The sequence below is a fragment of the Legionella sp. W10-070 genome (genome assembly GCF_900640175.1).
Lineage (GTDB): Bacteria > Pseudomonadota > Gammaproteobacteria > Legionellales > Legionellaceae > Tatlockia.
The window spans coordinates 1-57,671 of the sequence record NZ_CAAAJC010000005.1 but is presented as its reverse complement, the minus strand read 5'-3'; the positions used below and the strand labels follow the sequence as shown (position 1 = coordinate 57,671).

The window sequence follows — 57,671 nt, the reverse complement described above, 5'->3', positions numbered from 1 at the left end:
TGAAAAATAATCAATATGTGCTTATTTTACAGTTTATGAATATAATAAGCAATAAATGATCTTTCTCTGAGCTTTAATTAATTTAAAAAACAACCAAGCCAGCTTGGCTTTTCTGTAATTCCAATAAATTTTTTATCTATCAGGCAGGAATGTCGATATCCAAAGACTCTGCCCTTGTTTTTTCCCTTACTATATCATAGCCGGGGCGGTTATTGGCGATATAGATCAGAGACCACCCACTAACCATCGAGCCATCGCCAAATACACAGATATCAGTTTCTCCCAACTCATTGGCAAAACCACCATTTGCAAAGAAAGCAATGTTGGAGCCGCCAAGATTTTTGCAAAAGTTGAGTGCCGGATTGGAATAGGACCCATTGAATAAGGGGGAATCTGGGGGGATTGGCGGTAATTTCTTTATCAGGGTAGCGGCAATATTCGGCGTTTTGGAAGCAAAGGAGGCCAAACCAATCGCAATGAAACCCTGATCGATTTGAAATGTACAAAAGATTTTTTGATTACCGTAGACATGGCCTGAGTGAGTATCAAACTGCGATGGCATTTTCTCGGCCTTCCCCCCTGCTTGCAGGCAATAGTCGCTATAGGCTTGATTTCCTTGGTGAGCGAAGCAGGGAGAGAGGCAGATTAAAAATAAAAATAGTGTGCAATAATTCATAATATCTTTAAGAAAGGTGGCTAATCATTAGATTAACAGGTCTATTCTTTCATTCAACCTCTTTATTGTTTCAGGGGTAATATTGCCGGTTTGCTATACTGAAGGATAAGACAGGGTTCTGTCACCGACGAATTGAAGGAGCAAAAAATGGAGACTAAAGTCAGCAGCAACTCCCACCTAAAAGAAAAGGCTGGTGAATTATTACAAGAAAGTAAAAAACTGGTCAATGAACTATATCATGGGGGAAAAGATAAAATGGTTGCTACCGGAGATAATCTGAAGGAATATTCAGGATTGGTTGTGCAGAAAGTTCGGCAAAGACCGCTGTCCTCGCTGCTTTTAGCCAGTGGTGTCGGGTTAATTATTTTAGCGGCGTTTATCCGCAAATAGCTGGCATTGACAGATCACTACCGCTTATAGCAGATAGGCCGTAGGCCGCTCGGGGCAAATTATACTTTGCCCCGTGAGCAGGAATAAAATGCTTTGAGATATCTAATTATCCTGATTTTTTTGCATTTCATAAAATTCTTGCCATTCAAAGTCAATATAATCTTCGAGCAATTTTTTTATTTCATTTTTTGCCCCTTCTTTAGTAGGGTGTTCCGTATGAAATTTTTGCAGCGAAGAATGTTTACTTTCTCTGGCGACTACAGAACCATCTGCTTTATATAGACGAGCTCCCCCTGATGACTCTATCTTGTAGCTCACTTTAAAGCCCTTATAATTATAACAGTGTCTGTTGCTGCTCCCTTTCGATATATACATTAGAATTTATCCGGTTTTCAGATTCTTTATTAATACTATAGCTCATCTTAAGTTTTTTCGGGTAAGAATTATAAGTTTGCAAAAAGGTCAATTATTTCCTATTCTTTTTTTACTCGCCAGAGCAAAGGGTTACTATTTTTTATACCAATAGATCTATATTAAAGGATTAAAATGATAAAAATCACGCGTGATGAATTTTTAGCATTAGCCTTGATCCCGGAAATTTTTAATGCTAAGGAAATTAGCTGGTTTAAATCCGGTAATGGCAATAAGCTTGGTATAATTATTCAGATAAATTCCAATCATAAATACGATTATCTGGTCTATGAAAAGGACAGTTCAGATGATTACGTGCTTTATCCAAATGAGGGTGAATCCTCATCGATAGATTATGAGAACGTCTACAAGCGCCTGGCAAAAGAAATGTTGACAGCAATTAACGAAGACAGACCTTAACCTGCAAGTTGTTTCAGACTGAGGGGTTATCAGTTTTTTGTAACAACTTTTCAAACTCATGAGAAGCTAAGGGCTCACAAAAATAAAAGCCTTGTGCCTCAGTACATTTGTTCGATTCCAGAAAATCAATTTGCTCTTTGGATTCTACGCCTTCTGCGACAATTTCCAGGTTAAGATTTTGAGCCAGATTAATAATTGACCGGATAATGACTTCATCTGCTTTGTTTAAGCAAATATTGTTAATATAGCAGGGGTCGATTTTTACTCTATCAATGGGGAAAAATTTAAGATGGTTTAGCATAGTATAACCAGAGCCAAAATTATCTAACGCAAGATGAACCCCCAGTTTTTTTAAGTCGCTGAATATTTTTCCAGCTTCCCCACTGGTGAGAATAATATTTTCTGTCATTTCTATTTCAAGATATTTGGCTTCCAGACCTGTCTCTTTTAGTATTCTGGCTACTACGTTGCTAAAATTGGGATGTTTGAGCTGCTTGGTTGCCACATTGACTGCAACGCGGATTTTGGGTAATCCTAAGTCCTGCCAACGTTTATTTTGCCTGCAGGCTTCTGTTATGACCCATTCACCAATCGGAAAGATAAGCCCTGTCTCCTCTGCCAAGGGGATGAAGTTAACTGGCGGAATGACTCCTTTTTGTGGATGCTGCCAACGAATCAGGGCTTCTGCAGAAACTAATTTTTGAGCTCCCAGGGCAAGCTGTGGTTGGTAATATAAAAAGAATTCTTTTTTTTCAATGGCTTGATATAGTTCGGCTTCTAACTCTAACCGATCGGCACTTTTTTTGCCGAGGCTGTGAGTATAAAATTGAAACTGATTCCCCCCCTGCTCCTTGGCTCGGTACATGGCAATATCTGCATTACGCAATAATTCATTGATGGTTTGACCATCATGGGGAAAAGTGGCGATACCAACACTTGCCGTAATCAGAATTTGATGAGTGCATATATCAAAGGGAGTGGCAAAAACATCTAATAATTTTCCAGCTATTTTCCCCGCGTGCGTTTCGTCTTCCAGTGATTTTAAGACGGCTACAAATTCATCGCCGCCGAGCCTTGCCAGCGTGTCTTCTTCCCGCATTACCTGTTGAATTCTTGATACAACATCCTGTAGTAATTTATCACCGGCAATGTGGCTGAAACTGTCATTTATTAATTTAAACCGATCTAAATCAAAAAACAAAAGACAAAACATTGAATTATTACGTTTGGAATGAGAGATTAATTGCAATAATCTATCAGTCAGGAGAATGCGGTTTGGCAATTGGGTCAGTGAATCATGGGTTGCCTGATATTGCAGCTGCTCTTCCAGTAAAGCCCGTTTGGTGATATCACGAAAGCACCATATGCGTCCCGAAACTTTATCGCGGAGTTTGTAAGGCTGAGTATAAATTTCAAGAACCCGGCGATCCTTGCATTTCAGTATTGTCGTCTTGCTGCTATTTTTTGAAGTAAGCAGTTTTTCTGTCAGTGCCAGAAAGGCTGCCGGTGATTCCAGTTTTTCGGTGATATACTCCAGTAGCAACCTGGCATCTTTGGTCTCCATCAACGCTCTGGAAATATGAAATATTTTCACCAGATTCTTATTATAATCAATCAGTTCATTGCAGGTGTTCATGACCAGGATACCATCAGCGGAGGATTCAAGGGTTCCTCTGGTAATTGAAAGTGATTCCTGTAATGATTTGGTACGTTCCTTCACCTGCTTTTCCAGCAAGCTGGTATAGTCGCGTGATTCTTGAAGTAATTGCCATTTTTTTGTAAGCGCACAGGATAATTGACGTACGGCAATACTATCGAAAGGCTTCTTCAATATAAGCAGATTTTCCCGTGGTCCCAAATGTTGGATGGTTTCTTCCCAGGTATAATCAGAGTATGCCGTACACAGTACAATCTGGATGTTGGGGTCAATTTCCCATATTCTTTTCGTTGTTTCGATGCCATCCCAGCCTGGAGGCATCCGAATGTCGACAAAAGCCAGAGCATAGGGGTCATTGTCTTTAATGGCCTGGGCAATTTTGCTCACGCCCTCCTGGCCTTGAGTCGCTGTAATTAATTCAAATCGGGGTAAACTGGCATCAGGGGCGCTTTTTTTACCGAATACCTGTTGCTCATAGTCCATTAAGGCTTTATCTTCGGAGGAATTTTTCGACTTTGTCAGTATCTTGATGAAGTCTGAATGAATGGCAGGGTTATCATCAATAATGAGAATTTTCACGCTGTTCATAACTGTCATCTAAACGTCTCCGTTTTACCTGTTTTAAAGGAATTGTCAAAATAAATTCTGCTCCATGACCAGGCCCCTTACTTTTCATTCTCAAAGCGCCCCCCAATTCTTTTGCCGCCAGTGCACTTGTATGTAAGCCAAATCCATGTCCATGTGTTTTGGTTGTAAAACCAAAGTTAAAAATTTTATTGTGGTATTCTTCATCAATACCGATACCGTTATCTTGAACGATGATTGACACCGTTTTTGTTGGAAGATGATTCTTTACAATGATCCGGATAAGTTTGCGGGAAATGGAGCCTTCCAAAGCAATCAGGGCATCGCTTGCGTTCTGGATTAAGTTAATAAGAATCTGCAGTAATTTTGTTTTATCAGTCATAATAAACAAATTATCCTGGACCTCTTGCTCGATATGAATATTTACCTTATCAAGCGAGCTTCTACAGACTGCAATTGCATTATTGATAATGTCAGCAAGAAAGAATTTTTCGATGACTTCAGGCATGCCGCTGATGGTTTTCTGCATGGCAACGATGTCTTCCATATGTGCTATCTGCTCATGCAGGTATTTGATTTCTTTAGTTATTTTTGTGTATTCATCAGAAATTTTTTTACCCAGGGCAAGAAGATAGTCTGGCAATATCTTGCCTTTTGGATCATCCCTAAAATAGGAGGCGAGATTATCCTGGTGATCTTTAATCATGGAAGAAACTGCCGTGAGATGATCTGGATAAGCTTGACCGGTGCTTTCCTTAAGAACATCCAGAGTGACATGAACACTATTCAGTACATTACCAATATTATGTAAAGTTGATGCAGCGATGTCCGCCATACCGGCGCGCCTTGCGATGCTTACCAACTGTGAGTTAAGCTTGCAGTTGGTTAAATAGTCCTGATAATGATTATAGGCAGAGCAAGTGCGGGCGATAAGCTCTTCTGCTGTAAAAGGCTTTGCCAGATAATCATCAGCCCCGGCATCAAGGTTGGAAATTAGGGCTTCCTTTCCAACTTTTGCTGTAATCAGGATAACAGGGATATTACGTGTGTCAGGATTAGCTTTCAGCGTTTTGGTCAGTTGATATCCATCCATGACAGGCATCATGACGTCGGAGAGGATAACCTGGGGTCGATATTGATGAATTGCTTCCAGGGCGAGCTGGCCGTTATCTGTGGTAATCACTTCAAATTTATCTTTAAGCAGTGAAATAATGTAAGCCTGAATATCATAATTGTCATCGGCGATAACAACCAGCGGACGATTTGATTTCGGCTGCAGGGATGCTATTGGGTTGCTTTCCTGGTTGCGTGAGAAACCGGCCTTAAATAACCGTACGGCAGCAGTATCTGTTGGTCTGGTTGTTTCAGGGAGTGGCTGGAAGCTGAAATGAGCTGGTAAGTCAATAATGAAAGTGGTTCCTTCGCCTGGTTCACTGTCGACAGAGATGTTTCCCTGCATAAGCTCGACAAGTTGTTTAACAACCGCCAACCCGATTCCTGTGCCTTCATGGACACGTGTAATGGATGAATCAACCTGGCGGAAGCGCTCAAATATTATTGGGAGTTGGGCTTTAGGGATGCCTGTGCCTGTGTCAGAAACCATTAAATTAATTCGCTCCCCTTGTTTGTTTAACTTCACAATGATAGAGCCGCCAACGGGAGTAAATTTCAGCGCATTGGAAAGCAAGTTCAATATGATTTTTTCAATGATCTGCTTGTCCAGAAGAATATTGTTAATTTCCTGTTCGGCAATAAATTGCAATTTAATTTGGCGCTTTTCCGCCAGATCCTTCATGTCATCAACCAGTTGAACGATCAGTTCATTTAAGTTGATAGGTTCTTCCTGGATACCAAACTTGCCTGCTTCCAGTTTTGAAGAGTCAAGGATATTATTAACCAGGATATAAAGTCTTGCTGCATTGCGCTGTATCCTGAACAGATTTTCTCTGAGTTCATCAGGAAGGGATTGAGGATCCTCCAGGATAGTTTTAAGCGGACCTAGAATTAAGGTCAGGGGTGTCCTTAGCTCATGGCTGATATTGGCGATAAAATCAGATTTTAATTGGCCAAGTTCTATCAAACTGGCATTTTTTTCACCTATTTCGACAATGGAGCGGCGGGCATTATCGAGTACAAAATTAATGAGCATCGTCAATTTCTGAATGCTTTCATTTTCAGCACGAACTTTGATGGTAAAATCAAAATCGCCTTTTACCGCTAAACAAAGCTGATTAGCGATGTCCTCTATGTATTGCTGTATTTCAGATAAGACCTGAGGCTGCATGTTAATTCCTTAACTTTGTCCACTGGATATGAATTTCACACTCATCATCTCCTGATTTCAGGCATTTGTTTTCTTTTATTAATGCTTTATCCTTATAATAATTAATAACCCAATGAGCCAGCCCTTTATATAAACCACAAAGCTTGTTGGGTGAGCGGTAGTGGGTAATGATTTCATTGGGGTATTTTTCAATAAGAAATTTATCGGTAATGGCCTTGCGTCTTTCTATATCAACCAGGCTGGTTGCAAAACAATTATGAATGGTTGGTTGTATTGATAAGAGCTCATAGGAGTTTTTTGACATCTGGAACCAGGTAGGAAAACGTTTGACTACGTCTTTACCAAAATAATCGGCATATAATTCTTCTACCTGTTCCTGGGTTAAATTTAATACGTCCTGGCTCGCCTTAAACAGACGCTGCCACTCTTCATCAGAGTAGACATTATTCATTTGAAACTGTTTGTCAGTAGAGATTTGAGCGAGTAGTTTGACTTGATCCGCAGTTTCCGGACCCTTTAGATCAGAAATCATTTCAATTAGCAGTTTTTGTATTAATCCAATCATAAATTTATCCTAATCAAGTTCAGAATAACCCATTCCCTGGAATGAGGAGCAATAGCCTGCTTTATCTCCAGATTTATTTTAAAGTATAGTTCCTATCTCCAATCAACAAGCATGAGTTGATGGTAATTTATTGAATTGTCATTGATAGGGTGGTTGGATAGTATAAAAATAGCATTTTGAAATATCCTGGCTATAAACCTTGATTACGCCGCGCTCATCAAGGATGCGTTCGCCAGGTTAATGACTTTGAGTCAGCAGTTCCCTGGCATGGGAGCGTGTTTGTTCGGTGATGGTTAAACCGCCAAGCATACGGGCAATTTCATCGACTTTTTCATTGTTGCCCAGTGCTATGATGCGTGAATAGGTTTGCTTATTGTCGCTATGTTTTTCAACAATAAAATGGTGGTGCGCGCAGGAGGCGACCTGAGGTTGATGGGTTACACAAAAAACCTGCAGGCGCTCGCCCAGTTTCCGTAATAGTTGTCCTACCAGAGCTGCTGTAGCACCGCCAATGCCTACATCCACCTCATCAAAAAGCAGGGTTGGTGTAGCGCCCCGTTGTGCTGTAATCATTTGAATGGCCAGACTAATCCTTGAGAGTTCTCCGCCGGATACAATTTTGGCTAATACTTCAGGCATCATTCCAGGGTTGGTGCAAACTTTATATTCAACCTTATCCAGGCCCTGAGGCTGCATTTTCTCCAGAGGAATAATATCAATTTCAATATACCCTTTGGGCATGCCAAGTTGCTGAATACAGGCGCTGATTGCTGCTGCTAATTTTTTTGCATGTGATTGCCTTGATGCCCTGAGTCTTTTTGAGGACAGTTCAAAGGCTTTCAGCTGGCAGGTATACTCTTGTTCCAGGCTGGTGATTTTACCTTTGGCGTCTTGCAGATACTTTAGTTCTTCCTCCAGAGCAAGGACATGCTCCAGGAGATGATTGGCATCCACATGGTATTTACGACCTGCCTGGTGCAAAGTGCTGAGCCGGGATTCTACTTCCTGAAGGCGTTCCGGATCCAGCTGTATTTGTCCTGCAAATTTTCTAATTTCATCAAAGGCTTCTTCACATTGAATGAGCGCATTATTAATTAATTCGCCGCAGGTTTGGATAGCTTTCTGTTCTTGTGGAAGGTTATGCAGCAAATGTAAAACCTCATTGAGTCCCTGGCAGATACTGGGCTGGTCTTCTGCATTCAATAATTGACTGATTTGCTGGGTGTTTTGTAAATAATCGTGTGCATGATGGAGCAACTGGTGTTCTTCATGCAGTTTTTGCATTTCATTTTTCTGTAAATTTAAAGCGAGTAATTCATTGATTTGAAATTGCAATAAGTGAATTTTATCGCTGCCTGCTTCCTGATGTTGCAGCGATTCAATTTCCTGACGGATTTTTTGACATTTTTTATAGGCCTGGCTGACTTCTTCAAGCAGTTCAAAATGTCCTGCATAACGGTCGAGCTGTTCCCTGTGGCTGGTATGTTGCATGAGGGTTTGGTGTTGATGCTGGCCATGAATGTGCACCAGCATCTGGCTTAATTCCTTGATTTTTTGCAGCGGGAAAGGCTGGCCATTAATGTAGGATTTTGACCGCCCTTCAGCATAAAGAACACGACGCAGGAGGATGGTTCCTTCCTCATAAGGCAAATCATTTTCTACCAGCCATTGAGCAGGTTCAGAATGAGGCTCGATTTGAAAGCAGGCGCAAATATCGCATTTTTCTTCACCAGGACGAATCACCGATGCATCAGCCCTGCTGCCTAAGGCAAGCATCAGCGCATCAATCATAATTGATTTGCCGGCTCCGGTTTCCCCGGTAAAGGCGGTCATGCCGGTGGAGAAATCCAGTTCAAGTTGCTTAACAATAGCGAAATTCTCAATGCGCAAGGTCGTCAGCATGATTAGTCCTGATTTTTTGATTCCCAGCCCAACTTAATTCTTAAGGTATCATAATAATGATAATCATTGGGATGAAGCAAGCGAAGTTGCTGGGCATTTTTTTCAATAGAGACCAGCTGTCCTGGTTTTACCAGGCGGGACTCATGGCCATCACAACTGATCCGCAGATCACTTTCATTGCGTTCACTGATTTTCAGATCAATTTTTACTTCGGCACTAACCACCAGCGGTCTTGAACTCAGGCTATGGGAAAACATCGGAACCAGCACGATGGCATTAAGTTGCGGATGCATGATAGGGCCTCCCGCCGATAAGGCGTAGGCTGTTGAACCGGTTGGGGTTGACAGAATCAAGCCATCCGAGCGATAACGGCTGACAAAACGCTGATTGATAAAGACATCAAACTCAATTAAATGGGTTTCATTGCCACGCCCCAGCACGACATCGTTAAGTGCATCGCCTTGAAAATAAATGGTTTCTCCATCATGAATGCGGGTATGTAATAAGAAACGTAATTCTTCCTCGTACCGGCCTGCTAAAACCGCACTGAGACAGGATTCTATATCGTTGGGTGAAATGTCAGTTAAGAACCCAAGGCGGCCCCTGTTGATACCGATAACCGGGACGTTGACCTTAATTGCCATGCGTGCGGCAGAAAGCAGGCTGCCATCTCCACCGACAACCACAATCAAATCCTGCTTTTTACCCATGGCGTTGCGGGCAAGGGTTGGTAAATCAACATCAAAATAGGTTGCGGTATCAATATCTAAAAAGGTGTCTACTTTCTCCTGCTGCAAGAAATCAACCAAGCGGTGTAAACTTTCGTTAACACCCTGATTTGCGCGATGCTGGCGTGCATACAAAATAACGCGTTTGAATTTCTGTTTCATTTGCTGATTAGCTGCTCTTTACGATATTAATGTTTAATCTTCGCTGGCTGCTCTGGAGGCTCGTTTGCGCTCATGTTCTTTTAATGCCTTTTTACGTATGCGAATGGATTGTGGTGTAACCTCTACCAGTTCGTCATCATCAATAAATTCCAGTGCCTGCTCGAGGGAGAATTTAATTGGCGGTGTAAGGAGGATGTTCTCGTCACTGCCTGATGCCCTGATATTGGTTAATTGTTTCTCTTTGGTGACATTGACAACCAAATCATTATCCCGTGCATGAATACCGACAACCATCCCTTCATAACAAACCGTTTGTGGTTCAATGAACAAGCGGCCTCGTTCCTGTAAATTGAACAGGGCAAAAGCCCGTGCAGCCCCCTGGCAATTGGCAATCAGCACGCCGTTATTTCGCTTGCCAATACGTCCGCGAAAGGCTGGGCCATAATGATCATAAACATGGTACATTAACCCTGTGCCTGAGGTGCTGGATAAAAATTCGGTATGGAAACCAATCAAGCCGCGCGTTGGAATAATATAATCCAGACGTACCCGGCCTTTGCCATCAGGAAGCATATTCTGCAGCTCACCACGGCGCTCGCCGAGCTTTTCCATAATGGTACCCTGATGATTCTCTTCCACATCAACGGTCAACCGTTCATAAGGTTCTTGCTGCTCGCCATTTTCTTCGCGCATGATAACCTCAGGCTTACAGATGGCAAGCTCATAACCTTCACGGCGCATGTTTTCAATTAAAATGGATATATGTAATTCACCTCGGCCGGACACCCTGAATTTATCAGGATCTTCGGTATCTTCTACCCGCAAGGCTACATTGTGCAGTAACTCGGTTTGCAACCGCTCTCTAAGCTTGCGGCTGGTAACAAATTTTCCTTCCTGGCCTGCAAAGGGTGAATCATTGACCTGAAACATCATGCTGATGGTCGGCTCGTCTACTGTCAGGGCTGGCAATGCCTCAACATGGTTGGGATCACAGAGAGTGTCGGAAATATTAAGTTGCTCAACCCCGGTGATGGCAATGATATCGCCCGCTCTGGCTTCTTCTATTTCAACGCGCTCCAGCCCTTTAAAGCCAAGCAACTGCAACAAACGGCCACTGCGGATGTTTCCTTCCTTATCAATAATTTTTACAGGCGATTTTGCCTTGACCTGGCCGCGGGTGACTCGGCCAATACCAATGGTGCCAACGTAAGATGAGTAATCCAGGGAGCTGATTTGCATCTGAAATGGGCCTTCTTCATCCACGGCAGGAGGTGCTACCTGCTCGATAATTGTTTGTAAAAGGGCGCTCATATCACTGGCTTCATCTTCCAAATCAAGCTTGGCATAACCATTCAGGGCGGAAGCATAGACTACCGGGAAATCCAATTGCTTATCGGTGGCTCCGAGGTTATCAAACAGATCAAAAACCTGATCCATGACCCAATGCGGCCTAGCCCCGGGGCGGTCAATTTTGTTGATGACAACAATGGGATTCAATCCACGGGCAAAGGCTTTTTGAGTAACGAAGCGGGTTTGGGGCATGGGACCGTCTACCGCATCGACTAATAATAAAACGCTGTCAACCATGGATAAGATACGTTCTACCTCGCCGCCAAAGTCAGCATGTCCCGGGGTGTCAACGATGTTAATCTGATAATCCTGCCAATGTACGCAGGTATTTTTAGCCAGAATGGTAATACCGCGCTCTTTTTCCAGGGCATTGGAATCCATTACCCGCTCCACTTTAGGAGCCCTTTCGTTTAAGGTACCGGTTTGTTGCAGTAATTTATCGACCAGGGTAGTTTTGCCATGATCGACGTGGGCAATAATGGCAATGTTGCGAATTTTTTCAATCATAAATGACCTGTGTTGGGACTAAAAGCGGAACTATCTAATAATAGCAAAGCAGTGTGTGTTCATGAATTTGTCATTATATACTGATCACACAAAAAATCCTATTCTAACTCCCCTCTGCCTTTGTAATAGCCAAAAGTAGTACTGTCTTGTTCGGCAGGGGTCTCCGGCGGTGGGGGCACGGGAGGAGCCGTATTGTAGTATAGGTTTCGATTGTGTTCGGAGTAATACCGCTTAAGCGATGATGATAATCGTGTTTTCATTTCAGGATTGTCAGCCAAATCGATAGCCTTATCGCCAGCTTTGTTTTTTATGTCAAGCAGGGAAGTATCTTGCTCAAGCAAGTATTGTACAATACTGGAGTGATTCAAGATGACAGCCAGGTGCAATGCCGTATTGCCTCTGTGGTCAACGGTTTTTACATCCGCCCCCGCTAAAAGGAGATCCTTTAACTCTTCTGGTTCATTTAATCTTGCCGCAGTTAACAAAGGGGGTTCGTTATATTGCTCAGAATCACTATTTCTGGCCTTCTCTCGGGCTAAAGTTTCATCATGATGGATTTTTCTAAAAATTCCTGATGTAGTCTGGGCAAATTGTTTTATTTGCTTTAAATCGTTGGCTGGGATCTCTTTTCCATAAGCTCGCCTTAATAACCGTTTCATTTCGGCAATAGAGTCTATCCCCAAAGGATTGGATGCCCCTAATGACTCACCAAAGTATGCATTATGGATTTCACTTTGAGAATCATGCTCTAGCAACTCTGCTACCTCTAGGTAGGATAGTGCCTCTAGTAAAAAGTTGTCAGACTGAAGCAGCATGTCCTGCTGCTGTTCCATGTTTTTGATTTTATAGGCTTCCGTTTTCATCGCTTGGGATAAATAATAAAAATAATTGGCTATCAATAAATAGCCTGGCGTTCCATGGTAGGGTGTTTCACCTTGCAGGATAGTTAAATAATCGGGCTGGTCTCCTGTCAGTTTTTCCTTAAGTATGGTTGTAATCAGCTGTTGGAAGCCCATATTCAGGGCATGATAAGAATGCCATTCCTGGGCAAGGACAAAGAATGCATCGCAGTTTGCCTTAGTCTCTGCAGACTCCTCCAGCAACTCAAGAAAATGAAAATAACCAAGCAAATAGCCAAGAGAAGACATGAACTGAGGTATTTGAAATCTAAAACCTGTTTCGTCATCCAGGCCAACACTCTGTAACTCACCATCCCAGAATGCTTTATAGCGGTCATCCATTAATCGAGTCAGTAATTCTTTATTTTCTGCCAATAATAAAATCAGTTCGTCAAGATCAAAGCCCTCAAGATAGGCATGAACTTGATTGAGGGCAGTAGGCGCCCCCAAATTCGCATTACGCAGCAAGACATCCAATTTATTAGCTTTTCTGGGAAATAATGTTTTATCCATGAAGTCCTCGTTATCCAATTCTGTTCCTTCTTAAATCCTGTATAAAAATGCGGCCATCTTGAAGACAGACTAACCTTCATCAATTGTTTCAAGATAGCACGCAGATATCACGGAGGTTATGGCCCTTCTATCAGTATAGGCTTTTTGATAGTACTCTCGCTGGTTGATTGTTGCTTTTCTTCTTCGTTTGCATGTTTTACTAATGTCTTTTTCAGCAATTCGCTATTTTCCTGGTGGGCAAGGAACATCATTTTTTTAGCATAAGCTCCCAGGTTTTTATATCGCTCAGTACTTGATTTTTTGCGCTCTTCTTTAACAATTACCTTCTCTGCGGCAGTTTCTTCTGGCGCTATCATTGTTCCTTCATCTTCTACATTGCTGCTTTTTTCCAGCACAGCTTCTTCAGGATGAGGCGATAGGACTTTGTGTGTTTCGACTGCCTGGATAAACGCTTGCTGGAGATTACGTACCCCATTTTGCAAAGTGAATCTAGCGGTTAGCAACTGCTGGGCAGCAACCACTGTCTGATAATTTTTAGAGGCAGCAGGGGTGTCAGCATGTGACTGCTGATCCAGCTCTCTTCCAAGGATGGAGGTAAGGATATCCTTAACGGGGTCTCGAGCAAGCCCTCGACGCTTGTAATCCGACTCAATTTTTTCTTTAGAATTCCAGATTTTCTTGCCGTGATGCAGACCATACTTCTTCTCTCCCAAATCAACAGCATCTCCATGGCTTCCTTTAGGGTACTTGCTCGTCTCGACAGGGTAGTACTCTTTACCGGTTACGCAACCCCATTTGGTGTATACAACCCCCACATCGAGAACACTTATGATGGCAGAGCCGTTATTTCGCATCCCCATGTCATCCATACGGCATACGTATTTACTCCTGTTTTTTAATTCAGCTAATTCACTTGGTTCGCACCAGGGGTAAATTTCCAGGTAGGGATTATTTAACTCCAATCCTTCTTGTTTAATTTTTTCCTCCAGAACCCTTTTGGCAGTCTGCCAATATTGTCTCTTTTCCTTACTTTGCTGAGAGAGAAAAGAGCAGGGGGAGAGTTGTTGATACCCGCTTACAAGCTCTTTTCCATAGCGTTCGATAAAGAGCTGTTGCATTAATTCATTGTATTGAGGATCGCCTGCAACAAGGACTTTGGGCGGATGAGTCAGGGTTTTCTTTATACTTTGCTCCTGCACCTTAATTGCTTTAGCGATACTTAATGCTTCTTCAAACCCTTTGCCTGGGCGTATTGTTCCAAAACTTAAGATGTTAGGCTCTTTTTGGATTATCAATTCTGGTCGCATGGGCTTGCCGCTCAGTACCTGTGAAGCGACGGTTAATCCTGCTTTGCTTTGTAAGTCATAGGTTTCAATCGGCCAGTTTCTTTCAGATTTGCGGGAATGATCCAGGTCGCCACAGAGAGAGGCTTTGACTGCGTTATTTTTATCTTTTTCATTAAAAAATAACACCGTATCTGCTTCTCTGAGTAAGTCATGCGTCATTTTCTGCAAATGAGGCCTGGTGTAGTTTTGTTTATATTCATGAACGGTGATATTAACAGTCAGCCCGTTTTCCTTAAACAAAACGATATCCTCTGGCATGATGAAAGCCCCGGTATCTGGTGGGCGGATGTGGATATCAATGCCACATTGCTTATCTTTGCCAAGGTCTGACATCGTCTGAATTAGCTGAGCAATAATTATTTTTCTATCTGGATCTTGTCTTGCAATTTCAAGTACTTTATAGAATTGTTGGGCTGTGGCAGGCTTACGAGCAGTAAATTTGCCAACCGCTTGATTTTCAATATCATAATAACTGTCGCTTATTCCGGAAAGTTGATTAATAATGGATATTAATTTTTCTTCATCGTATGAAGAAGGTTCAAACTGCTGCTTCAGGTTATTTAACAGCTCCAGGGCCAGATCAAATGCTTTTAGTTTTTCTTTGGCTTGCAGCAGTTTTTGTTCGGTTCCTTTTAACAGGTCTTCACCGGGCTTAATAATCTTAATCAGCAATTGCAGGGGCGCTCGATGATTAATAAAATCCTGGTAAGCAACAGGCTCGGCAATTCCATTGGTTGATAAGCATTGGTTCAGTTTTTTCAGTGTGCTGGATATTTTCTGAGTGTCTCGCTCCTTTTCATTGAGTAACCTGGCGAGCTTTGATTTCCATAAGGACAACTTGTTATAAATTACTTTTGTTTCACTCAGGTCAGATAATTCCTTGTCGGCTACAGAATATTCTGTTTCTGCCTCTTCCCGCTGTTTGACGACGGCATCAATATGTGCCTGTATGTCTTTTTCCTCAAGTATTCTTGTAATCTCATTGGTATTTCGGTAAGCAATTAATTCTAAGTTACCTCGTGCATCTTGTATTACTTGCGGTGTTCTCAAGGTGACGTTACCTTTAATCCTCTCTTCTGCTATCTTTCGCGCTTCCTTGGTCAGATATTGATAACCGCTGATTACCGTTTGTCCATTGGCTACGGGCTGCAAGACATAAACACTGGGAACGGTATCGGCAGGTATTGGTTTTACTCCCTCTGGAGCAACAAGGTTATAATGTTTATCCTTCTGTTTTAACCAGATACATTCCGTTTGGCTGCCATATTGGCTAAAGCCCTCGACCAATGATTTGGCATATTGTCCATCCCCTGTTTTTGCTTCTTCATCAAAGGGGGCTGTTAATAAAAAGAGCATGTCAGGTACTTCTAATTTCAACGAGCCAAGGATTTTTTTAATATTGCCAACTGCTTGCTCAATCGTCTGCTCAGACAATAACGTCTTCATTTTTTCACTGAAGGTCATCAATTGCGTGGAAGCTTCCAAGTCTAAAGGTGGGCTTGCAACCGAGGAGAGATTTTTTTGGAGATCTATGAATAAATCGCTAACATAGGCTAAAAGACTTTCTTCTGGTTCCTTTTTTCCTGCTATCTGAGCTTTAAGTATTTCTAAAGAATCGATAAGCTGCATAGCAGTAGCAAAAATAATTTTTCGTTTCATCGTTAGTACCAAAAAGGGTCTGGGGACTATATATGAATCATAAAGACTAATTATTAAGTGAACATTAAAAGCATTAGGAAGATGAAAAAATATTAAGCAATTTGTCTGGCTATTCAGAGTAGCTCTGAATTACGTAAAGATTTATAGTTTTTAGACGCAGGGAAAAGACAGTTTTTGTCCTTCTCCACAGGCAGTTTGCATATCTGTTAAAAGTTGAAGGTCATCCTGATTTTTTAAGCGATTATTTTGATAGAAGGCTTTTTCACCAAATAGTTCGTCAATGTTATCAAGAAGCCGGATATAGGAATAAGTCATTAAGCCTGTTGAGGCAGCCAGCAAGCCTGCACCGAGCAAAGGTACTTCGGGAATGATGGCGATTGACAGTAAAAACGCAGTGACCGCAATGATGCCGACACTAAACCAGAATAGGGCTGCAAGGGCATTACCTACCCGGCTCAGGGAAGCTTTGGCTGGTAAACTGGCATTATTCGATTGAATGTTGTTAATAAACTCCTGCGATTTACTATCTTGAGGGTCTTCTGCAATGCGTTCCAGATGACTGATCAGGGTTGCATACTCACGAATTAAATTTCTTTTATCCTGGATTATGCTGGCATTCATCAAGAGCGTTTGGTAATTCTCTATTACCCGATCGATGTCAGTGGCGGCGTTGCTGAAAAACGCTGCTATTGCTGCTTGTCCGTGTTTTTCTAATTCCTGCTTTTTATCGTTTAGTTTTTTTTGTAATGTCCGTAAAGAAAGGGTATGTCGTGTAAAAGAATGAGCATAATTTTCTTTAAAAAACAGGGGCATGGTATTTCCCTCCTTCTGGTGCCTAATGCATAACGGGCATACACATCCATAATGTCATTGTGTAAAATACTGCTTTTTTTAGTGGCTGGCGTTTTCTGGTCATAATGGCTGTTAGCGTTAAAGCAATAATGCCCGGATAAGTCAGCTTGAGAATGGGAGCCAGAAATGCAGCAATACCCTTGAAATCGAGGAGGGAAATGATAAAAGATGAAACAGTTGTAAACAATAGGGGCAGGTAAAATTTATCAGTTGGTATCTTAAAGGTGGTACAAAGGTATCTGGCATAGAGATTATTGAGAGCGACGGCTGTTGTCAGGCAAGAGAAGAACATGGCAACGCCAATGAATAAGGTAGCATAATTACCCATTGCTTGCCTGGCAATGCTTGGCAGCATCAATTCTGGAGCGGTATTGTTCATTGCCAGGGAATAATGAGAACCAAGAAATACAAAACCCAGGTAAATAAGCGCCAACAGGCTTGCGCCAAGGATGCTGGGTTTAATTGCAAATAATACAATCTCCCGATTGCTTGCATCAGGCATCGCTTGCTGGATTTGATTAAATATCAGGGCAGAAAAGAAAAAAGCAGCAAACAAATCCATGGTCTGATAACCTGTAGTGAAACCATTTATAAAGGCAGTATTGCTTGCAATATGTTCCGTACTAACAGGCGCTTTGGCTGCCGCAATCAGAATTAGAATGACAAGCGTAATTAGTAGAATTGGGCTCATCCATTTACCCAATAATTTAATCATTAGCCTGTCGTTGAGGCAAAAGAAAAAAGTCAGGGTGCAGAAGACAAAACTAAAGAAAATAAGTTTGAGATGGGGTATAAGATAGCCAAGGCTACCATAAGCAACGGTAATGCAACGGGGCACTACGCCGAATGAACCGAGTAAGGAGAGCATAAAAAAAGGTAATAATACCGAGGCTATTTTGCCGGTTTCGCCAAAAAAAGCATGGTAGTTTCCCCGGTACAATTTGATGACAAAAAGCCCGGTTAAGGGCAGCAAGATCCCGGTAACGAACAGCCCCAGGAATCCAGGAAGCCAGTTATCGCCTGCAGCGTAGCCAATTTGCAGTGGAAATACCAAATTGCCAGAACCAAAAAACATTGCAAAAATTGCGAACCCGTAAATAAAAACCGATTTGTACTGTTGCATAACTTGCCTTTATGTTTGCTGTTAGATGATAGGTAATTGATGGTAGCGAGTTAGATGGCCACAGGGGCCACAGTGACGATGAACGGAGTAGTGGCAGGGTAATCGAGAAAATAGTAGATTTTCTCAAAAACAAATAAGAACGGGTTATTACTTTTGGGGGGGGGCAAAAAATTTTCCATTAATAATCTTGTCTATTTATGCGGCAAACAAATTCCTTTATACACAGAATGCACCTGATTTGCAAGCCAGAATTTGCCTGAGAGGCATCCGACCACACAGTATTTTTTATACTATACTGCTAAATAGACTAATAAAAAGGATGCTATTATGTCTCTATTTCGCAAGGATAAAAGCAAAGAAACCGCTAAGGCTTCCCTGAATGATGCTGCTTTAAAGGCTGAGTCTAACAAATCTAAAAGGAGGACGTTAGGGAGTTTTTTTTCTAACCCCTTCCAACAAAAAGCGAGGGCAGGCAGTCTGCAACTCAAACCTGAGACGGTTGATGAATTTATTGAAACAGTTCGTCAAGGCGGCAATTACTTACAAAAGCTGGAAGATAAACACTGGGAAATCCTGATTAAAGTCGCAAATCAGGGACAATTTCCAGAAAATATCGATTTTCTGAAGAAATTTAATGATTATATAGAGAATAAGACCACAGGGGAGAATTTATACCATTATCTTGATGGATTAAACATTGATGACGATGGGTATACAAAATCTTTGGCCGGTTACAGGAAGGATAATTTGCTCGATAGTGAGACGGCCAAGGAGGCCTATACCCAAATTGCAGTGTCAATTACCTCCTTATTGATTTCTAACCTGCGGACAAAGCGAAACACTATCGAGAATATCTTGCAACCTGCCGATGATAATAAGATAGGGCACGGTATGAGATAATTGCTTTGTATGGAGCGACTTGAACCCGCGCTTATTTATTAATAATTTGAATGGCATCGTCCCGATCGGCTGCGAGGATCTCCATTAAATAGCGATGCAGTACTGCCGCTTCCGAGGCTAGACCAAGCAAACGCTCTTCTTTATCCAAAACGGCTATATCGCCACTCCCGTTTGTTCCAATGGTTTCGATATATTTTATTAATGACTCGTTTAGATACACGCAGAGGGATGGTTTTTGGGCAAGATTACAAAGTGGCAGCGGCGGTGTCTCAGTAACGGCTTCTATGAGTTGTTGGCATGAAATCAGCCCAAGAAAACGCCCATTTCTTTCTTCTATTGCCACGATAGATGTTTCTGTTTCCACAGCTTCTTTTACCGCCGCATCGGGAGGCATTTCTACCAGCAGACGTGGTGGGTTAGTAAGAGGGACATCAGAAAATTTTAAATCCCGCAAACGGCCAATGTCTCTGGGTCCTAAGAGGTCATTGCCCCGAATATGAAATCGCCAGGTTGAAAAGGAATAACCAAACCAGTAACGGGTGAGGTAGCTGGCAATAATTACGGTGATTGCTGTGGTCACTACGCCAATTTGCAAGCCGGCTGTTTCCACCATGAGTAATACAATAGCAATCGGTGTGCCGATGATTGACGTCGTTACTGCGGCCATACCGGCAACAACCGCCAAATCAAGTGGTACAGTATGGCCAAAAACAGGGATAAGAATAAGATCATGGATAATATATCCAAGTGCGGCGCCCAGGAACAGTGAGGCAGAAAACAAGCCTCCACGAAATCCGGAACCCACACAGACAATGGACGCAGCCATCTTTGCAATTAACATAATTGCCATGGTTGTTATCAGATCATAGCCGGTGAGAATTTCAATAATATTATGATGACCTGGTCCCATGACTTCAGGGACTGCTAATGAAATTAAGCCAAGAATCAGGCCGCCTATGACCGGTCTTGAGAGGATAGGCGTCCGTGTAAAGGCTAAGAGTTTTTCAAAACTTGTTGTACCATGCATGACGGCAATACCAATAATGGTCGCCGAGATGCCCGTTACAGCCGCTAAAACAAAATGCCAAAGCGCCGGAGCGCCTACGTCAGAAGCAAGAAAAAGCGGCTGGTAGCCAATCAACATATACACTACATGGCTACTCATCGCGCTTGCCAATAAAGTGGGCAACAAGGCGCGCATGGCATAACCGCCCACAACCAGTTCAAGGGCATAGAACGTCCCGGCAAGCGGGGCTCCAAAAATTGCTGTCAATCCTGCGCCGGTGCCACAGGAAACAAGGATACGCCGTTCACGTCGCGCAAGTTTCAGGCGTTGCCCCACAAAACTTAATAGTCCTGCGCCAAGTTGAGTCATCGCCGCCTCAAAACCTACCGAACCCCCAATAGTAATTGAAATGATGGAAAGCCCTACCAATATAAGGCTGTCAGGGAGTGACATTTTTCCGCCTTTCAGGGCGTTTGCTTCGACAGGGTCAACGATTGCCAGACGTCCCGTGCGACCAAGAAAATATAAAAGTGAGCCTAGGAGAAGGCCGCCTATCAGCATCACTGGCATGATTCGCCAGAGTATAATGCCCTTGGAGCCATAGAGATTGATATTCACACCAAAGAGCAAGGTTTGCATAAACCCTACCCCGACACGAATGCCAGCGACAGCGGCACCGATCACTATTCCGCCAATGGCGGCAAGGGCAAACATTCTGCTATTCCCAAAGCTTCGAGAGAAGGGTTCTTTTTTAGGATAACTTACTGTTTGAAAGGTCATGTATTAACTAATTGATAATCAGTACCCCCTAATTTAGCTGTTCATGGGTACGATTAAAAGAGCGACTTTCTAATTTAGGGTGTTATTCTTGATAATTCTCTGTGTTTCGAAGTGAATGGCGTGATTTAGGGCGTGTCATGCTGATGTACTGTTTCATTCCATTATGTACTATCATTAACTCTAATGAACTGGAGGTACGATTAAAACTGCGGTTGGTGGTAATTAATGGGTAGCCTGGATTGGGGGAGTGGCGCAAATTTAAAGTCAATTTAGCTTCTGGCATAGTTTTGCTAAAGATTTTAAGGCGCTAACAAGCGTATTTTTACTAAAAGCAACTTCAGTTTTAATCGCACCTATGAATTGGAAGAGTTTGCTCCTTATGAAAAATGCTTAAGTTATTAAAAACTCCTTACTCAAGGTATGCTTTGGATGAATCGCAATCACCAACGCATTATAATTTATGCCGTCATTTGCAAGAGCAAAGCTGGCAACCAAGCCGCTTTAGTTGGCGAAGCGGTTTTAGCGACAGAAATTTACAATTTGATCTGAGAGCCAGCCAATGTCTGGAATACAAGCATTTATTGGCTGAATTAGTTAGCAGATATTGTCCTCAGGTGATGCCGCTGACCTATTCGATTAATGATCTGAATTGGCCTGTGGTGTTAAATCAGATAGCGAACCAATTCTACCTGGAAAATCATGCTTGCCAGGGATTAGTATGGATTTTGAAGCCTGCCTTATTGAATAATGGTCATCATATTCATATTTTTCAATCGCTCAGCGATATTGAGCGGCATTTCCTCGGTGCAGGCAGGCTAGGGGGTGAGCATGTTTTGCAACAATACCTTACCGACCCTCATTTGCTAAGGCCGCCTCAAGGGCATAAATACAGCATCCGCATGTTTGTGGTTATTACTAATTATGCCGGGGCTTATCTCTATCCACAGGGTTATTTTAACGTTGCCCTGCAGCCTTTCCAATCACAGCAATTCCTTGACTTACGCTCTCATCTAACCAATGAACATCTATCTCAAGAGGAAGCGAATGTCGTGCAAATTCCTTCGCGGCGTTTTGATTTTTTCGCACAGCTTTATCCGCAAATAAAGGCAATTACCGAGTTAACGATAAACGGTTTGCGGCAACAGTATCCCCAGGCTTTTAGCTGCAACCGGCAAAGGACATTAGCCATCTTTGGCTTTGATTTTCTGGTGGATAAAAATTGGCGAGTATGGTTATTGGAGGCTAATCACGGCCCCTGCTTCCCTGTGGGTGATGAACATCCATTGCAACAGCATTTATATGATGCATTGTGGCAAGCGTTTATTCGCAGTTTTGTTTTGCCGATTGCCCATAGGCAACCAATAGATGAAATTTCTTACGACAAGTTTGAGCCAATTGCCAAGCCTGTCTGTAATCTTTAAAATCATTTTGGTATGTAGTTTGCTAAACTAACAGTAAAGCAGAAGAATTGATGGGGGATAATATGAAGCGATTGATTTTACATCCCACCGAAATCAGTCAATGGCATGCATTGGTTAATGAGGCTCAAGCCTCCACTCATTTAATTCTTAATGAAACAACGGAAAGTTATCTGGTTTTTTTACTGATGCGTTTTTCACAGGGCCCTAAATTAATTGAATCGGTTATTGCGCTTGATTTTCTTGAGTCGATGCATAATCCCCGGCGTCAAGTGCAGTTATTAAAAGATGTTGGCGACAAGAGTTTATTATTTTGCGGGCTTTTTCCAGGCATTGCGCAAAAACGGCGGGTGAGTCTTGACTATTTTGCCGATATCGGACAAACCGCTTATCTTACTGTCAGTGAACTGCATGCCAACCAAACTGCCGAGTTATATTTTCAGTTGAGTGACCAGTTCCTTTCCCTGCAGCAAATCTTACGTGCCATGCGGGGTGAGGTACTGCAGGTTTCGTCAGTGGAAAATGTTATTTTATCTGATCCAAACTCGCCTCTGCAGTGAGCATGCCTAAAGTCTTTGGCTTCAGAGGGACAGCTATCAATGGGGCTGTTCAACTGGTTATATGTAAAGTATTATTAACCGCCAATTAATTCAAGCTATTCGATTTTCCACAGGATCAAGTCATGCCGGAATTTCATAAAAGTGATTTGCATTTGCATCTCAATGGCAGCTTTAGTCTCTCTTTTTTAAGAGAAACTGCTGCACAACATCAATGCCTTGAAATTTTCCAGGAATTTGAAGCAGTCCGCGATCGATATCTAGGGCAAACACAGCAGCAACCCGAAAGTGGTTATAATGCTGATATCATTGCGCTTGTCTGGAAGCAATTTGCGCTTATTCACAAGATTATTCAAGATTTGACCGATATCAGCAATGGGGTGATCGATGTTGTGAGTAACTCAACGGCTAAATACCTGGAAATCAGAACAACCCCTAAGATAATGGCCGGCCATTCAGAAAGTGAATACATTGATGTTTTTGAAGCCGGTTTAAAAAGCGCCAAAGAACAAATAGCAAAGAAAAAAGCCGTTGGCTTATTAAGTCTTGATAGAACACAACATACATTAAAGGATGCCCAATTTTTTATTGAAAGAATAAAAAAAAGCCCAAATAAGCTGTTAGTTGGTTTGGATATTTCCGGTAATCCATTGGGGCATAGAACACTAACCGGTGAGGGTTTAAAAGAAGTTATCCTGATGGCTCTCGATAATGAGATTCCCATTGCTATTCACATGGGTGAATCGGATTCTGAAATAGAACGGCAAGACTCGGATGTCGTTTTATCGGCTCTTCAACAATGGCGCATTTCCCAGGCGCAAACAGCTCATAATCCTTTTCATGGAAAAGTTCGGCTAGGACATTGTATCTACTTAACCAGAGAGCAAAAAGGAAAAATCACTCAATTAGGTGTACCTGTTGAAGTATGTCCTTCCTGCCATAATAAGTTAAACTGGCATTTTGAGCACAGCCCTCATCCGGCTACCGGCATTTATGAAGATATCAGCGAGCCTGTCGTTGTTGGCACGGATGACGAATGTATTTTTGGAAGCTCGGCTAAAGTGGAATTAACCCTGTTACTTGGTTTATTCTCCAACCGAAAAAACTTAAGCAGGCAAGCATTGAAAGAGCATCATGAGACTTTTCGCTTTTCTGCTATCAAATGATTGCTGTTTGCTACCTGGCTGGCGAGGGATTTAAAGTCAGGTAATTTTCGCCGATAATGGTTTTTAGCCATTGATAAGCCGGATGTTTTTTAGACTGTACCAAGCCAAGATGCATCTGATTGCCTCGGTTTTCCATATAGGTCGGCTGATAACTCACTTTCTCAATCAGGGTAATGCCATGGTGTTTTTTCAGGTGCAGGGAAAGCAAGCCACTGGCGCGATTCTTCAGGCTTCCCTGATTAGAGATAAAATTTCCCAATGAATAAGCAACAAACACTTTTTTACCCTTGCTTGTAGTTAACCAGTCAAAAGGTTGCACACAGTGAGGATGGGAGCCTAAAACTGCCAATGCGCCGGACTCGGCTAACTCTTGAGCCAATTGCCTTTGAGCCTTGTTGGGATTGCTTTGGTATTCAATTCCCCAATGGGGTGTCACAATAACTGCATCATGATGTTGAGCCAATTCGCTGACCAGGTTTAACAATTGCTGTTTATCGCGCTGGCAAAGGAGCACTTGTCGGTGCCTGTCCATAATTCCATTCGTATCTTGAGTGCATGCCAGCCAGGCTATAGACAGGGTTGCCGTTTTAGTCGTGGCATACCAGGCATCTTCACTATGCTGTCGTCTTGTACCCGTAAACGCCAGGTTGTTGGCATGCAAGGCTTCAATCGTTTTATCAATCCCTATGGCCAAACGATCCAATGTATGATTGTTAGCAGTAGAGACAATGTCAAAACCGGATGATTTTAAGGCATGGATTAATAAAGGCGGATAATTAAACATCGGGTATGAAGTATAGGCCTGCCTTACATCGGTGGTGAGATTGCCACGTCGGTCAATCATTCCTGCAGCCGGTCCTTCGAGATTACCATAGGTCACATCCGCTTGGGTTAAATAAGGTATCAGTGCTGACCATAGGGTATCAAATCCTTTATCGCCCCCTTTCTGTTGCAAACGGTCGTGTAAAAGAATATCGCCAACGGCAATGATATGCGCTTTTTCTGCGAAAAGTGGTGGATTGAATAGTAGTGATATACACAAGAAGAGGAGTATTGGCATCGAGTTGTTCTAAATAAAGAGGGATGTATTTTTTATACAAACATCATGCCATTCATTTCCTCAATTAAATGTATTCTAATGGTTATATTGCGGCCCTTTACACCCAATACTCTGGCCCCGGCCAAGTTGCGGGGCGTTTTCTCTGATGCTGTATGGTTACTTATGAAACAACATGGTAATGTCTATAGGATCAAAGGAGTACTGCTTGTTGCAAAAATCGCAAGTGACTTCAATCGCCTCTTCTTCTTGCAGTAACTTTCTTGCTTCTTCTTCGCCAAGAATAGTCAAAACCTGCTTCATTTTTTCTTCGCTGCAACGACATTGAAAACGTACCGGGCTGGCATCAAACAGGCGTAATTCTGTTTCATGGTAAAGACGGTATAATAATGTCTGGTTATCCAACGTTAATAATTCATGTTCGCTTACCGTTTGGCCTAACTGGACTGCGTATTCCCAAAAATGTTCTCGCTGCTGACTGTCTTGTCCCGGCATTAACTGCAGGAGCATGCCGGCAGCCCGATCCTCATTTACAGCCAGCCATACTCGGGTGGCTATTTGTTCAGACTGGGCGAAATAATCCATCAAATTTTCGCTCATTGAGGTCGATTGGATGGGTACAATGCTTTGATAGGCCTGAGTCTGACTATCTTGGCTAATGGTTAATACCATTTGTCCTTTTAAAAAAGCATCGGCATAATCAACCACTTGGAGCTCTTCTTCATACTTGGCAAAAGCCCTTATCTGCAGTTGGTGATCACATTGTACCAGTAACAAGGGTAAACGCTTGTCCCCTTGAAATTGCAGGCTCAGGTTGCCTTTGAATTTAATGCTTCCGGCTAAAAGCAGGCAGGAGATTAATCCCTCACCCAATAAATTTTTTACCATGGAAGGATAAGCGCGTTGCTCCATAATCGTCTGGTAAGTTTCTTGTAAATGGGCAATCTCACCACGGATGCTGGCCTCTTCAAAGATAAATCGTTGCAGTGAGTCGGCTTCTTTCATTTTAAACCCTTAATAATACAAATTACCATTTTAGCATAAAGTCGATTGCATGCCTTGGTTTGCCGCGCGATAATGCCCTTTTTTTGTGCGGGAATCAAAGTATGCTTAACCCTCAACAAACGGCAGCAGTTAATTATATTGATGGCCCTTTGTTGGTATTGGCTGGTGCGGGTAGCGGCAAAACCAGAGTGATTACCCAAAAAATAGCCTACCTTATTGAACGTTGTGGCTATACAGCCTCTTCTGTTTGTGCGGTTACCTTTACTAATAAAGCAGCCAATGAAATGCGTGCCCGTGTGGCCGGTATTTTGCCTACTCACACAAGACGTGGTTTGAAAGTTGCAACCTTTCATACCCTGGGTTTAAGCATTATCAAGCGCGATGTGCATTTATGTGGTTTAAAGCCGGGATTTTCAATTTTTGACAGTGAAGATTGCCTGCAGCTCTTGCGAAACTTCTTACCGGCAGGCAGGGCAGGTGAAAAAGAATACCTGATGCAAATCCAGCAGCAAATTTCACGTTGGAAAAATGAGTTGATAAGTCCGGAAGAGGTGCTTGGCCGGACTGCAGAAACGCTTTTTCATGAAGAGACTGCTCCCCTCTATTTGCGTTATCAACAAGCGTTAAAGGCTTATAATGCTGTTGATTTTGATGATTTAATTCGCCTGCCGGTTCATTTGCTGACGCTGCATTCAGAGGTGCTTGAACGTTGGCAAAACAAAATTCGCCATTTACTCGTGGATGAATACCAGGATTCCAATGTATGCCAGTATCAACTGGTGAAGTTGCTGACAGGGGTTCGTGCACGTTTTACGGTGGTTGGTGATGATGACCAATCAATTTATGCCTGGCGTGGGGCAAAGCCTGAAAATTTAGGCCAGTTACAGCGAGATTACCCGCAATTAAAAATAATCAAACTGGAGCAAAATTACCGTTCTACCGGCAGGATTCTTCAGGTGGCAAATCATTTAATAGCCAACAATTCGCACCTTTTCAGCAAGAATTTGTGGAGTAATTTAGGGCAGGGGGAATTATTAAGGGTTCTGGTATGCAAGGATGAAAATGATGAAGCGGAACAGGTGGTTGCTGATTTGATCAGTCATAAGCTTCGTCATGGCACATCATATGGCCATTATGCCATTTTATACCGTGGCAACCATCAGTCGCGTGTATTTGAAAAAATATTGCGCCAGCAGGGGATCCCTTATCGTTTAAGCGGCGGACAATCGTGGTTTGCGCGTGCAGAGGTTAAGGATGTTTTCGCTTATTTAAAGTTGCTTTGTAATGAGGCGGATGATGCGGCTTTTTTAAGAGTGATTAATACACCTAAACGAGGCATTGGCGAAGCAAGCCTTGATGCGTTGGGGAATTATGCCCAACGAAGGGAGCAGAGCCTTTATCGCTGTGCGGATCACCTTGCATTGGCTGAGCAACTTGCAGATAAACCCCGTGCGGCACTGCAGCAGTTTAAATGCTGGCTTGAAAACATTAAATCAAAATTAGAAGCGGGATCCGTTACCGAAGTCCTGCGTGAAATGGTTGAAGACAGTGGCTATGAAGCTTACCTTTATGAGCAATGCGACAGTCCTAATAAAGCACAAAAGCGGATGGAGAACGTTTGGGAATTACTGGAATGGGTGGGACGTTTGCTTGCCAAGGATCCGCAATTGCAATTAAATGATGTAGTCAACAAATTAATTCTTATTGACATCCTTGAGCAAGCGGATGAACAGGATGGGCAAGCTTTGCAATTAATGACGCTTCATGCATCGAAAGGTTTGGAGTTTCCTTACGTTTATCTGGTGGGCATGGAAGAGGAATTACTGCCTCACCGGGTGAGCATCGAAGAAGAGCAAATAGAAGAAGAGCGTCGTCTTGCTTATGTAGGGATCACTCGTGCTCAAAAAGAATTATGCCTTACTTTAGCCAGACAACGTCGTCGTGCAGGCGAGTTACAAGATTGCCAGCCAAGCCGCTTTTTAGATGAACTCCCGCAAGACAGCCTGGAATGGTTTGGGAAAACGAATGAAAAAAACGAGACTAAGTCAAAGGCATTGGCAAAATCGCATTTGGCAGGAATCAAGAATCTCTTGGAGAAGAATCCCTCTTGACAGTTATCTTGACCGGATAGGGTTGGCGACGGAAAAACACAGAGTTAGCACCTATACTTAAATTATTCAATTTGTATGATTTAAGACAATGATTAACCCTACTGATATAAATTTTTCTCATACTCTGGGAAAGGGTTTCACTGGACCGATCCTTCTTCATATGATTGATCAGAAAGGCTATGGCGATGTCGCTTTAGCTGTAAAAATAGCCAAATTTCTGACCAATAAATACCCTGGAGCATCCATTTATATAGCTGGTGAGAAGTATTCTTTTGAAAAAATAGCCAACATCGAGCCTAAGTTTTTGGATAAAAATCCGCAAATTCAGTATCTCTCCCGCAATGATCTTAGCCAATCTTTTCTTGAAACAGTACAATTGGAAGTTGAAACGGCCATTTTTGATGGTTCCCTGGAGCGCTCCAAATCAGCTCACCCTAAGCTATTTATTGGTGAGTATGGATTGTATACAACCGATCAGTACGATCCTCCGGTCATCTGCCTAAGTGGTAATGTGGGAACAAAAGAAGATGGAACAAAATACCCAGGTATTCTTATTGAACCGGAATTAAAAAAATTCTCGCGCCTGAGTCCTGTGGATAAAAAAAAGGCACAGGTGGAAATTCTTAATAACCTGGAAGATTCGCTTCTCAAAGAACAGCTTCTTCAAAATGAAAATCTGGCTTCCTTTATGAAGAACAATGGTTTTGCCTTTTCCTACTACAATTTCCCGGTGTCTTACCAGCGGGCGGCGGTAGTATTTGCCGCAAGCAACAGTAAAGGGCATGCGAATTATTTTCTCAGTGCCTCTGATGAGAATAAAAACGCAGTAATGAACATGTTGCAGGAGAGTGATTTTCGGCAAGCGTTAAAAAAGATAGGTTATAGTAAAATTGTCTTCTATGATCCGGAATCAGCCAAAGACAGAGCAACCCTTATTTTGGATGAGGATAAAGCCGTTGGCGGCAGGGAATTTAGAATTTTCCCAAGAAATAAATTTCACCATGATTTAACTCTGGATTTAATGCGCTTGTCCGATTTATGCGGAGTAGCAGGCGACCAATCGCTTACCGAAGCCATTTCCCTGGGTGTTTTTCCCTTGCCTGAGGAGTGGCATTGTCAAATACCTATCGTTATGCAAATTGCCAACACTTATTATCAGGACTCTTGTTTGGCAGGAGTGTTTAATAATACCTGGAAAAATCGTCAAGATATGGAGCGGTGGGTAATTGCTGGAGAGATTTTGAAGGAAAACCCGAGAGAAATTGCTGCAGTACTGACCAAAATTCAGGAGGAAGCCAATCTTTATAATGCATTACATTACCAACTTAATCTGATCTTTGCCCAGCCTTTGCAAGCAAAGATTAGCCAGTATAACAACGCATTTATCAATGAGCTTCAGCAGTATTTGCCCAAACTCAAAGGCGAGAAATACCTGGCATTCAGAATTGCTCTGGAGATTGCTCGCTATGATGCTGAGAACAAGCCGCATGAGCCTTTATCAATGAGCAGGATATTGCTCACTATTGAAACACACCTGGGAAAAAATATCGCTCATATCGATAAGATAAGCAATTGTTCCATAGGCGCTAATTTTGCCCATTTAATGCGCGATAGTCGCACACATAGTTTTTTGAAAAGAAAAGCGCATGCTGATTCCGGAAATGTGGTTTTAGCCAAGCGATTACAGAACTTATATCAGGAATTTTTTGCTGAGAAAGATGAGCAATGGCTTCTTGAGGGGGAGAAAAAGGGGCATTCGATCAATTTGCCATAAGTTTAAGATGCGAGGTTCTGTGCACTTATCGCTAGAGTCAAAAAGCCTTAATTGGCGAGCACCGAAGCGGAGCATACATAGAAGTATGTGAGCATTGGAGCGCAGAAAATCAAGGTTTTTTGGCCAAGATAGTAGATAAGTGCACAGAACCCAAGACACCATCATTCATCCGGTTAACCGATGGATGATGGTGCGTTTTACTTCACTAAGCAGCAGGTGATATTTGAGAAGATAATTCCCCAAGGCTATTTTGAGTATGGGTTTTGGCCTCTGGATTTAACAAGCGTTCGGGATTAAAGAAACGTTGTGCTCCGTAAATCGGTTGTTCAGCCTCTTTTTTAACAGCATTCTCAATCGTGCTGTCAATTTCTTTACGCCGCAATTTTTCCTGGAAGGATGTTAGCGCTTCCGCTTTATTTCTGGCAAGTGGCTTTCCCAGGACTGCCTGTTGCAGGTGTTTTTTCTTAATCCGGTCAATACGGTAAATGGTATGCTCGATCTTCCATTCATCTGAAGGTAATTCACCCGTTGGTTTGACTGTTTTTATTTTTTTCTGACCCGTCTGCTTACCCCAGGCCTGGCTAAAATCTAGCACCTTACGCGAGCTGTCTTTATTGAGTCGGCTAGCCTGACTATCCCAGAATGCTGCAAGTGCAAAAAGAGGACTGAAGATCACTTTAAGCAGGCGGGTGGGGATATCCGCACTATGATCATGGCCATGTTCGCTTGAAAGGTGTTCGTTCAACAGATGTTGCCTATGCTGTTTTCTTTCTTCAACGGAGTCAGGTGACTGTTTATCATGTCCATGCTCATGATGATGTTTATGACCAAAGAAATAGTGCATGTCTTCAAAGCCTTCGCTAATGATGCCAAGCAAGGCAGAGAGAATTTCCGGAATGCCGGGCACACGGTCAGCGGTAACGCCGATGCTGATTAAATGGCCTAAAAAAAGCAGGATGCGCAAAGGCATGAAGGTCAACTTTAATAGCAATCTTGCCGGGTTAATAATTTGTAGCCAATTTTCTTTTTCTCTTAAGCGTTCAAATACACCAGGTTTAACCTGTGTGTTCTTTTTCACCACCTCCAGTGGTTTGCTTTCTGTAGCCTGCTCTACCATTTCCAATGATTCGCTGGTATTTTGCAGATTAAACGCCAGTGCAGAGGTACCGGTAAACAGGGTGATGCCACCGGTAATAAAACCCGGTATTTTGCTCATCCAGCTAAAAAGGGGTTTGGTATGTTTGGCGATTGTCCACCAGGTTCCTGCGGTACAAACCGTCAAGGCCACGGCCAGTGCTACCAGAAGCAGGGCTGTGGCAGTGAATAGAACAGAGCGCAGCGTAGGCTTTTGGGTCAGGCTTTCACGGAGCTTGTTATACCACCTTCCCAAGGTATTATTGTTAATCATATCGGTGATGGCATTATAGGTAAGGAAACCATAAGCTGCACCGGCAATGATAGCCATCGGGACAATAAATGCAGGTAGAAGGGCAAAAGGAATGGCAGCTAATAAGGGAATGGCTGCAAAGGTTTCAAGCAGCAGGTAGGTTGTACCCAAGCCCATAAAGGTCGCTGCTAAAACGCTGAATGCTTTTACTGCATGAAAACCAAGACGGTGTTTTTGCAATTTGGCCTGCCATTCCCCTTGTTGATTGTTGGCAAGCCATGTTCTTAGTTCCCTTTCATAGTCTGTCAGTCGGCTTTCATCTTTATCAGCAAATAGGTGTAAGGCAAACCATTTATTCATGTCCCGCAGTGTTTTTTCTATTTTCTTTTTCCTGGCAAGACTGGCTTTGTCTAGCCGTTTATGACCAAACTGATGCAATAATTCAAGCTGCTTCAGATAATCTTTAAAAAATTGCGGACAATCTGCCTCTTCAACATCCGGAAATTGGGTCTTAAGAAATTCTTTGGCGAGATAATGTTTGAGGTATTCGCGTTTAAAGAAGAGCTTATTTAACGCGCCTTTAATATTCTGCAAATAGATTTCACCTTCGTAGGCGACTGATAAAACAAAGGAACCCAGCGCTAGCGGTAAGATGGGCCATAGTACAAACATGCCAGCAAAACTTAAAAAACCGAGTATCAGGCTTGCTCCAATCGTAAGCAGGAAAAGGAGCAGATAAAAAGGGATTTTTTTTGTTTTCATTGTTCACCGGAAAGGCAGATCCAAGGGAAATGAAACTTTATAACAAATGAAAATGATTATCAATAATAATTTGTGTCAAAAAAATTCATTTTACTACGGGCGAGACGCGTAAGGGGGGTGTAATTACTTTTAATCATCAGGTACTATCGATCTGCACATAAACGTTTTTACAAGGAGTGACGATGCGTTTTTCTCAATGGATAATTGGTTTTTCGGCGGGTTTTTTAATAACAAACGCCCTTGTAGCCCAGCCAAAGCCTGAGATGGAGCAACTGCAAGTCCCTCAATGCCTGGCTGCAAAATTACCGCTGCCCTACCCGGTGCTTGCTGAAAACGCTGAGTTTAAGATTATTGAAGTGCCCTCAACGGATTTAAATCGATTCGCTTTATTAGCAGATGAAGTCCATTGCGGACGTTTTGTAAATGTTAGCCACCGACTGGCTAAAAACTTGCTGCCCAGGAAGCAGGCGGCGTATGATTTACTAAGAGATCAGCGTGCAGAAAAAGCAAAAAAAGTTTCTGCGCATTATGAAATCAGGCATAAAGAGGAAGTCAATACTGTCCTGGAACAGGTTAACACGGATAATATCACCCAGACGCTTACTCATTTAACCTCTTATTATAATCGCTCGGCAACTCGCAAGCGGGGACGGGAAGTCGCTGAATGGCTGAAAGCGAGTTTTGAAGGTATGGCTAATGACTATGGTCGTAAGGATACCGCAACTTATTTTGTTAACACGGGATGGTATAAGCAACCTTCGCTGGTTACAGTGATCGGCAAAGATCTTGACAAGCCTGGCATTGTCATTGGCGCGCATATGGATACCCTGGATGGCCGCATGCCTGGTGCCGGAGACGATGGCAGCGGTTCCTCCTCAGTGATGGAGATGGCGCGAGTATTATTGGCTTCAAACCTGAGTCTTAAACGTCCTGTCTATATCATTTGGTATGCTGCAGAGGAGCGTGGTTTAATAGGTTCCCAATACGTTGTTGAGGATTTTCAGGACAAGGCGCTCCCTGTCAGGGCTGCTATTCAGTTTGACATGACTGGTTTCCGTAATAATGCTAATGATCCGACTATGTGGGTTTTCCGCGATTACACCGATGAAAAGTTGAGTCATTTTGTTGCGGAACTTATTCAAACTTACATTAAGGTACCTGTCAGTTATTCGGAATGCGGCTATGGTTGCAGCGATCATGCTTCCTGGACGGATATTGGCGTTCCTGCAGCCTTTCCTTGTGAAACCAGTTTTGCCGAACATAATCCCTATATTCATTCAGAAAATGACACCATGGATTTATTAAATTCAGAGCATATGACAAACTTCACCAAACTAGGCTTGGCATTTGCCATTGAACTTGCCAGTGAATAGGAGTTATTAGCGTTAATCTTCCAGATCATCTGGAAGATTACCATAACCTCCACCGCCTGGGGTCTCTATGACAAATACATCACCGGGATACATTTCCACCTGCGCACAACCGCCAAGCTTTTCCTGACCGCCATCTGCATAAGCCTCATGACGGCGCTCTAGTGGATATCCTTCACTTGATTTTTATTTGCCGGAAGAGTCGGGCAATGGTACTCGGCCGTTATCTGGCCGGATAAATCAACCGCCTGGAGGGTAATGGGGAATTTCCACAGGCTGTACAAATGCCTTAAAACTTCCGTCGTGCTTTCCCCAAGAGGAACGCGATTATGTTGGGTATAGCGCAAGGTTAATGAGCGGTCACCTTCCAAATCTACAGAATAAACCTGGATATCTGGCTCCAGGTAACCCAGGTTATATTGTCTTGATAGCGCTTCCCGAATTGCCTGGTAACCTTTTTCATCATGGATGGCGTCTACTATCAGATCCGGTTGCCGGTCATCATCGACGATATGAAACAGTTTAAGCTCGCGAATCAGCCGGGGGGACAGGTATTGGGAAATGAAACTTTCATCCTTAAAATTACGCATCGCGCCGTCAAGGCTTGATAACCAATCAGTATGAGCCAGGTAAGGGAACCAGTTTTTATCTTCTTCTGTAGGATTTTCACAGATACGTTTGATGTCCTGCATCATATGGTACCCCAGGGTATATGGATTGATTCCTGAAAAATAGGGGCTGTCGAACGGGGGCTGCATGATGACATTGGTGTGGTTTTGCAAAACCTCCAGCATAAATTCATCAGTAACCAGCCCCTCATCATAGAGGGCATTTAAAAGGGTGTAGTGCCAAAAACAGGCCCAGCCTTCATTCATCACCTTTGTTTGCCCTTGCGGATAAAAATATTGGGCAATTTTTCTTACGATGCGGACAATTTCACGCTGCCATGGCTGGAGCAAAGGGGCATTTTTTTCAATGAAATAAAGGATGTTCTCCTGAGGCTCTTCCGGAAAACGTTTTTTTTGACCATTTTTATCTACTCGTTTACTTTGCGGGATAGTGCGCCACAATTCATTGACCTGTGACTGCAAATACATTTCGCGGTTTTGTTGACGAATTTTTTCTTCCTGGATGGATAATCCAGCCGGATGTTTGTAACGATCAACGCCGTAGTTCATTAACGCATGGCAAGCGTCAAGGATTGCTTCGACTTCATCGATACCATAACGTTGCTCGCATTCGCTAATATAGTTTTTGGCAAAAACCAGATAATCAATAATGGCATCTGCCGAGGTCCACATTTTAAATAAGTAGTTGTTTTTAAAAAACGAATTATGTCCATAGCAGGCATGGGCAATGACCAGGACTTGCATGGCAATGGTGTTTTCTTCCATCAGATAAGAAATGCAAGGGTTTGAATTAATAACCAATTCATAGGCTAGGCCCATCTGCCCGCGCTGATAGCTCTTTTCAACGCCCACAAAGTGTTTACCAAAAGACCAATGATAATAGCCTATTGGCATGCCTACAGAAGCATAGGCATCCATCATCTGCTCTGCAGAAATAATTTCAATTTGATTGGGGTAAGTATCCAGCTTAAAGTCTTTGGCTAAACGGGCAATTTCTTTATCGTAGGCTTGAATTAATTCAAACGTCCATTCAGCCCCTGTGGATAAAGGCTTTTTTCTCATGAGGTTTTCCTTTTAAATAACTCTCGGAACACAGGATAAATATCGGTCACGTCATCAATATTTTCCATGGCAAAATTAGGATAATGCTGACGTACCTGCTGATAAACCTCCCAAAGGCTCTGGTGATGGCGCGGCATAATTTCAATGTAGGCAAAATATTGCAGCAGGGGCATGATTTTCTCTTGTAAAAGCTCCTGGCAGTAAGGGGAATCGGCATTCCAGTTATCCCCGTCGGAAGCTTGAGCAACATAAATATTCCAGGCTGAGGGCGGATAACGTGCTTCGATGATGTTACTTAATAGTTCCAATGCGCTGGACACCACCGTGCCGCCTGTTTCACGTGAATAGAAAAATTCGTCTTCATCAACTTCTTTGGCGGAGGTATGGTGGCGAATAAAGACAAGCTCTATTTTTTCATAATTTCTGGTAAGAAAAAGGTAGAGAAGAATAAAGAAGCGTTTGGCAACATCTTTTTTGGCTTCGTCCATTGAGCCGGAAACGTCCATTACACAAAACATAACCGCCTGAGTTGATGGTGCAAGCACCCGAATACGGTTGTTATAGCGTAAGTCAATGGTATCGATAAAAGGAACCGCCTTGATTTTCTTTTTTAAAAAATCAATATCCTTTTTTAAGCGTAAAATATCGATTTTTGCAGCGTTGGGATTGGTTTCCAGGCGTTCCAACTCTTCCTCTGCCTGGCGTAGTTGGTGTTTATAAGGTGATGCCAGAGCCATGCGCCGGCCTGCTGCCTGGCGCATCGAGCGCACCACATTGATATTGGCAGGAATGCCGCTACTGGTAATTCCGGCACGGATGGTTTTATACGTTGTCATCCGTGCCAACTCTTTCTTGACCAAATCAGGCAGTTCCAGATCCTCAAAATATAATTCAAGAAACTCTTCCCGTGAAAGCTGGAAAACAAACTCGTCTTCTCCTTCACCTGTATTACTGGCCTGAGTGTCTCCTGCACCGCCGCCTTCACCTCCAGAAGGCCGCTTGATGCGGTCTCCGCTCTGGAACTGATCATTGCCAGGCAATACACGTTCTATTCGGCCGCCATGACCGCGGTAAAAACGAGGCTCGGAAATATCTCTGGCAGGGATACTAATTTCCTCACCCTGATCGATTTCCGTAATACTACGCTTGCTTACCGCATCAGATACAGCACGTTTGATCTGGTTTTTGTAGCGGCGAAGGAAACGCTGGCGGTTTACTGTGCTTTTTTTACCTGCATTTAATCGCCTGTCAATGATTTGTGACATAGCTACACATCCTTAGTTATTGGGATTTGCGTACCCGCAAATACCATTCGCACAGTAACCTGACCTGCTTGCGGGTATAGCCTTTATCTACCATGCGGGCAATAAATTCCTCATGTTTCTTCTTATCATCCTCTGAAGCCTTGGCATTAAAGGAAATAACCGGCAATAAATCCTCGGTATTGGTGAACATCTTTTTCTCAATCACGCTTTTAAGTTTTTCATAACTGTTCCAAACCGGATTTTTGCCATGGTTGTTTGCACGTGCTCTGAGGACGAAATTAACCACCTCATTACGGAAGTCTTTAGGGTTTGAAATACCGGCCGGCTTTTCAATTTTTTCCAGCTCCAGATTAAGTGATGCACGGTCAAAGATTTCTCCTGTATCCGGATCACGGTAATCTTGATCCTGAATCCAGAAATCGGCATAGGTTACATAGCGGTCGAAAATATTTTGTCCGTATTCAGAATAGGACTCCAGGTAAGCGGTCTGAATTTCTTTGCCAATGAACTCCACATATTTTGGTGTCAGGTATTCTTTAATGAACGTCAGGTATTTTTCATGAAGTTCCTGAGGGAATTGTTCCTGTTCAATTTGCCGTTCCAGTACATAAAGTAAATGCACCGGGTTGGCTGCAATTTCTGAATGGTCAAAGTTAAATACCTTGGATAAAATTTTAAAGGCAAAGCGTGTTGATATGCCACTCATTCCCTCATCAACTCCGGCAAAATCACGGTATTCCTGGTAGGACTTGGCTTTAGGATCGGTATCCTTCAGGCTTTCACCGTTGTACACCCGCATCTTGGAATAGATACTTGAGTTCTGCGGCTCTTTCAAACGTGTCAAAACTGAGAATTGGGCAAGCATCGCCATCGTTCCAGGGGCGCAGGGTGCTTCTTTCAGGGAGCTGTGATTTACCAGTTTTGTATAGATTTTTAACTCTTCAGATACTCGCAGACAGTAAGGAACTTTTACAATATTAATCCGATCGATAAAGGCTTCATTGTTTTTGTTATTACGGAATGTTTGCCATTCTGATTCATTGGAATGTGCCAGAATGATGCCTTCAAAAGGAATGGCAGACAATCCTTCAGTGGCATTGTAGTTTCCTTCCTGTGTTGCTGTCAGCAGGGGATGGAGTACCTTGATTGGTGCTTTGAACATTTCCACAAATTCCAGTAATCCGCGGTTAGCACGGCATAAGCCGCCGGAGTAACTGTAAGCATCGGGATCATCCTGGGAAAATTCTTCCAGCTTGCGGATATCAACCTTGCCTACCAGGGAGGAAATATCCTGGTTGTTTTCATCTCCCGGTTCGGTTTTGGCAATGGCGATTTGCTTAAGGCGTGAGGGTTTCACCTTGACAATTTTGAATTTTGAAATATCGCCGTTAAATTCCTGCAGGCGTTTGACAGCCCAGGGTGACATGACGTAACGGAGGTGACGGGGAGGAATGCCAAAGCGCTCATATAATAATTCGCCATCTTCTTCCGGGTCAAATAAGGATAAGGGTGAATCGAAAACCGGTGAATCCTTAATCGCATAAAAGGGGGTTTTTTGCATTAAATCTTTTAACTTTTCTGCAAGGGAGGATTTACCGCCGCCCACGGGGCCTAACAGATACAAGACTTGTTTGGTTTCTTCCAATCCCTGGGCTGCATGCTTGAGGAAGCCTACAATCTGTTCTATGGGTTCTTCCATCCCAAAAAACTCTTTGAAAACAGGGTATTGATTTATGATTTTGTTAGAAAAAAGCCTTGAAAGCACCGGATCATGGCGGGTATCAATCCTTTCTGGCTCGCCAATGGCCATTAACAGGCGCTCGGCTGGGTTAGCATAAGCAGAGGGATCGGTACGGCACAACTCCAGGTATTCGTCCAGGCTTAATTCTTCTTCTTTGTTTTCCACAAAGCGCTTGGTATAGCCTGCTAAAAAATCTTGCGTGTTCATAACTCATCCCCTTCTACTTACCCCATAAATCTGGGAAAAAACGCTTATCATTATTGTGTCAAACCTTTTGCATTTCGGCAGTAAAAGCGAGACACTATCTAAATTTATTGTAGGAACTCATAGCGGCTAAAGCAAACATTAATAAAATCAACCTATTATTTTTTAATATACCAATAGTGGAGCAAAGTCCATGCCAGATGCGACAATTTATCGAAAAGATTATCAACCTCCTGTTTTTATAGTAAATAATGTGGAATTGAATGTTGATTTGTATGATGACCATGCCTTGATTACCAGCCAGTTATTATTAAAACGTCAACATCAAGGCGCTTTGCGCCTGTATGGTGATGAGCTGGAGCTCATTGAACTATTTCTGGATAACTGCCAACTTGATGAAACAAGCTATTGCATTGAAGGAGGGGATTTAGTTCTTGAGGGCTGTCCAGATGACTTCAGTTTAAAGATAGTAACTCGCATCCGCCCGCAAGAGAACACCAAATTATCCGGTCTTTACCGCTCAAATCATTTATTCTGTACTCAGTGTGAGGCAGAAGGATTCAGGCGTATTACTTTTTTTCCAGACCGGCCTGATGTTTTGGCACCTTTTACTACCAGGATCTCTGCCGATAAAGCAACTTACCCGGTACTGCTTTCCAATGGTAATTTAATTGGCTCAGGCGAGCTGGAGAACGGACGGCATTGGGTTAAATGGCAAGATCCGTTCAAAAAGCCTTCCTATCTTTTTGCTTTGGTTGCCGGTGATTTAGCCTGTGTTAAGGATAAATTTGTGACCTGCTCAGGCAAAGAGGTTGATTTGCGCATTTATGTGGAGCCGGGCAATGAAGACAAATGCGCCCATGCCATGGTTTCTTTGAAAAAAGCGATGCGTTGGGATGAAGAAGCCTATGGCCGTGAGTATGATCTTGCAATTTTTATGATAGTTGCTGTCAGTGACTTTAATATGGGGGCCATGGAAAATAAAGGCTTAAATATTTTTAATTCCAAATATATTCTTGCCCGGCCAGATACGGCAACGGATCAGGATTTTGCTGATATTGAGGGCGTAGTCGCCCATGAGTATTTTCATAATTGGACAGGAAACCGGGTGACTTGTCGGGATTGGTTCCAGTTGAGCTTGAAAGAAGGCTTAACCGTTTTTCGTGATCAGGAGTTTTCTCGTGACATGAATTCTCGCGATGTCAATCGAATTCTTGATGTCAAGGTACTGCGGGCTGCACAGTTTCCCGAGGATGCCGGAGCAATGGCCCATCCGGTAAGGCCTGAGTCTTATCAGGAGATTAATAATTTCTATACCGCCACTGTCTACAACAAAGGGGCTGAAGTTATCCGTATGCAGCATACCTTGTTAGGTAAGGAGGGTTTTCGTCGTGGGATGGACTTGTATTTTCAGCGTCATGATGGTCAGGCGGTGACGATTGATGATTTTGTGGCGGCCATGGAAGATGCCAATGCTGTTGATCTTACTCAGTTCAAACGCTGGTATAGTCAGGCAGGGACTCCTGAGGTACATGTGGTTAGCAATTTCAGCAATGACAGCCTTACCTTAACCATGACCCAATCCTGCCCAGCTACAGCAGAATGTCGGGACAAGAAACCTTTCCATATCCCTATCCGTATTGCCTTATTCGCAGAAAATGGGCAACAGTTAGCTGTAGAGCCGGAGGTACTGGAGTTACGTGAGGCGAAGCAATCTTTTAGTTTTACCGGCTTAAAAGCCAAGCCGTTTATTTCTTTATTGCGCGATTTTTCAGCCCCTATTAAGCTTCATCAACAGTCCAGCAAAGAAGAACTCCTGGCACTCCTGCGCTATGAATCAGATGGCTACGCCAAGTGGAATGCTGCCCAGCGGTTGGCGTCGGGTTGCATCCTTGATTGCTTAAACAGTTCTGATGATGGGCGTATTCCTGATGAACTACTGGCTGCTTATCGGCATGTGTTGTTAGATGAAACCCTGGATTACTCTTTACGGGCTGAAATTTTAACTCCTCCAGGTTTTGAGGAAGTGGCTGCAGGATTGACGGTCATTGATGTTGATCGACTGGAATCTGCTCGTGATATGTTCAGGGTTGATCTTGGAAGATACTTGTTTGAGGCAGCTTATTCCACTTACCAGCAATTGTGGCGGATAGAAGATCATGCCATGCATGCAAAGGCTTATGGGCAAAGAAAATTAAGAAATATCTGTTTGTGGCTGATGATGAAGGCTGATGAGCAGTCTGCGCTAGAGCTTTGCCAGCAACAATTTATCAAAGCGCGTACCATGAGTGATCAGATGGCCAGTTTTTCATTGCTGAATAACTGCTCGCATGGGCCGGCCAGAGAGCAGGCGCTCGATAGTTTCTATAAACAATGGTCGCAAGATGACCTGGTTATGGATAAGTGGTTTGCTGTGCAGGCAAGCAGTGAGTTGCCTGAAACCTTGGCCAGAGTAAAAATATTATTAAAGCATCCTGCCTTTAATATAAAAAACCCCAATAAGGTAAGAGCTCTGGTAGGCGCATTTTGTCAGGCCAATCCCCGTAATTTTCATGCAACAGACGGGAGTGGCTATACCTTTTTGAGCGACATGCTGGTTAAAATGGATAAATTAAATCCCCAGATTAGCGCAAGGCTGGCAACGCCGTTTACGCGCTGGCGACGATATGATGTCAAGCGACAGCAATTGATGCAAAAGGAGCTTAAGCAACTATCAGCACTGGATTTGTCGCGTGACTTACGGGAAGTTGTTGCCAAAAGCCTCATGGTTTAGCTTGATTGCCAGCTCGCATTGAGCGGTTGTCGCTTGAGTCCATCTTAGGGGACAACCTGCCTGTTTGCAGGGTGAGATCATTCCATCTGCTATAGTTAAAGAATAGGAGGCAAGCCGCCAAGCCGCAATGGAGATTGCTATGAACCAGCAACATTTACAGCAGTGGAGTGAGGTTGCAAGGCATTTGCAAGCGCCTTTTCAACAACTATTTGCTCTTAATATCAAAGTATTACAGGATTTCCGTTTCTTAAAGGCAGATGATCTGGCTAACATGAAAACGCCTGAAGAGTTTATCGAAAAACAGGTTAGCCTTGCCATTGAAAATGGCCATAGGGCACTGGATTATTTCAGGCAGTCTTTTGAGATATTTGAACAAACCTGGCAACCTCTAACTACGTCGATGCCTACCAGGCAACCCATGGAAACGGTAAAATCATGGGAGTGGTTGTTAGATCCTGAGAAATTAGGCATGGCACCGACAACAAGCGCAATAGACTTGGCAAAACCCTTGCTAGACTCCATGTCTTCTCTGACCGATCCTGCAAAGGCAATAATGGATATTGTAGCCTCAGCGATGGACACTGAAAGGAAAAAAGGTAAAACTATTCCTGGAAAAAAATCACCCTATTAATGAAGAGGAGCAGATGGCCAATTATTTTGCTGTAGTAGGTAATCCTGTGGCCCATAGCTTATCTCCATTTATCCATCAGCGCTTTGCTGTGCAAACGGGTAGGCAACTCAGCTATGTAAAATTGCAGGTTGAAGAAAAAGAGTTTGAAGCGAAAGTGGGCGATTTTTTTGCCTCAGAAGGCCGGGGTTTGAATATCACCCTGCCGTTTAAGCAAAGGGCTTTTGCTATGGCCCAGGTGCAGACCCCCCGTTGTCGCAGGGCAGGTGCTGCAAATACCCTGTGGATGGAGAATGAACAGTTACATGCTGACAATACAGACGGGGTTGGTTTAATAAGGGATTTATCCCATCATCTTGCTTTAGAGGATAAAAAGGTCCTGATCATAGGAGCTGGTGGTGCTGCCCGAGGCATTATTGCTCCCTTGCTGGCTGCAGATATTGCCCAATTAACGATTACCAATCGTACCATGAGTAAGGCAGAAGCATTGCAGGCTGATTTTAAGCAGGTTAATTGCTGCAGGCTGGCAAATCTGCAAGGTTCTTTTGATTTAATTATCAATGCGACCTCGATGAGCTTAAAAGACAAAATGATGGAGTTGCCCTCATCGCTCATTCACCCGGCTGCTTATTGTTATGATTTGGCTTATAGCGCCCAGGGTACCACGGCCTTTGTGGATTGGGCGCGGCAACAAGGATGTCATGGGATTGATGGGCTTGGAATGTTGGTTGAGCAGGCTGCGGAAGCTTTTTTTATTTGGCATGGAGTGATGCCTGATACGCATGCCGTACTGGCAGAATTACGTGCTCGACAGTCTCGTTTTTGATTAGACTTCACATCGGCTTAGCTAAAAAATTTATGAACATCTGTTGATACTGAAAGGGTATCCTGATAGCCAAGTTCAATTAATTCTTGTGTAAATTCCTTTTCAAATAACAGGAAACTTAATAAGTCACCGGAATGGTCTTTTGCTCCCAGTATATTGAGTAAAAATCGGAGTAAGGCAGGCATATTATTATATTGCGACTGGGCTACCTGTGAAATATCCATGCTTGGTCTTAAGTGCAGCGTATCAATAGGGCGCCAGGGGGAGCGACGTTTCTTCCACATGGATAACAGGCGGGCGATATCATTCATACGGTTGACCATTTCGATGTCGCGATCAAGATTATCGAGAAACAAGCCATTCAGCATACCGCCTAAAATGCGGGCAAACCCGATGTCGCCATTTTTTAAATGCTCAGGATTAGCAAAAACGGGTAACTGACGTGTTCCAAGGATCAGTATTTTTTCCATTTGAAAGCGAATTGCGCCTCGCAGAGGGGCTACTAATCCCATACTGCCGTCACCGTAGTGAAAGCCATCAAGCCCAACAGTAGGAAAAAAAAGCGGGAGTGCGCTGGAAGCCAGAATATGTTCCATCGTCAAGTCCGCTCTTTGGCTGGCATGGCGGGGATAATGCCAATCAATAAACCCAGGCGCCTCGTAATGTTGGTAAAAGGAGATGGTTTGCTGCGTTTCATAACATTGACTGATAACTTCCATCGCTTCCAGCTGCTGACTGGCAATATTGGACTGGAGAAGATTAAAGTCGATGTTCTCAGTAATAAATTCCCTTAAAGGGGTTGTGTCCAGGAGATGGCCTGACTGCCGTTGCCTGATAATCAGGTGACTCATATTGCGCAATACGGATTTACTCAATTCATAATTGCTGGCGTTAAAAATTTGCTGGCAGGAAATTGCACTCCACATTCCCTCAAGCTTTTCAACGGCGGCAGGAAAATCATGGGCGTTTTCAGCCAATACGGCGGCATTGATGCTGCCTACACTGACCCCGCTGATCATTGCGAAGGGAAGCTGCTTCACCTGTAAAATATGGCTAATGGCTTTCAGGACACCTGCCTGATAGGCACCTCGTGCACCGCCACCCGCCAAATAAAGGCCTCTTTTAATCATAACTGCTTATTTTTTTAAGATTATAGAAATATAGTTGACACAGGATGAGTCTGGCAAGCAATAGTAATTGTCAGAGTCAAAATAATAATAACAATAAATTTTTAAATAGTCTTAAAAATAATAAAACGGACAAGCCGAGTATGGGAAGAAATGCCTCCAACCGCTGGAAATTTACAGGTTTTATTTATTGGCATGAAGCTTGTTAATATTTTGCTAAGCCTGCGTTTGTTATATTTACAGTATAAAGATAAAGGTGGTGGATATGGGCGATCAAACAGCGAAATTTAAATCCTTATTGGCAACCAGTAAAGAGGTTGATGATGGATTAATTTTTGAAGGGCAAGAGATTAGAAAACAGCGTCTTTTGCAAGGACTTCAGAGCATGCAGCAAAAGCCGGATTTTAAGCCACAGCCACTTTCTGAAAATTCGGTATTTCTTGCATTACTCAATAAGGTCCCCCTGTTGTCAGGATTTTTGCGTAATATTGACAACTCAGGAAAATCGTTAAGTAAGCTGGCGATTGTTCATGGACATGTGACCCATGCAACAAAAGTAGCCGGCAGTGGATTTCAGTGGGGTTCGCTGGGGCTTGCCATTATCGATTTTGTCCGGATACCGATAATCTATCTTGCCGCCTCCCTGCTTCGTTCAGAAGGACAGAAGTCTCCTATTACCCTCTCCCGAAATGCCAGGCTGTTGTACTCTTCTGTCTTGCTGGGATTAACGATTACCGCAATTGCTGTGCCCGCATTAGCCGCTCCAATCGCGGTGGTTGCTGCAAGCCTTGGTTTTGCAACCAGTGTATTTTTATTGGGCAAGCATTTTTATGATCGCGCCCAACTTAAAAAAGCATTAAATAAAATCCCGGCAGAGATCGCTGATAAAGAAGCCGAGCTGACTGATTTGCAAGTGAAGGCTGCCGGATTAGAGAGGACAATTAAAGAAGGGAATGCAAATTTTAACGAGATGGAAACTGAGTTTAAGGATTTGGAACAACGCTTTAGGGCCAAAGCAAAGGAAATCCAGGAACTTTATGATAAGCAGTTACATCTGCAGCAAAAGCTCGAAAAAATGAATTCTGGCAAGGTTGCCGATAGATGCATGGCTATCGGCTTATCCGCACTTGCAGTCATTGGTGTCGGTTTGGCGTTGGCTTTTCCGCCGATTGGTTTGGGAATAGTGGCTGGCTCGGCTGTGTTAGGTGGAGCCTATGTCATTGGCCGGTTGGCATTGCCGCTAGTTAGTAAATTTGCGGGATGGTTGAAGACGACGCTTTTTAAGGACCCTGATAAGGTCCAGGAGTCGGCTAAAGACGAGGTTAAGGAGAAACTGGAAGCAGGGCCAGTGCTTGATAATACTATGAAAGTGGCTCACGTCCATGAGACAACAACCGATTTGTCCAGGGTGTTTACTTCCGACGACATAAACGCGGCAGTAAAGGCTTTGTCTGAGCAAATTGCAGAGAGTCAGTCCATAGAGCAGTTTATAGAGCAAATTGGTAAGCGATTCTCAGCAATCAAACCCGAAAACTTACAGGGTATTGTAAATTGCTTTAAGGATATAGCTGCTTATGCCAAAGAGCATCAATTGAATGCCGAGGATTTACAGGGCTTTTTGGAGATGGATAAAGTAAAACCGGGTTTGGCATTACTTCAACGTGCTATAACCGAGACAGGCTTTTCTCCTGAGGAGCAAAAAGAAATCCTTGATTATTCTCCCCTGGCGGAGGCATTAGAAAAACAGGGAGTAGATTTCAAGCCACTTAAGTCAAGCCCTACAGGCTCTTCTTTCCCTGCCATGAGCAGTAAAAAGGAAGAGGAAGAGGAAGAAGGAGAAAATGAGGGTCGCATGCCGAAGATTAATTAACGCAATTATCGATAAAATTCATTAGGGCATGTCCTCAAATAAAGCCTATTTTTTAAGCAATTTGCTGCATATATAAAGCTCATTAAGTTATCTAACTTTTTAGTTTGCATGTCATTCCCGCGCAGGCGGGAATCTATACCCTTGCGTAACCCCTTACGTTGCTACGAAGATGGATCCCCGCCTGCGCGGGGATGACAAAGAGTGCTCAGAGGACACGCCCTAGCTTCAGGAATCGACTACGGTCTTGATGAAGGTGTCTGAAGACATGGCCGTGGACACGGTAATTAGACACACTAAAAACCCCTTATCAGACAATAACGGATTTGTCAGCAATTAAAACAGTGGTTCCCCAGCCGATTGCATTTAATTTTAAAGTGGTATAGCGTTAATTATCACCTTCGAGAAAGAAGAGGAAAAATGCTTGCATTGTTTCGTCTGCAACCTCGGGCTTTTTACATGATTTTCATGCTGGAAATCTGGGAGCGCTTTGGTTTCTATACAGCGCAAGGCATTTTAACCCTCTATTTCATCCGTTTTTTAGGATTTGACGATAGTTCTGCTTATTTTACCTTTGGTGCTTTTTCTGCCCTGGTTTATGGAATGGTGGCAGCGGGGGGCTATCTTGGTGATAACCTGCTAGGAACCAAACGCTCAATTATTTTAGGGCTGATTGTTCTTGCCCTCGGTTACCTGTTCCTTGCCCTTGCTGCCAGGGAACAGGTATTTTGGGCCTTAGGGCTTGTATGTGTTGGCAATGGGATATTCAAGGCAAATCCATCGAATTTGCTGTCGAAGTGCTACGGCAAAAATGATTCGCGGTTGCACGGCGGCTTTACCCTCTATTACATGGCAATTAACTTAGGGTCGACAGCGGCTCTGTTCATTGGTCCTGCCTTATCCAGCCGCTATGGTTATTTCTATGCTTATTTCATGAGCTTTATTGGCTTGAGTCTTGGGCTTTTTAACTACTGGCTGCAGCGGCGGCATGTCGCAAGCATCAGTACCGAAGCAGATAAACGAAAAATTGCATTCTGGCAATGGGGGTTAATTTTGCTTGGGATCGTTATCGCTACCGCAATTTCTGCTTTTTTATTGCAACATGTGATAATAGCCAAGAATCTGATTTGGCTAATTGCCGCCCTGGTTGCCGGCATGTATTTTATTTACATGCGCAAAGAAGATAAGGCTTCCTTCAAGAGAATGTTGGTAGCCTTTGTATTGATGCTTGAAGCCATCGTATTTTTTACCCTTTATCAACAAATGCCTACTTCTTTAAATTTATTTGCAGTAAATAATGTGGTGCCCAGTTTATTTGGCATACCCATTGATCCGCAAAGTTTTCAGGCCCTTAATCCCTTATGGATTATAAGCATGAGTCCGGTATTGGCTTTTGTTTATGGAAAACTCCACGAGCGTGGCAGGGCTTTCCCAATCCCTCATAAATTTGCTGCGGGCATGTGTTGCTGCGGCATCAGTTTCACATTACTTTATTTTGCCAGATATCTACATGACGGAACGGGTATGGTTTCCTACTGGTGGCTGGTGGCAAGCTATTTTTTTCAAAGCACGGGCGAATTGCTGGTTTCAGCTTTAGGGGTTGCTATGGTTGCTGAGCTGGTACCCAATAAAATTACCGGGTTTGTCATGGGCATGTGGTTCTTAACTCCTGCGGTGGCTGGTTTTTTGGGTGCCTCCGTTGCTTCATTGACAGCCCTGCCTACACACCTTAATCCTGGTATCGATTCATTGATGATCTATACCAGGGTCTTTGCTTATATTGGTTTAATTACCTTGGCGATTGGTGTATTGATGTGGCTAACCTCTCCTTACTTAAACCGTTATATAGAGGGGATTAAAAGGGTATAACCACTCAATATGGCTGCTTCATATGCGTCTGATTTCCATGCAATTTGTACCACCTGGTTTGCCAATCCGATATCCTCTGGTAAGCAAGACAAAGGAATTTTTTTCCAGCAACCCCAAATGCAGGAGGTGCTCAAGGACTTTCTCATTCACCATATCTGATTCCAGCTGATGGTAGTCAAGAAAGATGGGGAAGACATTATTAACCAGACTTAATTTGCCCACTGTTTGAGGATTGGCTGTGATGGCATAAATGGGCACAGTACTGTGATGGCGAGACATCCATATGGCGGTGGCGCCTGACTCGGTAAGTGCCACAATGGCTTTAATAGGAAAATGGTTGGCGGTATGCATGGTCGCCATGGCAATAGCATGATCAGCACGCTGATAATGGCAACTTTCATGGGCCACATGATAGAAGAAACCGGCATGTTTTTCAGTGCTTCGACAAATTTTATCCACCATATCGATTACTTTTACGGGAAAATTACCAGTTGCGGTTTCGGCAGAAAGCATTACCGCATCAGTCCCATCCAAAATGGCATTGGCCACGTCGGATACTTCAGCCCGTGTAGGCTGTGGTTGATAAATCATCGATTCCATCATCTGGGTGGCAGTAATTACTACCTTATCCAGGCGTCTGCTTTGCTCAATGATCCGTTTTTGAATGGCGGGTACTTCCGCAGCACCGATTTCCACCCCCAGATCGCCGCGGGCAACCATCACCGCATCGGTTGCATTAATGATTTCGGTTAAATGTTGTAAGGCTTCTGTGCGCTCTATTTTAGCAATAATTGGGATAGCTTCTGCATTAAGCTCGCGCAATAGCGCTCTGGCTTCGTCAATATCCCGGGTATCCCTGACAAAAGACAGTGAGAGGTAGTCAACACCCAGTTCTACAGCAGTTTTTAAGTCTTGCTTGTCTTTCTCCGTCAATGCCCTGGCAGCCAGGCCGCCTCCTTTACGGTTCAGACCCTTATTATTATGCAGGGTACCGCCTTCAATAACCAGACAATGAATCAGGGGAGGGTTTATTTCGGTAACTTCAAGTTCAATCAGACCGTCGTCAAGTAACAGATGATCACCTGCTTTTAATTCATAACACAGGTTGTGATAAGCCACAGAAACAGAGGTTTCATCTCCCGGCAAATGACTTTCGCAGTCCAGGGTAAACGATTGGCCATTGAGCAAATTAATTTTATCTGCTTTAAAGCGGCCAATTCGCAGTTTAGGTCCTTGCAAGTCAGCCATCACCGCCAATGGGCGGTTAAGCTCCCTTGCTATGTCCCTGGCCTGGGCAACAAGCGGCATCAGGTTATCGCTGACATGCGAGAAATTGATCCTTAATACATCTACACCGGCTGCAAGCAGGGCGCGAAGCACCCCATGTTCACTGCAGGCTGGTCCTAAAGTTGCAATAATTTTAGTCCGACGCATTGGCACGCTCTTCCAAAATGGCGACAGCAGGCAAGGTTTTTCCTTCAAGGAATTCTAAAAATGCGCCCCCGCCGGTAGAAATATAGGAAATTTGTTGATTTAAGTCATATTGATCAATCGCAGCCAGTGTATCACCCCCGCCAGCAATTGAAAATGCTTCACTGTTGGCGATAGCAATCGCCAATGCCCGTGTACCATAAGCAAATTGGGGAAATTCAAAAACTCCGACAGGCCCATTCCATATAATGGTATTTGCCTTATCTATAATTTCAATGTAATTGCTGACTGTATCAGGGCCTATATCCATAATCATGTCATCGGGGGCTATGCTGGCTAATGACTTATTAAATGCAGGACAGCTGTCAGAAAATGATTTACCAACAACGGCATCCGTTGGTAAAGGAATATGGCAACCTGCTGCTGCAGCTGATTCCAAAATGCTGCGGGCTTCGGCAATTAAATCTTCCTCATATAAAGACACACCAATTTCATAACCTTGTGCCTTGAGAAAGGTATTGGCAATACCGCCGCCAGGGATAAGATAATCTACTTTATGAATCAACTGCCTGAGCAAGGTTAATTTAGTGGATACTTTTGCACCGCCAACAATTGCCACGATAGGCTTTTCCGGTTTTTTTAAAGCTTGTTCCAACGCTTCAAGCTCATTAACTAAAAGAGGGCCGGCTGCAACGATGGGTGCGTATTTTGCGACACCATAAGTGGAGGCTTGAGCGCGATGTGCGGTGCCAAAAGCATCCATAACGAATATATCGCATAATTGAGCCAGTCTTTTAGCCAATGCCGCATCATCCGCTTTTTCGCCCACATTAAAACGGACATTTTCACAAATAACCAGTTCGCCGGGGTTAACATCCACGCCATCCAGATAGTCACTGACAAAGCGCACCGGATAATCCAGATGTGCTGCCAAATAATCAGCAATCGGCTGCAAGGAGAAGCGCTTGTCAAATTTTCCTTCTTCTGGTCTGCCCAGATGAGAGAGCACCATTACCGCTGCATTCTCATCCAGCGCGGCCTGTAGAGTGGGTAACGCTGCCTGCAAACGCTGCTCACTGGTAATAATGCCCTCTTTGATGGGAACATTTAAATCTTCACGAATCAGCACCCGCTTGCCGCTGAGGCTGATTTCGTTCATTTTAGTCAAGTTCATCAATTTACCACCCTTAAAGGTTCATCATATAGCAGGCCGTATCCAGCATGCGGTTGGAAAAGCCCCATTCATTATCATACCAGGCAACAACCTTGACCAAGGTGCCCAGAACTTTTGTTTGGGTGGTGTCAAAAACAGCTGAAGCAGGGTAATGATTAAAATCACAGGAAACCAAAGGTTCTTCGCTAATGTGTAAAATGTCGTTCTTTGCTTTGCGCATGATCTCATTCACTTCCGCTGCAGTTGTTTCACGTTTGGCGGTAAACGTCAAATCCACTACAGAAACATTCAAGGTAGGTACCCGCATGGCAAAACCATCCAGTTTCCCTGCCAGTTCAGGTAATACAAGCCCAACAGCGACTGCAGCGCCTGTTTTAGTAGGTATAATCGACTGGGTGGCTGAACGTGCACGGCGTAAATCACTATGGCTGCCGTCTAGCAGCATTTGATCCTTGGTGTATGCGTGCACCGTATTGACCAGGCCATATTCTATGCCAAGCGCTTCATGTAATGGTTTTACTATCGGAGCCAGGCAATTGGTGGTGCATGAGGCATTGGAAACAATCCTGTCTGTATCACGCAGGGTTTGGTGGTTTACACCGTAGACAATTGTTGCGTCCGTGTCTTTTCCGGGTGCCGAGATTAATACCTTTTTAGCACCGGCAGTCAGGTGCTTCATTGCTGCATCACGGCTGGTGAAATAACCTGTACATTCAAGAACGATATCTACTTCCAATTCCTGCCAGGGAAGTGCTTCAGGATTCCGTTCAGCGGTGACCCGGATAGGGTTTCCATCAATGATCAGATTATTTCCTTCAATTTGTACATCACTGTCAAAGCGTCCGTGAGTAGAATCATAACGAGTCAGATGGGCAATTGTTTCTATCGCTGCCAGGTCATTAATTGCCACGACCTGGAGTTCATTCTGCCGTTTATACTCATAAATGGCACGTAAAATACAACGGCCTATGCGGCCATAACCATTTATTGCGACGCGTATTGTCATATTACTTCTCCGAATTGCTGTCACTTAGGTGGTGAACCAGTTTAAAGTAGTGTCTTCAACGTGGAAACTATGTTTTCAACGGTAATTCCTAACTCATCAAAAGCATCAGCTGCCGGTGCTGAAACACCAAAGCGGTCAATGCCGATAACCTTGCCTTCCAGGCCGACGAAACGATACCAGTAGCCAGTAGCCGCTGCCTCAATAGCAATACGCTTGCGAATGGATGAGGGCAGTACCTGTTCCTGATAAGCAGGATCTGCGGCAAGAAAGCGTTCGCAGCAGGGCATAGAGACGACGCGGATTTGTTGCCCCAGTGCTTTCATCCGCTCTGCTGCGGTTAAGGCCAACTGAACTTCCGAACCTGTGGCCAGTAAAATCGCATCCGGCGTTCCCTGACAATCCTGAAGAATATAACCGCCTTTTTGGATCAGATCGGCATGGTTGGCCGCATGGGCTAATGCAGGCAAATTTTGCCGCGATAACAGCAACGCTGATGGGCCTGTATGGTGTTCAAGAGCCTGTTGCCAGGCAACCGCGGTTTCCATTAAATCGGCGGGCCGCCAGACTTGCATATCAGGGGTCATCCTTAACATGGCAGCATGCTCTATGGGTTGATGGGTAGGCCCATCTTCACCAAGGCCGATTGAATCATGGGTCAATACATAGATAATCCGTTGATGCATTAACGCACCCAGGCGTATGGCATTTCTGGCATAATCAGAAAAAACTAAAAAGGTGCCGCCATAAGGGATAATTCCCCCATGTAAAGCCAAGCCATTCATAATGGCCGCCATCGCAAACTCACGCACCCCATAAAAAAGATAATTACCGCAAGAGTCATTGGCAGTAATGGCTTTACTGCCAGACCAGTCAGTATTATTGGAGCCTGTTAAATCAGCAGAGCCCCCCAACATTTCGGGTAAAAATTTGGCAAAATACCCTATGCATTGCTGGGAGCTTTTGCGAGTTGCCTGCGCTTTATCATTTAAGCGGCACTGTTCAATAAATGCTGTTGATAATTCATCCCAGTTATCGGGCAAGTCGCCGTTAATGCGGCGTAAAAATTCATGGTAATCCTGCTGGTGCTGCAGCTGATAACTATGACAACAGGCTAACCAGGAGGTTTCTTCATATTGTCCTTGTTCTACATGGTTCCAGGCGGCATAGAGGGAATCAGGTATTTCAAAGGGGGGGTATGGCCAGTTAAATGCTTCCCTCGCTTTAGCAATCCCTTCAGCGCCCAAAGGTGCGCCATGTGCTTTTTCACTTCCGGCAACCGGGGAACCATAACCGATGACTGTTTTACAAATAATCAAACTGGGTCTTTTTTCTTCTTCGCGAGCCAGTGCTATGGCTTTTTCAATCGCCTGGGGATCATGGCCGTCAATTGGTCCAATGACCTGCCAATGGTAACCTTTGAAACGCGTTGCCGTGTCATCGGTAAACCACTGTTCTACCTTGCCGTCAATGGAAATGCCATTATCATCATAAAAGACAATCAGCTTGCCAAGCCCTAAAGTCCCGGCAAGAGAACAGGCTTCATGCGAGATTCCTTCCATCAGACAGCCATCACCAGCAAAAGCATAGGTATGATGGTTAACCAGCTCAAGTCCAGGCCGGTTAAATTGGCTTGCGAGGACTTTTTCGGCAATGGCCATTCCTACTGCATTGGCAAGCCCCTGGCCCAGTGGCCCGGTTGTTGTTTCAACACCGGGTGTATCGCCGTATTCAGGATGTCCTGGCGTTTTAGAGTGCAATTGACGGAAACGTTTTAATTCCTCAATGCTCAAGTCATAACCTGTCAGATGAAGGAGGGAGTAAAGCAACATGGAACCGTGGCCGTTCGATAATACGAATCGATCGCGATCGAACCACCTGGGGTTTTTCGGGTTATGTTTTAAAAATTTTTTCCACAATACTGTGGCGATATCTGCCATGCCTAAAGGCATTCCGGGGTGGCCTGATTGAGCCTGTTCTACGGCGTCAATACTTAAGAAACGGATGGCATTGGCTAATTCGTTGGAAAAACTCATGCGTTCTCTTTTCTGCTATCATCAGGGGGACTATTGTCGCTCAGAAGCTTCTAATCAGCAAGTTGGCTTTCTGTTAATTTCTACTGTCCTCTGTTTATTATTGTAGCATTACTCAGATCACCTTGAGTAACTTGTTGATAATGAACTGACAAGCTTTGTTTCCCCGCCTTTTGTTTATTAAGTTTCTTCAGTTTAAAAATACTTGCCCATGACAAGAAATAACTTTTACTTTTTGTTTATATTTTGAGATTATTGAACGTTTTGAATTATATTCATCATTGTATGACAGCGGTTTTACAACGATTAAACTATCAGATGAGCTGTTTGCCTATAGACCCTTATGAGGTTACTTCCTCATGGGAGTTTAGTGAATATCTCGCAAAGCAGCAAACAACCTCGTTTCAGCCTTTTATTGAGGCACATGCGCTGCTTGCTTTGGAATACAGTATCCTTTGCAGCCAATTGGCACATGATTTTACAGACCTGGCCGCAAAGGATACTCTGACTGCCGAGAGAGTCGAAGATTGTGTCAAGTCTTTAGTTACGGCCTTGCTTTTGGCCGAGTTGTTAACTCATCTCTACCGCTATTATTTAAACGTGCCTCGAGAAGTCTGTCGCTTGGAAAAAGAGCAGGCGCTTTATCGGTTGTTTCTGCAAAATTGCGGTTATCAATTCCCACAGACAGGAAAGGTGATTGCCAGAACGGATGCCGGTTCCTATACGCGCAAGGTCAGGGATGTCACGGCTGCTTTGAATTTGCCAAGACAGCTTGCAGGCAGGGTAAGACGCTTGTTAATAACCTTGGTTCCTGTTGCCAAAAATTTCAGCTATTTTTGCCGTTTTGTCGCTTTCATCGACCCCTGGGCTGCGCCTGTCCTTGGTTATATCGCCTGGGTATTTTATATACCAAGGTTTTTAGTGAATGTCGCCCTTTTTTTAAAGCATATTTTACCTGGTTTCGGGCTCGCCAAGGAAAAAGAATTGCCTCTTTGGATTCGTGTCAAGACTCAGTTAGAGCGTCGCTGGTTTGAATTAGGAAATGATTCACTCTGGCTGGCAGGAGGATTACTTAATTGCTTTATTTTGACAGGAACCCTTGCGCCTGTCGGCTTGTATCTGACCGTTGCCCTTTTTCTTTTTGATGCAGCCTGGGCGGGTTTAAGGGCATTTGTCGAATTGAGACGCTTGTCTAACCTGCAAGCGCAATACGATGAGATACAAAGGACAACCGGGAGTGTTGATAATCCATCACAGATGGAGGGAGGCATTCAATATCAGGCGCATCTGCAACAGCGGATTGAGTTTGAACGAAAACGACTGCTGCTCAGTGTGTTTAATACCGCTGCTTTGTTTTTAGCCATGTGTCTGGCCATTCCGGCGCTTGCCGTTAATCCGATTATTCCTTTGATAGGAGCAATTCTGCTGGTTGCTATCACGTTCATCAACTATGCTGCTGGTAAATGGGTGGAGAAGCAAAGGCCCTCTGATAAGTTGCCGGATTTAAATGAGGGGCGATATTCGCAGCTGGCTTCACGCTTTGGCATCTTCAAACCGGCAGAACCGCTTGAGTCAGCAGAGACGACAAGCTCCATGACAGAGTCGCCTTTGGTGCCAATGGAGCCTTTTTGCAAGGAGATTGATTTTAATTTCCCTTCTGTTATTCCTGTTAATGCCTGACTTTCATGGAGCTCCAGTTGATTCAATGTTATTCTCTGTAAAACAGGGCTATTTGAATAATACCGCTGTGATCTATTATTTTCGTTGAGGAACTTATGTCTACAAGGTTACCACTATTTAGCACCATTGATCCGAGTGATTTTGCCAGCCGTTTGCAAATATTACTTGAGGAAAATTTAGCTCAGATAAAAACTATTCTTGAAAAAGAGCAGGAGTTTACCTGGGATAACCTGATGCAACCGCTGGAAGATATGGATGACACACTGGAACGGTTTTGGTCGCCGTTATCCCATTTACACGCAGTAGTGAATTCCCAGGCTTTGCGGGCGTGTTATCAAGCCTGCTTGCCGCAATTGTCTGCTTACGAAGCTGCGATTGGCCATAATCAAACACTGTATGAGGCAATCAATTCGTTGGACAGAGGGATGCTCAATGAGGTGCAGCAAAAAATTGTAGACGATACGCTCCGTGACTTTAAGTTATCAGGCGTGGCGTTATCCAAGGAAAAAAAAATACGTTTTGAAGCCATTCAAACCCGACTCTCTGCTTTATCCAATCAGTTTGAAAATAATGTCCTCGATGCTACCCAGGCATTCAGTATCCACATTACCGATGAAAAACGTCTTGAGGGAATCCCTGAACATGCGTTGCATACCGCACGCGAACTGGCAGAGGAAAAGGGGGTGTCCGGCTGGTTGTTTAATCTTGAATTCCCAAGTTATCTTGCTGTAATCAGCTATGCCAATGACCGCGCTTTAAGGGAAGAACTTTACCATGCTTATGTGACCCGTGCTTCCGATAAAGGGCCGAGCGCTGGTCAATTTGATAATACGGAAATCATTGGGGAAATGCTGGCTTTAAGGCATGAAAAAGCAAACCTGTTAGGGTTTAATAATTATGCCGAATTATCTCTGGCCACTAAAATGGCAGAATCAACTGGCCATGTGCTTGATTTTTTAACTGACCTGGCATCCAAAGCCCGTCAGCAGGCAGAGACTGAGTTTCAAAAATTAAAACAATTTGCCACAGAGAATTATCATCTTGATGAAATCGCGCCTTGGGATCTTGCTTACTTATCAGAGAAAAAGAGACAGGCTCGTTATGCTATTTCACAGGAAGATTTACGTCCCTATTTCCCACTGACTAAAGTAATGCATGGCTTGTTTGCTATCGTGCATAAACTTTACGGCATGAGATTGGAAGAAATAAAAAATGTTGATGTCTGGCATCCCGATGTCAAATGTTATCAGCTTGCTGATGAAAAAGGACAGGCCCGCGGTTATATCTATGTGGATTTATTTGCCAGGCCTCACAAACGTGGCGGGGCATGGATGGACTCTTGCCAAAGTCGAAGGAAAAGAACCAATGGCGCTATCCAGTCACCCATCGCGACATTAACCTGTAATTTTGCCAAGCCCGCGGCCAATAAAGAAGCAACCCTGTCTCATGATGAAGTGCTGACGTTATTCCATGAATTTGGGCATTGTCTGCACCATGTTTTAACGCAGGTGGATTATTTAAGCGCTTCTGGAATCAATGGCGTAGAGTGGGATGCCGTTGAATTGCCAAGTCAGTTCTTTGAAAACTGGTGTTGGGAGCAGGCGGCACTGGATTTGTTAGCAGAGCATGTGGATACCGGAGAACTTTTACCTGCTCCATTATATGAGAAATTGTTGGCTGCTAAAAATTTCCAGTCGGCGATGGCGATGATGCGCCAACTGGAGTTTTCTTTATTTGATTTTCGCATCCATCAGGAATTTGTCCCTGATGAGGCTGATTTTGTACCAAGGATTTTAGCGGAGGTCCGCCAGCGGACAACAGTTATTCCAGCTGTGCCTTATAATCGCTTCCAGCACAGTTTTTCCCATATTTTTGGCGGAGGTTATGCCGCTGGCTATTACAGCTATAAGTGGGCGGAGGTGCTTTCCAGCGATGCTTTTTCTCGCTTTGAAGAAGAGGGAATATTTAATGAATCAACCGGACGTGATTTCCTCCATTGTATTCTCGAAGTCGGTGGTTCTAAGAAAGCTTCCGATGCCTATGAATCGTTTAGAGGACGAGCGGCAACGGTTGATGCCTTGTTGCGGCACAATGGCATTATTCAGTAACATTGTTATCTGCCCAGTTATAATACTGGGCAGATAAAATAAAAAATTAATCCGATATCCTGTTAGCTGCGGATTTATGTTATAATAAAAAGGTAACAAGGGGGCGACCTGGCTTCGACGCGGGTTGCGAAACCTGAGGGGCATGCCGAGAAGGAGCACTCTCGTAAATCAGTCTCACTAAATATAAATGCAAATGATGAAAACTTTGCAGGTGAAGCTATCGCTGCGTAAGCTTTGATAGTGTAACCGCACCGTGCGCTGCCATAAAACCAGCGCCCCGTTGACCGAGCCCGCTTATCGGTATCGACTCAACGGTCATAAGAGATAAGCTCGCATCTTAGCCCGTCCCGAGTTAAGGTGTTAAACTAAGGGAATCGCCGTGTTCTATCCTGCCTGTCGGAGAGGCCACGGTTAATTTAAAAGACAAGGCTACGCATGTAGAACCGATGGCAGAGGATTTGCGGACGCGGGTTCGATTCCCGCCGCCTCCACCATATAACTTGTTGATTTATCAATATTTTTACCGCCTTCATTTGATCCGCGGGGTCCCAGCGGGTTTATTTCACCAAAAAATGCACCCCAATTGTTTAAGGGTTTATATCCAAGTTTAAGAGAATTATCAGGTATCCATTTACCATAAGTTTTCATAACCATTTCTGTATCAACGTGCCCCATCTGACTCGCAACCCACATAATGTTTTCTCCAGCTGATAACATCATAGATGCGAATGTATGACGAGTTTGGTAAGGGTTTCGATAGCGAACGCCTGCGCGTTCAAGCGCATAGATCCATGCCGTTCTTCTGATTTGATGATCTGTTTCCCAAGCTTTATTAGGGCATGTTTTTAAAGTTTCAGCCACAATATAATACTTACTAAAGTTAGTGCTCCCAGAAACATGGCAGCAGTTTTATCATAACGTGTAGCAAT

Annotated in this window: 41 protein-coding genes, 1 other RNA gene and 1 pseudogene; 17 read left to right on the top strand and 26 right to left on the bottom strand. The window is 43.6% G+C overall.

What is annotated here, in order from left to right:
• Nucleotides 1-139: 139 nt before the first annotated feature.
• The gene (locus E1O65_RS03175) at nt 140-676 is read right to left on the bottom strand and encodes a hypothetical protein (protein WP_133132151.1); all 537 of its coding nucleotides are present in this window, start codon (nt 674-676) and stop codon (nt 140-142) included.
• A 147-nt stretch (nt 677-823) separates the two neighbouring features.
• On the opposite strand from E1O65_RS03175, the gene E1O65_RS03170 reads away from it, so the two are divergent.
• Complete coding sequence (locus E1O65_RS03170; protein WP_133132150.1) at nt 824-1,066, top strand: hypothetical protein; 243 nt, start codon at nt 824-826, stop codon at nt 1,064-1,066.
• Nucleotides 1,067-1,168: 102 nt separating this feature from the next.
• Here the strand turns inward: E1O65_RS03170 and E1O65_RS03165 are convergent, their stop codons facing one another.
• Nucleotides 1,169-1,384, bottom strand: coding sequence for a hypothetical protein (locus E1O65_RS03165; protein WP_133132149.1), 216 nt, complete (start codon nt 1,382-1,384; stop codon nt 1,169-1,171).
• Nucleotides 1,385-1,612: 228 nt separating this feature from the next.
• On the opposite strand from E1O65_RS03165, the gene E1O65_RS03160 reads away from it, so the two are divergent.
• Complete coding sequence (locus tag E1O65_RS03160) at nt 1,613-1,897, top strand: hypothetical protein (protein WP_133132148.1); 285 nt, start codon at nt 1,613-1,615, stop codon at nt 1,895-1,897.
• Between the two features lie 13 nt (nt 1,898-1,910).
• On the opposite strand, the gene E1O65_RS03155 is transcribed toward E1O65_RS03160, so the two are convergent.
• From E1O65_RS03155 to E1O65_RS03110, 10 genes are all read right to left on the bottom strand, one after another.
• Nucleotides 1,911-4,151 carry an EAL domain-containing protein gene (locus E1O65_RS03155; protein WP_347400066.1) on the bottom strand — a complete coding sequence of 747 codons (2,241 nt, stop codon included), beginning with the start codon at nt 4,149-4,151 and terminating at the stop codon, nt 1,911-1,913.
• Nucleotides 4,114-6,423 (bottom strand): ATP-binding protein, encoded by a 2,310-nt coding sequence (locus E1O65_RS03150; RefSeq protein WP_133132147.1) that lies wholly within the window; start codon nt 6,421-6,423, stop codon nt 4,114-4,116. Before E1O65_RS03150 ends, E1O65_RS03155 begins: the two co-directional genes overlap by 38 nt.
• Before the next feature lies 1 nt (nt 6,424).
• Nucleotides 6,425-6,988: a heme NO-binding domain-containing protein gene (locus E1O65_RS03145; RefSeq protein ID WP_133132146.1), complete on the bottom strand. Its 564-nt coding sequence runs from the start codon at nt 6,986-6,988 to the stop codon at nt 6,425-6,427.
• 237 nt (nt 6,989-7,225) lie between these two features.
• Nucleotides 7,226-8,890: a DNA repair protein RecN gene (gene recN, locus E1O65_RS03140; RefSeq protein WP_133132145.1), complete on the bottom strand. Its 1,665-nt coding sequence runs from the start codon at nt 8,888-8,890 to the stop codon at nt 7,226-7,228.
• 2 nt (nt 8,891-8,892) lie between these two features.
• The gene (locus E1O65_RS03135) at nt 8,893-9,780 is read right to left on the bottom strand and encodes an NAD(+) kinase (RefSeq protein WP_133132144.1); all 888 of its coding nucleotides are present in this window, start codon (nt 9,778-9,780) and stop codon (nt 8,893-8,895) included.
• 33 nt (nt 9,781-9,813) lie between these two features.
• The gene (gene typA / locus E1O65_RS03130) at nt 9,814-11,637 is read right to left on the bottom strand and encodes a translational GTPase TypA (protein ID WP_133132143.1); all 1,824 of its coding nucleotides are present in this window, start codon (nt 11,635-11,637) and stop codon (nt 9,814-9,816) included.
• Nucleotides 11,638-11,735: 98 nt separating this feature from the next.
• Nucleotides 11,736-13,067 carry a DUF5630 domain-containing protein gene (locus E1O65_RS03125; RefSeq protein WP_165474886.1) on the bottom strand — a complete coding sequence of 444 codons (1,332 nt, stop codon included), beginning with the start codon at nt 13,065-13,067 and terminating at the stop codon, nt 11,736-11,738.
• 98 nt (nt 13,068-13,165) lie between these two features.
• Entirely contained in the window at nt 13,166-16,054 is a 2,889-nt protein-coding gene (locus tag E1O65_RS03120) for a hypothetical protein (RefSeq protein WP_133132141.1), read from the bottom strand.
• Nucleotides 16,055-16,204: 150 nt separating this feature from the next.
• A complete protein-coding gene (locus tag E1O65_RS03115; RefSeq protein ID WP_133132140.1) occupies nt 16,205-16,867 on the bottom strand; it encodes a hypothetical protein in 663 nt (220 codons plus the stop codon).
• Nucleotides 16,868-16,889: 22 nt separating this feature from the next.
• On the bottom strand, nt 16,890-18,029 hold the full coding sequence (locus tag E1O65_RS03110; protein WP_133132139.1) for a branched-chain amino acid transport system II carrier protein: 1,140 nt from the start codon (nt 18,027-18,029) through the stop codon (nt 16,890-16,892).
• Between the two features lie 327 nt (nt 18,030-18,356).
• Here E1O65_RS03110 and E1O65_RS03105 point away from each other — a divergent pair, with 327 nt between their 5' ends.
• Nucleotides 18,357-18,929, top strand: coding sequence for a hypothetical protein (locus E1O65_RS03105; protein WP_133132138.1), 573 nt, complete (start codon nt 18,357-18,359; stop codon nt 18,927-18,929).
• A gap of 31 nt (nt 18,930-18,960) precedes the next feature.
• Here the strand turns inward: E1O65_RS03105 and E1O65_RS03100 are convergent, their stop codons facing one another.
• Both E1O65_RS03100 and E1O65_RS03095 read right to left on the bottom strand, forming a co-directional pair.
• Nucleotides 18,961-20,649, bottom strand: coding sequence for a chloride channel protein (locus tag E1O65_RS03100; RefSeq protein WP_165474885.1), 1,689 nt, complete (start codon nt 20,647-20,649; stop codon nt 18,961-18,963).
• A gap of 148 nt (nt 20,650-20,797) precedes the next feature.
• The gene (locus tag E1O65_RS03095; RefSeq protein WP_133132136.1) at nt 20,798-20,998 is read right to left on the bottom strand and encodes a hypothetical protein; all 201 of its coding nucleotides are present in this window, start codon (nt 20,996-20,998) and stop codon (nt 20,798-20,800) included.
• Between the two features lie 103 nt (nt 20,999-21,101).
• Here E1O65_RS03095 and E1O65_RS03090 point away from each other — a divergent pair, with 103 nt between their 5' ends.
• The 3 genes from E1O65_RS03090 (at nt 21,102) to E1O65_RS03080 (ending at nt 23,856) form a co-directional block, all read left to right on the top strand.
• Nucleotides 21,102-22,136 (top strand): tubulin-tyrosine ligase, encoded by a 1,035-nt coding sequence (locus E1O65_RS03090; protein ID WP_133132135.1) that lies wholly within the window; start codon nt 21,102-21,104, stop codon nt 22,134-22,136.
• A gap of 62 nt (nt 22,137-22,198) precedes the next feature.
• On the top strand, nt 22,199-22,693 hold the full coding sequence (locus tag E1O65_RS03085; protein WP_133132134.1) for a hypothetical protein: 495 nt from the start codon (nt 22,199-22,201) through the stop codon (nt 22,691-22,693).
• Nucleotides 22,694-22,815: 122 nt separating this feature from the next.
• A complete protein-coding gene (locus tag E1O65_RS03080) occupies nt 22,816-23,856 on the top strand; it encodes a hypothetical protein (protein ID WP_133132133.1) in 1,041 nt (346 codons plus the stop codon).
• 10 nt (nt 23,857-23,866) lie between these two features.
• Here E1O65_RS03080 and E1O65_RS03075 read toward each other — a convergent pair whose 3' ends face one another.
• Both E1O65_RS03075 and hslO read right to left on the bottom strand, forming a co-directional pair.
• Nucleotides 23,867-24,916, bottom strand: a complete 1,050-nt coding sequence (locus E1O65_RS03075; RefSeq protein WP_133132132.1) for a CapA family protein — start codon at nt 24,914-24,916, stop codon at nt 23,867-23,869.
• Between the two features lie 156 nt (nt 24,917-25,072).
• Nucleotides 25,073-25,918 carry an Hsp33 family molecular chaperone HslO gene (hslO, locus tag E1O65_RS03070; protein ID WP_133132131.1) on the bottom strand — a complete coding sequence of 282 codons (846 nt, stop codon included), beginning with the start codon at nt 25,916-25,918 and terminating at the stop codon, nt 25,073-25,075.
• 101 nt (nt 25,919-26,019) lie between these two features.
• On the opposite strand from hslO, the gene rep reads away from it, so the two are divergent.
• Nucleotides 26,020-28,029, top strand: a complete 2,010-nt coding sequence (gene rep / locus E1O65_RS03065) for a DNA helicase Rep (RefSeq protein WP_133132130.1) — start codon at nt 26,020-26,022, stop codon at nt 28,027-28,029.
• A 160-nt stretch (nt 28,030-28,189) separates the two neighbouring features.
• Entirely contained in the window at nt 28,190-29,803 is a 1,614-nt protein-coding gene (locus E1O65_RS03060; protein WP_133132129.1) for a hypothetical protein, read from the top strand.
• Nucleotides 29,804-30,008: 205 nt separating this feature from the next.
• Here the strand turns inward: E1O65_RS03060 and E1O65_RS03055 are convergent, their stop codons facing one another.
• Nucleotides 30,009-31,952, bottom strand: a complete 1,944-nt coding sequence (locus tag E1O65_RS03055; protein ID WP_133132128.1) for a hypothetical protein — start codon at nt 31,950-31,952, stop codon at nt 30,009-30,011.
• A 182-nt stretch (nt 31,953-32,134) separates the two neighbouring features.
• On the opposite strand from E1O65_RS03055, the gene lapA reads away from it, so the two are divergent.
• The gene (gene lapA / locus E1O65_RS03050; protein WP_133132127.1) at nt 32,135-33,325 is read left to right on the top strand and encodes an aminopeptidase LapA; all 1,191 of its coding nucleotides are present in this window, start codon (nt 32,135-32,137) and stop codon (nt 33,323-33,325) included.
• A gap of 158 nt (nt 33,326-33,483) precedes the next feature.
• Here the strand turns inward: lapA and E1O65_RS03040 are convergent, their stop codons facing one another.
• Genes E1O65_RS03040 through E1O65_RS03030 form a run of 3 tightly spaced genes read right to left on the bottom strand, consistent with a single transcriptional unit; the run spans nt 33,484 to nt 38,226 of the window.
• Nucleotides 33,484-35,013 carry a SpoVR family protein gene (locus E1O65_RS03040; RefSeq protein ID WP_133132126.1) on the bottom strand — a complete coding sequence of 510 codons (1,530 nt, stop codon included), beginning with the start codon at nt 35,011-35,013 and terminating at the stop codon, nt 33,484-33,486.
• A complete protein-coding gene (locus tag E1O65_RS03035) occupies nt 35,010-36,278 on the bottom strand; it encodes a YeaH/YhbH family protein (protein WP_133132125.1) in 1,269 nt (422 codons plus the stop codon). The genes E1O65_RS03040 and E1O65_RS03035 overlap by 4 nt, the downstream gene beginning before the upstream one ends.
• 16 nt (nt 36,279-36,294) lie before the next feature.
• Entirely contained in the window at nt 36,295-38,226 is a 1,932-nt protein-coding gene (locus E1O65_RS03030) for a PrkA family serine protein kinase (protein WP_133132124.1), read from the bottom strand.
• A gap of 190 nt (nt 38,227-38,416) precedes the next feature.
• Here E1O65_RS03030 and pepN point away from each other — a divergent pair, with 190 nt between their 5' ends.
• The 3 genes from pepN (at nt 38,417) to aroE (ending at nt 42,450) form a co-directional block, all read left to right on the top strand.
• Complete coding sequence (pepN, locus tag E1O65_RS03025) at nt 38,417-40,996, top strand: aminopeptidase N (protein WP_133132123.1); 2,580 nt, start codon at nt 38,417-38,419, stop codon at nt 40,994-40,996.
• A 139-nt stretch (nt 40,997-41,135) separates the two neighbouring features.
• A complete protein-coding gene (locus E1O65_RS03020) occupies nt 41,136-41,627 on the top strand; it encodes a phasin family protein (protein ID WP_133132122.1) in 492 nt (163 codons plus the stop codon).
• Between the two features lie 13 nt (nt 41,628-41,640).
• Entirely contained in the window at nt 41,641-42,450 is an 810-nt protein-coding gene (gene aroE, locus E1O65_RS03015) for a shikimate dehydrogenase (protein ID WP_133132121.1), read from the top strand.
• A gap of 17 nt (nt 42,451-42,467) precedes the next feature.
• Here the strand turns inward: aroE and E1O65_RS03010 are convergent, their stop codons facing one another.
• Entirely contained in the window at nt 42,468-43,580 is a 1,113-nt protein-coding gene (locus E1O65_RS03010; protein ID WP_133132120.1) for a patatin-like phospholipase family protein, read from the bottom strand.
• A gap of 262 nt (nt 43,581-43,842) precedes the next feature.
• Between E1O65_RS03010 and E1O65_RS03005 the strand changes: the two genes are divergently transcribed.
• Both E1O65_RS03005 and E1O65_RS03000 read left to right on the top strand, forming a co-directional pair.
• Nucleotides 43,843-45,447, top strand: coding sequence for a hypothetical protein (locus E1O65_RS03005; RefSeq protein WP_133132119.1), 1,605 nt, complete (start codon nt 43,843-43,845; stop codon nt 45,445-45,447).
• A 417-nt stretch (nt 45,448-45,864) separates the two neighbouring features.
• Nucleotides 45,865-47,313 (top strand): oligopeptide:H+ symporter, encoded by a 1,449-nt coding sequence (locus tag E1O65_RS03000; RefSeq protein WP_133132118.1) that lies wholly within the window; start codon nt 45,865-45,867, stop codon nt 47,311-47,313.
• Between the two features lie 18 nt (nt 47,314-47,331).
• Here E1O65_RS03000 and pyk read toward each other — a convergent pair whose 3' ends face one another.
• From pyk to tkt, 4 genes are read right to left on the bottom strand one after another with little or no spacing between them, the layout of a single operon-like run.
• On the bottom strand, nt 47,332-48,747 hold the full coding sequence (gene pyk / locus E1O65_RS02995) for a pyruvate kinase (protein WP_133132117.1): 1,416 nt from the start codon (nt 48,745-48,747) through the stop codon (nt 47,332-47,334).
• Nucleotides 48,734-49,918, bottom strand: coding sequence for a phosphoglycerate kinase (locus E1O65_RS02990; protein WP_133132116.1), 1,185 nt, complete (start codon nt 49,916-49,918; stop codon nt 48,734-48,736). Before E1O65_RS02990 ends, pyk begins: the two co-directional genes overlap by 14 nt.
• Before the next feature lie 13 nt (nt 49,919-49,931).
• Nucleotides 49,932-50,924: a type I glyceraldehyde-3-phosphate dehydrogenase gene (gap, locus tag E1O65_RS02985; protein WP_133132115.1), complete on the bottom strand. Its 993-nt coding sequence runs from the start codon at nt 50,922-50,924 to the stop codon at nt 49,932-49,934.
• A 41-nt stretch (nt 50,925-50,965) separates the two neighbouring features.
• Entirely contained in the window at nt 50,966-52,957 is a 1,992-nt protein-coding gene (tkt, locus tag E1O65_RS02980) for a transketolase (RefSeq protein WP_133132114.1), read from the bottom strand.
• A gap of 252 nt (nt 52,958-53,209) precedes the next feature.
• Between tkt and E1O65_RS02975 the strand changes: the two genes are divergently transcribed.
• The 3 genes from E1O65_RS02975 (at nt 53,210) to ssrA (ending at nt 57,236) form a co-directional block, all read left to right on the top strand.
• Nucleotides 53,210-54,634 (top strand): hypothetical protein, encoded by a 1,425-nt coding sequence (locus tag E1O65_RS02975; RefSeq protein WP_133132113.1) that lies wholly within the window; start codon nt 53,210-53,212, stop codon nt 54,632-54,634.
• A gap of 95 nt (nt 54,635-54,729) precedes the next feature.
• On the top strand, nt 54,730-56,742 hold the full coding sequence (locus tag E1O65_RS02970) for a M3 family metallopeptidase (RefSeq protein ID WP_133132112.1): 2,013 nt from the start codon (nt 54,730-54,732) through the stop codon (nt 56,740-56,742).
• A gap of 99 nt (nt 56,743-56,841) precedes the next feature.
• Nucleotides 56,842-57,236: a transfer-messenger RNA gene (gene ssrA / locus E1O65_RS02965) on the top strand.
• A gap of 154 nt (nt 57,237-57,390) precedes the next feature.
• Here the strand turns inward: ssrA and E1O65_RS02960 are convergent.
• Nucleotides 57,391-57,603 (bottom strand): annotated as a pseudogene (locus tag E1O65_RS02960) (tyrosine-type recombinase/integrase); the annotation flags it as partial.
• Nucleotides 57,604-57,671: the final 68 nt, after the last annotated feature.

Coding starts and splice junctions, on each gene's coding strand:
- E1O65_RS03155 (WP_347400066.1), bottom strand. CDS start 4,151: ATGACAGTTATGAACAGCGTGAAAATTCTCATTATTGATGATAACCCT.
- pepN (WP_133132123.1), top strand. CDS start 38,417: ATGCCAGATGCGACAATTTATCGAAAAGATTATCAACCTCCTGTTTTT.
- E1O65_RS03145 (WP_133132146.1), bottom strand. CDS start 6,988: ATGATTGGATTAATACAAAAACTGCTAATTGAAATGATTTCTGATCTA.
- rep (WP_133132130.1), top strand. CDS start 26,020: ATGCTTAACCCTCAACAAACGGCAGCAGTTAATTATATTGATGGCCCT.
- E1O65_RS03000 (WP_133132118.1), top strand. CDS start 45,865: ATGCTTGCATTGTTTCGTCTGCAACCTCGGGCTTTTTACATGATTTTC.
- E1O65_RS03090 (WP_133132135.1), top strand. CDS start 21,102: ATGCTTAAGTTATTAAAAACTCCTTACTCAAGGTATGCTTTGGATGAA.
- E1O65_RS03020 (WP_133132122.1), top strand. CDS start 41,136: ATGAACCAGCAACATTTACAGCAGTGGAGTGAGGTTGCAAGGCATTTG.
- hslO (WP_133132131.1), bottom strand. CDS start 25,918: ATGAAAGAAGCCGACTCACTGCAACGATTTATCTTTGAAGAGGCCAGC.
- lapA (WP_133132127.1), top strand. CDS start 32,135: ATGCGTTTTTCTCAATGGATAATTGGTTTTTCGGCGGGTTTTTTAATA.
- E1O65_RS03080 (WP_133132133.1), top strand. CDS start 22,816: ATGCCGGAATTTCATAAAAGTGATTTGCATTTGCATCTCAATGGCAGC.
- E1O65_RS03030 (WP_133132124.1), bottom strand. CDS start 38,226: ATGAACACGCAAGATTTTTTAGCAGGCTATACCAAGCGCTTTGTGGAA.
- E1O65_RS03100 (WP_165474885.1), bottom strand. CDS start 20,649: ATGTTTGCCCTTGCCGCCATTGGCGGAATAGTGATCGGTGCCGCTGTC.
- E1O65_RS03085 (WP_133132134.1), top strand. CDS start 22,199: ATGAAGCGATTGATTTTACATCCCACCGAAATCAGTCAATGGCATGCA.
- E1O65_RS03095 (WP_133132136.1), bottom strand. CDS start 20,998: ATGCCAGAAGCTAAATTGACTTTAAATTTGCGCCACTCCCCCAATCCA.
- E1O65_RS03035 (WP_133132125.1), bottom strand. CDS start 36,278: ATGTCACAAATCATTGACAGGCGATTAAATGCAGGTAAAAAAAGCACA.
- E1O65_RS03115 (WP_133132140.1), bottom strand. CDS start 16,867: ATGCCCCTGTTTTTTAAAGAAAATTATGCTCATTCTTTTACACGACAT.
- E1O65_RS03150 (WP_133132147.1), bottom strand. CDS start 6,423: ATGCAGCCTCAGGTCTTATCTGAAATACAGCAATACATAGAGGACATC.
- gap (WP_133132115.1), bottom strand. CDS start 50,924: ATGACAATACGCGTCGCAATAAATGGTTATGGCCGCATAGGCCGTTGT.
- E1O65_RS03055 (WP_133132128.1), bottom strand. CDS start 31,952: ATGAAAACAAAAAAAATCCCTTTTTATCTGCTCCTTTTCCTGCTTACG.
- tkt (WP_133132114.1), bottom strand. CDS start 52,957: ATGAGTTTTTCCAACGAATTAGCCAATGCCATCCGTTTCTTAAGTATT.
- E1O65_RS03175 (WP_133132151.1), bottom strand. CDS start 676: ATGAATTATTGCACACTATTTTTATTTTTAATCTGCCTCTCTCCCTGC.
- E1O65_RS03135 (WP_133132144.1), bottom strand. CDS start 9,780: ATGAAACAGAAATTCAAACGCGTTATTTTGTATGCACGCCAGCATCGC.
- E1O65_RS02970 (WP_133132112.1), top strand. CDS start 54,730: ATGTCTACAAGGTTACCACTATTTAGCACCATTGATCCGAGTGATTTT.
- E1O65_RS03170 (WP_133132150.1), top strand. CDS start 824: ATGGAGACTAAAGTCAGCAGCAACTCCCACCTAAAAGAAAAGGCTGGT.
- E1O65_RS03040 (WP_133132126.1), bottom strand. CDS start 35,013: ATGAGAAAAAAGCCTTTATCCACAGGGGCTGAATGGACGTTTGAATTA.
- E1O65_RS03075 (WP_133132132.1), bottom strand. CDS start 24,916: ATGCCAATACTCCTCTTCTTGTGTATATCACTACTATTCAATCCACCA.
- pyk (WP_133132117.1), bottom strand. CDS start 48,747: ATGCGTCGGACTAAAATTATTGCAACTTTAGGACCAGCCTGCAGTGAA.
- E1O65_RS03005 (WP_133132119.1), top strand. CDS start 43,843: ATGGGCGATCAAACAGCGAAATTTAAATCCTTATTGGCAACCAGTAAA.
- recN (WP_133132145.1), bottom strand. CDS start 8,890: ATGCTGACGACCTTGCGCATTGAGAATTTCGCTATTGTTAAGCAACTT.
- aroE (WP_133132121.1), top strand. CDS start 41,641: ATGGCCAATTATTTTGCTGTAGTAGGTAATCCTGTGGCCCATAGCTTA.
- E1O65_RS03120 (WP_133132141.1), bottom strand. CDS start 16,054: ATGAAACGAAAAATTATTTTTGCTACTGCTATGCAGCTTATCGATTCT.
- E1O65_RS02990 (WP_133132116.1), bottom strand. CDS start 49,918: ATGAACTTGACTAAAATGAACGAAATCAGCCTCAGCGGCAAGCGGGTG.
- E1O65_RS03160 (WP_133132148.1), top strand. CDS start 1,613: ATGATAAAAATCACGCGTGATGAATTTTTAGCATTAGCCTTGATCCCG.
- typA (WP_133132143.1), bottom strand. CDS start 11,637: ATGATTGAAAAAATTCGCAACATTGCCATTATTGCCCACGTCGATCAT.
- E1O65_RS03110 (WP_133132139.1), bottom strand. CDS start 18,029: ATGCAACAGTACAAATCGGTTTTTATTTACGGGTTCGCAATTTTTGCA.
- E1O65_RS03010 (WP_133132120.1), bottom strand. CDS start 43,580: ATGATTAAAAGAGGCCTTTATTTGGCGGGTGGCGGTGCACGAGGTGCC.
- E1O65_RS03105 (WP_133132138.1), top strand. CDS start 18,357: ATGTCTCTATTTCGCAAGGATAAAAGCAAAGAAACCGCTAAGGCTTCC.
- E1O65_RS03060 (WP_133132129.1), top strand. CDS start 28,190: ATGATTGATCAGAAAGGCTATGGCGATGTCGCTTTAGCTGTAAAAATA.